This window comes from Metabacillus lacus (genome assembly GCF_009674805.1).
Lineage (GTDB): Bacteria > Bacillota > Bacilli > Bacillales > Bacillaceae > Metabacillus_C > Metabacillus_C lacus.
The window spans coordinates 1-57,671 of record NZ_WKKI01000015.1; the positions used below are offsets into that span (position 1 = coordinate 1).

Consider the following 57,671-nt stretch of genomic DNA (forward strand, 5'->3'; position numbering starts at 1 on the left):
TCCTTTATTAGAAGTCACGGATAACGTGGGTTTAGCTTCTAGTTTAGGAGATTTTTTTGCATTCGTCCATAAAAAATCCCCCTATAATTTCAATTAATAGAGGGTAATTAAATTGATCTTTTGGCCTGTGGATACATATGCAATGATAGTGGAATTTCTCCGTTTATATGCGATGTGTATAGTGGCTTTCACAAGGTGCCTTTCCACCTTTTCAAAACTTAATTATGTATGTCGAATACATGTAACTAAGTTTTTACACAATCTTATGGACTTGACTTTTATTAGTGCTTTTTAAGATGATGATTTTTGCCAAACAATCTGTGATAAAGAGACATTATGATCCAGATAACAGCAGGAAGTGTGACTGCACCAATTATCATAGATACTAAAATAAGAAATGGCTTACTGAAGTCATCAACAAACAACAAAAAGATAGGAACAGCAGCTATGAAAGGAAATATTTTTATCAATGTAGATACATTTTTGTTTCCTTGAGCCTTCCATTTATTGTTGTACACTGTTAGTACGGTCCAGATTGCCGGCACTGCAATGATAGTTAGAATAACAGCAGTTAAAGCCAGCAGGTTGTTTAAAAAGCCTTTACTTATGAATGTTCCAAGCCATACAAGTGCTGTGATAGCAACCAATGAAATTGAGAACACTTTCATTGAACTTCCAAGATCAGCATGCTTTTCAACCACTGTTTCACGATCACTATATATAGGTGCAGTACCTGGCGATGCGCGGAATAAGTGAATATTTCCTTGGGAAGTAACATGATTCCATCCAGAGGAAGAAAGCAAGTCTAAATATTCCTCAGATTCATTTTCCTTTAAAGACCGATAATCAACATTGTAAATGTATTCTGAGTTTACTCCCTTTTCAAGGGTATAGCCCAAAAAAGAAAAGTCACGAACATGCCAGCCTTGTAAAGAAAATTTTCTTAATTTGTCCATATCCTTTTCCTCGGAAAAAGCTAAGCCATTTGACATTACATACTTTGAATTTCTCATTCTTCGGCCTCCTTTAATCCCATTTCTGCTAGATCAATCATTAATTTTCTCAGTATCACATCTGCTTTTAACACCTCTTTTCCTCTCTCAGTCAGCAGATATGTTTTCCGTCTTGGATTACTTCCATCATAAAGATAAATCCACTCTTGTTTTAATAACTTTTTGATAATTGTATACATTGAAGCAGGTCCTATCATTATAACTCCTTTAGTTCTTTCCTCTATTAGGGTCATAATTGCGTAGCCATGTCTTGGTTTTGTTAAAGAAGCCATAATATAAAACGTTGAGTCTGTGAGTTGTTCAGTTGTTTTCAAACCATCACCTTCTGTGTCTTCTTCCATATATCGTTTTATGATATATATCTGGTTTAAATGTATCACTTTATGATATATCTGTCTATAGGTATATCATAAGGTTTAATTTTGATAAGGGTCTTTTCCCATAAATAAAATGTAGATTGGAATTGCTTCTTCTCCTAAAAGAAAACTTAGAGTATGTTTGCAAAAAAAGACCAAATCGCCGGCATAGCAATTTGGTCCCCAATATACATACTGCTTTCATTCAATTTCAACCTTAGAGCCTTACATCTGAAATTCTTTCCTGAATGCTAAGAGCTGACAGCCACCTTTTCTTCCTGGGCAGCTTTCATTCTTTTATCATACATAGCTACAAATCCGATGCTGCTAAACAGCAGGAGTGAGAGAACCAGAAACATCATGGACATACCATAAATGTCCACTAGAATTCCTCCAAGGAGCGGTCCTATCATTCTTCCGCCCGTAGCTGTACTGTTGACAAAACCTTGATAAAATCCCTCTTTCCCCTTCGGCGCGAGGTTGTTGGCAATAGTCGGAACAGCTGGCCATACAAGCATTTCTCCCACAGTCAAAATCACCATGGCAGCCAAAAAGCCTGAAAACTGCTGAGCTGTAGAAGCTACAATAAAAGAGATAATGAAAATCAGGATGCCGAATATCATCTGCTGTTTCAGCGTTTTAACCGCATATTTTACAACTAGAGAAATGAGCGGCTGTGCAAAGACGATTAAAGCACCGTTCACTGCCCAGAGGAGGCTGTAATGGCTGATGGGTATGCCAAGTGCCTTTGTATGGACAGATATGGTTGACTGCCACTGAACATATGCCACCCAGCAGAGAAGGTAACCGGAACAAACGATCATCAGCGCACGAAACTGATATCTTTGCTGCAATGCCCTTGCTCCATTTAATACTGGTGCTGCTGCTGCCCTTAAAGTATCCATTCCTTTAAAACCAAACACAGCCACCAGCAGAAATACGATATATAACACTGCATTCGCAGTAAAAATCAGCTGAAATGAATAAGATGCAATCAGGCCACCAAGTGCAGCCCCTACTGCGACACCTACATTCTGAGCCACATAAATAGAATTAAAAGCACGTCTTCCTCCTTCAGGCCAGACAGATCCCGCCATGGCATACATGGATGGAAACACAATTCCTGAACCAAATCCAACGATGGTCAGAAGCAGGACATACGGACCCCAATCATGAAAGAAAACAAGACCAATCACAGCAAAAAGAGTAATAAAAATTCCAAGCAGGATAGATTTGTACCCGCCTATTTTGTCAAACAGAACACCGCCAAACAGATTTCCCGCTACGCTGGCAGCCGAATTCAGCATAAGCACAGCACCTGCTACGGTTAACGATTTACCCAGATACTCATGGATATATATTGTATTCAGGGGCCAAAGAAACGATGAACCTGTTACATTAATCATCATTCCAATGATCAAAAGCCATAATGCTTTTGGCATTTCCCCGCCTCCCTTACCTCATTCATTTGATTATTATCATTAAATTCTCAGCACACTTTTCTAAATGCCAAGAAAAAGCGGACATTTTCTTCCATTGAGAATTGTATTCCTTTTTATGTTCTTTTTCAAGAGACTTCTGGGACAAGGTACCTGTCCCCTTGTCCCGAAAAAATGGTAGAATGAGGAGACAAACCAAAAGAGGGGGAACCCCGATTGACCAACAGATTGTTTTTTTCAATAGGAATTTTACTATCATTGTTAGGAACAGCAGCTTCGGTTTATTTTATCGCTGTAAACGTACAGGCATCTCAGAATCAGGAGTTATATGGTGTTACAGGCAATGACGCATTATTCATTTTTCTTATGCAGACATCCAGCGGCCTTTTTCCTTACTTCTTCTTAATTTTCACAGGCCTTTTACTCATCGCAGCTTCTTCGCTGTTGAAGGAAATGACGGAGAAAAACAAGCTGACTGCAGAGCTTATCAGCAAGCTTCCTGAAGTTTCCTCCCAAAGTCAGGAAATAACTCAGAATAAGGCTTCTGAGATAGAGGATAAGCAGGATGTCACACCTGAAAAGATCATCTCTCCACCTGTAAAAGTACAAAATGATGAAGAAAGATACTACTGGAAAGGCTGATATCTGGAAGCATCACCCATTGATTTTTTTCTAAAAAACAGGTAATATACTCTTACAAGCTGCGTTGTGCGTTGACTGATAAAGTTTTAACCTTTAAGCTGAAATAGGGAGTTTTATATCGGGCTTTGAATGTCATGCCTCCTTGGCTGAGGACGACATGAACAGTTCTGCAAACACCCACTTTATGGAGTGTGTGGTATTAAAACTCTATTATGTTTACGGCAATTGCGGCCTTTATTACAAACAGCAAGCCTGTTCCTCACAAGGAACAGGCTTTTTTTATTATTCAGGAAATATTTTTGTTTTATTGGATCTGGAGTAGGACATATAGCCTCTTTTGGACTTTCTGTCTGCAATTTCTTCTTCCCTGCTGCCGTTGCAGCGAAGCTTGCTGCTTTTCTGCTTTCTCATGTTAATGTTTGAGAAGGATCATGTCATTTTGCCGATCCTGCAGCTGCAGTCTCATTCTGTACAGCTCTTCCCTTTGCTGCTCATCTGCACTTAATGACAGTTTGTTCAGATCATTTACTGCATTCTCAAGCAGCATCTGTGCTTTTGTATATTCTGTATCATTATAATGCTCCTGCTGTGCCCCATGCTTGTACTGTTCTTCAGCAAATTCCAGGGCGGCAACGCATATTTCAAGATGATTCTCCACAGATTGTCTTGTTGCCAAATCAATCCCTCCCATCATCATGAAGCTTGAGCTTCATAAAGTTAGTTTGTACGGAAGTACGCCAATCATCTAGAGCAAATGGTGGAAAGACGGGCAAATTTTAAAACTGTTTGAAGCATGTACACCCTCATGCTACAATGCAATGATGGTTATTATAACAAAGGAGCTGATTTAAATTGAACCAGCTGAACCCTTTTCCATATGCAAGTGAAGATAAACGATATCATACATGGAATTATCATTTGAGAGATATTTTCGGACACAAGGTTTTTAAAGTAGCCCTTGATGGCGGCTTTGACTGCCCAAACCGGGATGGCACAGCGGCATACGGCGGATGTACCTTTTGCAGCGCGGCCGGGTCAGGTGATTTTGCAGGTGACCGTGCCGTTTCACTGACAGAACAATTTAATGAAGGCAAAACGAAAATGCATACTAAATGGAAAGAAGGCAAATATATCGCCTATTTCCAAGCTTATACCAACACTCATGCACCGGTGGACGTTTTACGCAAAAAATTTGAAGAAGTACGACAGCTTGAAGGAGTTGTAGGAATGTCCATCGCAACCAGGCCCGACTGCCTGCCTGATGATGTAGTTGAATATTTAGCTGAGTTAAATAAAAAAACATACTTATGGGTTGAACTCGGCCTGCAAACCGTTCATGAGCGCACAGCTCTGCTCATTAACAGGGCCCATGACTATTCCGCTTACAAACAGGGAGTTGAGAAGCTGAGGAAGCATGGCATCCGGGTTTGCACACATATTATTAACGGACTTCCTCTCGAAAATAACAGCATGATGATGGAAACTGCCAGAGAAGTCAGCAAGCTGGACGTTCAGGGCATAAAAATCCATCTTCTTCACTTGCTGAAAGGAACTCCCCTGGTGAAACAATATGAAAAGGGCAAGCTCTCATTTCTTACTCAGGAGGAATATGTTCAGCTTGTCTGCGATCAGCTGGAAATTCTTCCTCCTGAAATGATTGTACACCGAATTACCGGTGACGGCCCCATTGATTTAATGATCGGGCCAATGTGGAGTGTGGATAAATGGAGCGTCTTAAATGCAATTGATGACGAACTGAAAAACCGAAACAGCTGGCAGGGCAAACGATACAGCAGAAAGGAGCTAGTCAATGAAGCTTGAGCGAATTCTTTCTTTTTGCCGAAGTCTTTTATCCTCCGCTGTTGAACAGGGCGGCATAGCAGTAGATGCTACAGCTGGAAATGGACACGACACGGCATTTCTTGCGGAATGTGTTGGGGATGGCGGCCATGTATACGGTTTTGATATTCAGGAGGAAGCAATTGCAAACACAGCAGAACGCCTGGAGAAAGCAGGGCTTACAGCACGTACAACCCTCTTTAAAGAAAGCCATGACACTATTTCTCAGCATATCCCGTCTGTTTACCATGGAAAAATATCAGCAGCAGTCTTTAACCTTGGCTACCTGCCCGGTGGAAATAAAGGCATTGTGACCGTCCCTTCTTCCACCATAGCTGCTGTTGAACAGCTCCTAACCCTTCTAAAGCCCCAAGGAATCATTGTGCTTGTGATTTATCACGGCCATCCCCAAGGACAGGAAGAAAAAAATGCAGTCATGCAATTTGCGGAGGGCATTGACCAGAATGACGCACATGTTTTGAAATATCAATATCTAAATCAAAAGAACAATGCTCCTTTTCTGATTGCCATTGAAAAACGATAAATGTCTGAACAGTATTCTAAGATGGCCAGGGCTTTCTCTCCCCGCACACCATGAAATTTCGTTTCCTTTCTGAAAACAGCAAAAAGCTCAAAAATTATTTTGAGCTTTTTTGCGTTTTATGAACCTGTCCGGGAAGACAGTTTTTGAAATGTTCTGTAGGCTTTCCCATTTAAATAAAAGAAGTAAGAAGTTTTTCCGCCGGTTTTAATCAGCTGCTTTGCAAGTTTAGTCAATTCCTTTTGCCCGGACACCTTTTCATCAGACAGATATACTCCAAGCAAGCCTCTGTTGATAAATTTATGAAAATGCTCATGGGGAATTCCTTCAAGGTTTTTATCGGCCTCAGAGATAAAAAATGCCAGCCTGTTCATCAATTCTTCTTCGTTTTGATAATAGGTGCAAAAATTCAAGTCTCCGCCGATTCTGTCTTCTTCCTGGTCAATTAGATAATCCAGCAGAATATGCAGCCCTTGAATATAAGGAAAGTAGCTTGTTTTAATTTGGCGTGCAAGATGGGCATTAAAGCTGTCCTGAAATGCATAGGAAACAAGGCAGAAAATGCCCAGCGTAGATCCGGCGCATGCTGAAAATTCATACCATTCCATACCGGGGAACCGCTTTTTGTGACGCTCAAACCAGTTTTCCAGCCGCGGAATTCTCTCTTCTGCTTTTACATGCTTATGTACTTGAAGATCACAATAATATTCCGCTAATTCAATCAGCTTTTCACTGATCAGCGGATAATGCTCTAATGTGCCCAAAGTTTTTTGACACGTAGAAACCAGTTCATGAAGATATCCTCCATCATCCTGGTCTTTTCGGAATTCATAATAATTCTTCAGGGGCGCTCCATATGTCAGAGCATCAAGCATAGACTGATGAAGCATCCTGAAATCAACCGGATCCAATGAGTGACTGCGGTCGCATAAATTATCAAGATAATCACTGATGGTTTGATATGCTACGATAAATTCAATACATTCCTTTTTTTGCGGACCTGACAGGATTGAAAGAACGCTTCCGCCCTCACAATGAAATGACTTGGATTCTATGCTGGCCAATGCCTGGGCGCGAAGTTCGCTGTTTGGAATTTCTTCTGCTCTCTTCTTCCAATAGGCAAGATATTGTCCGACTATAGGGAAAATATCTCTATAGATTTTTGTCATCAGACCAATCGGGTTCTTTGGTACTGTCATATTTCCCCCTCCTTTTCAGTCAGTTTTCCTTCAGCAAAATGAAGTGCAGCTTTAAAGACCTTGTCCCTTTCAGGTTCACTGAATAATTCATGATACAGGCCATTCCATTCCCTATAGGATTTATCACTGCTGTTCAGTAAATTAAACCAGCCTTTTACTGCCTCTCTATCCACAATTTTATCCTCTCCTGCCTGCATAATCAAAAGAGGAACATCGGGAAGAGCATTTATTTTTTCAAAAGCCAGTGAAACTGCCCCTAAAAGTTCACGATACCATCTCACAGAAACTTTAGTAACGAACAGCGAATCATTTTCATCTTCATCCTGAACTTCTCTGTTTCTGGTTGCCATATCTATAGAAAGCTTAGATTCAAAAAGCATATCAGGCGCAATTTTATTCAGGCCAAGAGACAGAACATTCAGCGCTTTCCCAGGCTTGTACTTTAATCCAAGGCAAGGGGAGGACAAGATGGCGCCTGAGACAGCATGGTGATGTTCCTGTAAACTGCGAATGACAACCAGGCCTCCCATACTGTGTCCGAGTAAAAAAACAGGAAGTCCTGATTTTTCTGCCTCGGCTATCCACAGTCCGGCCTCATTTATATATTCGTCAAAAGAAGAAATATGTCCTCTTCTTCTTGTTGTAAGTCCCTGACCGGGGAGGTCTCCCATTATAACATTGTAGCCGGAGCTTCTCCACATTTCAGCAAGCCACATATAACGGCCGCAGTGTTCTGCGGCTCCATGAATACAAACGATTGTGGCTTTCGCATTGTCAGCCGTTATTCTGCGCATGATATTTCCTCCCTGCGAAATTTTCATATGGTAAAATGAAATAAAATTGGAATCGAAAGGGCGGTTGCTATGATTTATCCGTACAAAGGCGTTACTCCTGAAATAGATGAAAGCGCATATATTGCCGACTACGTCACAATCAGCGGTGATGTCAAAATTGGAAAGGAATCCTCTGTTTGGTTTCAGACGGTGATTAGAGGCGATGTCGCCCCAACAATGATTGGAGACAGAGTAAATATTCAGGATCTCTGCTGTTTGCATCAAAGCCCCGGAAAACCGCTCATTATAGAGGATGGCGTCACAGTTGGACACTCAGTGACCCTTCACAGTGCCATCATCCGGAAAAATGCACTGATTGGCATGAATTCCACCATTCTTGATGGAGCAGAAATAGGCGAGGGAGCTTTTATTGGGGCGGGAAGCCTTGTACCGCCGGGAAAAGTCATTCCGCCGGGTATGATGGCTTTCGGGAGGCCTGCTAAAGTCATCCGGAATGTAAGTGAAGATGATCGGAAGGACATGGACAGAATTCAACGTGAGTATGTAGAAAAAGCCAGGCTGTATAAAGAAACCCCTCCTGTTTCCAGGTAATGTTTTCCTCAGTAAATCAGTAATATGATAGTACCATTAGGGAAGCCGCAGCTTTATATTTTTAATAAACGGCCTGAGGAAAGTATTGCATTTCAGATCCTATTCCTCTCTTGGCTTCCCCATGAATAAACTTTCTTTACATTTTTGCAAATACAAGCTTCTAAATCTTTACAATAGCTTATTATTCTCTAAATATTTACAGATTAAAATAGAATAGAGTAGTGCTGTAAAGGGAGGTTTCGCCATGAAAACAAAACTCATGCTGAATATGTATGACTTTGAATGCAGGCTCTTCAGAAGTGTAAACAGGCACTTTGACCGAAAGTTTCTGAATTTTTACTTCCGTCATATTACTCATGTCGGCGGTGCATCTGCTACAATCCTGTTTTGTCTGCTGCTTATTACTCTTTCCGAAGGCACCCTCAGGCTGACGGGAATCGCTTGTGCTGCTTCCCTCCTGCTGAGTCATCTGCCTGTAGCAGCTGTTAAAAAGCTTTATCCAAGGAAACGGCCGTACTTGGCGCTGCTGGAAACCAGATTTCCAAATAATCCTCTAGAGGATCACTCATTTCCATCCGGACATACAACTGCTATCTTTTCAGTTCTTATACCTGTCATGCTGTTTTCGCCTGTTCTGCTGGGCATCCTTCTCCCTTTGGCCATAAGTGTGGGGATTTCAAGGATATATCTGGGGCTTCATTACCCTTCAGATGTACTTGCGGGCTGCCTGCTGGGAACGTCTGCAGGTTTTGCCGCGTACACAGCTGTCATGTATCTTTTCGAGAACATCTTCATACTTGCATAATTTGCTTCATTAGCGGCAAAAACGTTCAAGGAGGATTATCGATGAAAATAGCTATTTTTACAGACACATTCGCTCCTGATGTTAACGGAGTTGCGAGAACATTAAAAAGGTATACCGATTATCTTGAGGCGCAAAATATCCAGTTCAGGGTCTTTGCACCGGAAAGCACAAAGGAATCCCTTTTTTCCAGCTCCATTCACCGGTTTGCCAGCCTGCCCTTCTTTCTCTATCCTGAATGCAGATTGGCGCTTCCTAACATGGTGCATGTAAAAAGTGAACTTCAAAGATTTCAGCCTGACATTATTCATATTGCCACTCCTTTTAATATTGGGCTATGCGGCCTTCATTATGCTAAAAAACTGGAAATACCTGCAGTAGGCTCCTATCATACTGATTTTGACCAGTATCTTGATTATTACGATTTTCAGTTTTTGTCCAAATTTCTTTGGAAATATATGCACTGGTTTCACAGGCCTTTTCATAAAATTTTTGTTCCTTCAAACGAAACGCTCTCCCAGCTGGAAGCAAAAGGATTTCAAAATCTCCGGCTCTGGAGCAGAGGCGTAGATTCCTCCCTTTTTCACCCGGATTATTCTGCAGAGAAAATTAGAAAGAATTACAATATTGGTGAAAAGTATATTTTGTCGTATGTTGGCCGGCTTGCCCCGGAAAAAGATATCCAAACACTGTCTGCAATTGCCAATGGACTTCCTGAAGAAATGAAGAAAGACATACATTGGATTATTGTAGGAGACGGGCCTTCCAAGCAGGACCTTATCAAAGAGATGCCTGATAACGTAACGTTTGCAGGCTATTTGAGCGGGGAAGAGCTTGCAAATATATATGCCTGCTCAGATTTGTTTGTATTTCCATCTCCAACTGAAACGTTTGGCAATGTTGTGCTTGAAGCCCTCTCATCAGGCACACCGGTAATCGGAGCAAACTCAGGGGGTGTGAAGAACATCATTCAGCAGGGAAAAACAGGCTTGCTATGCGAACCGAAACATACAGAAGAATTTATCTCAGGCATACAATCTCTGCTTCAGGACAAAAACAGGCTGCAGACGATGAGTGCACAGGCGAGGGCTTATGCACAGACCCAGACGTGGGATGCCATTTTTCAAGGTTTGCTGCAGCAATACGAAGAAGTGCTTCAGGAACCTGCTATGCTGAGAAAATACGCATAAAAAAAAGGCTATCCCGCGATAGCCTTTTTTGTGTTTATCTTTATTTTGCTTCCGCTTCTTGTTTAAGAGTTTCAGCTTTATCTGTTCTTTCCCAAGGAAGATCAAGATCCAGACGGCCGAAATGTCCGTACGCAGCTGTTTGTTTATAGATTGGTCTGCGAAGGTTCAGCATCTTGATAATCCCTGCTGGGCGAAGATCAAAGTTGTTGCGGACTACTTCTACAAGTGTTTCTTCTGAAACAGTGCCAGTACCGAAAGTATCCACAGCAATGGAGACAGGCTGTGCTACCCCAATTGCGTAAGCAAGCTGCACTTCACATTTATCAGCAAGGCCTGCTGCTACAATATTTTTAGCAACATAACGTGCTGCATATGCAGCGGAACGGTCTACTTTTGTTGCATCCTTACCAGAGAATGCTCCTCCGCCATGGCGTGCATATCCTCCATAAGTATCAACAATAATCTTGCGTCCTGTTAAACCTGCATCCCCTTGAGGACCTCCGATAACAAAACGGCCGGTAGGATTAATGAAGTATTTAGTTTCTTCGTCAATCAGTTCTTTAGGAACCACAGGATTGATGACATACTCCTTAATATTGCGCTGAATTTGCTCCAGAGTCACTTCAGGGTGATGCTGAGTGGAAATAACAATCGTATCGATTCTAACCGGCTTGTCATTTTCATCATACTCAACAGTAACCTGAGTTTTTCCATCCGGACGAAGGTAAGGAAGAATTTCTTCTTTACGAACTTCAGTTAAACGGCGGGAAAGCTTGTGAGCCAAAGAGATCGGAAGAGGCATCAGCTCTTTTGTTTCATTGTTGGCGTAACCGAACATAAGACCTTGGTCACCAGCTCCGATTGCATCAATTTCTTCATCTGACATTTGCCCTTCTCTCGCTTCAAGAGCCTGATCCACACCCATTGCAATATCAGCAGACTGTTCATCAATGGAAGTCAAGACTGCACATGTTTCGGCATCAAATCCGTATTTGGCACGTGTATAGCCGATTTCCTTAATTGTTTCACGAACAATCTTAGGGATATCAACATAAGTAGATGTAGTAATTTCTCCGGCTACCAATACCAAACCGGTTGTTACTGAAGTTTCGCAAGCGACACGCGCGTTGGCGTCCTTTGCAAGAATTGCATCAAGAATGGAATCTGAAATCTGGTCACAAATTTTATCCGGATGCCCTTCTGTTACAGACTCTGATGTAAATAGGCGACGTTGTTTCGTCATGTTTTGACCTCCTAAAAAGATAATGGACAATACATTACGGTATACCCGCATATGTTGATACGGAACTCATTTCCTTATTCTCAAAGTGGATAACTTGTATCTCTTAGCTAAAATAAAAAATCCTTTCCTGGGAGGAAAGGTTATATTTACTCTCTGCCTTTCACTCTTATCGATCAAGGATCTGTGCCTTGCCTCAGTTTAGCACCTATGCTCAGAAAATTCCGGATCAGCTCTATGTAAGTGAACTGTTTTGATAGGAATAAATATGTACCGTAGCCTTCCTCGCTTGAGCAGGTTGCTGGGTTTCACAGGGTCTGTCCCTCCACCAGCTCAGGATAAGAGTATCCGTTCAAAGAAATATCTTACGGAATAAACCTGCAAATGTCAACAAAAAGCGACAAGCTCAAATGCTAAAAACTGCACTTTATTTATATTACCCTTGTTAATGGAAATAAAACGGTCCGCCTATTTTTTTACAGAGTGACATTTGGTGTTCCAATATGAGTCTTTCTACGTAAAATACATTAAATAGTGTGGATTAATAAATCAAATGTGTTATACTAATTAAGAGCAAACCATGAGTCAGCATTGATGTTTTATGAGTGACGATAAACAAGCAAAGGAAGGATTTTGGGGATGAATTCTGTGGAGATAACGAATGAATTAGCGGCTTTGCTAAAAGGGGAAAATACTTACCATAATTTATCTGTTCCGCAATTAATTGAAAAGGTCCTTCAGCGGAACGAGGGTTCACTGACTTCAACCGGTGCAGTCAGGGCTACAACGGGCACCTATACAGGCCGGTCACCAAGAGATAAATATATTGTAAAAGAAGATTCTGTAGCAGATAAAGTAGATTGGGGAAGCGTCAACCAGAAGATTGCTCCTGATATTTTTGAAAAGCTTTATCAAAAAGTACTCTCTTATCTCTCAGAAAAAGATGAAATATTTGTATTTGACGGGTTTGCCGGAGCTGATGAGAAGTACCGGATCCCTTTAAAAGTTGTAAACGAATTTGCCTGGCACAATTTATTTGCCCATCAGCTTTTCATAAAAGATGAAACTGGCAGCAATGATGATGGAAATCCCTTTTCTATTGTTTCTGCCCCAACCTTTAAAGCCGACCCTGCTGTTGACGGAACAAGGTCGGAAACGTTCATTATGATTTCTTTTGAAAAAAGAATCGTTTTGATTGGCGGAACTGAATATGCAGGTGAAATGAAGAAATCTATTTTTTCTGTCATGAACTACCTGCTTCCTGAAGCCGGCATTCTCCCTATGCATTGTTCTGCGAATGTTGGCGAAGAAGGTGATGTGGCTCTGTTCTTCGGTTTATCGGGAACAGGTAAAACAACATTATCTGCCGACTCTTCCAGAAAGCTGATTGGCGATGATGAACATGGCTGGTCAAGCACAGGCGTCTTTAATATTGAAGGCGGCTGCTATGCAAAATGCATTGGTCTGACAAAAGAAAAAGAGCCGCAGATTTTTGATTCTATTTCTTTTGGAGCTGTTCTTGAAAATGTTGTTATTGATGAAAAAACAAAAATAGCAGATTATGAAAATGCTTTTTACACAGAGAATACCAGAGCTGCCTATTCAATCGATTCCATTGATAATATTGTTGTCCCGAGTATCGCAGGTCATCCATCAACCATGATTTTTCTAACAGCAGATGCTTTTGGCGTTCTCCCTCCCATCAGCAAACTGACAAAAGAACAAGCGATGTATCATTTCCTAAGCGGATATACCAGTAAACTTGCAGGGACAGAGCGTGGAATTACATCACCGGAAACAACCTTCTCCGCATGCTTTGGATCTCCCTTCCTGCCGCTGCCGGCTACAAGATATGCGGAAATGCTTGGGAAAAAAATTGAAGAACATGATGTGCAGGTATTTTTGGTCAATACAGGCTGGACCGGCGGAGCGTACGGAACAGGCAAGAGAATGAAACTGGAATATACAAGAGCAATGGTGCAGGCTGCACTTCACGGAGAGCTTGACGGAGCGGAAACAATAAAAGATCCCCTGTTCGGGCTGAATATTCCCGTGCATGTTCCGGGAGTACCTGATCACGTGCTGCTGCCTGAAAAAACCTGGGAAAATCAGCAGGAATATCAGCAAAAAGCCAGGGAGCTCGCTGCTGAGTTCAAGCAGAATTTCAAAAAATTCAACACAATTGATCCGCAAATTTCAGAACTTGGCGGGCCCGCTCTATAAGTTTTACTTTATGAAGACTGCATGCTTGGCAAAAGCTGCAGTCTTTTTTAAAAGCATTCTGCACGAAAAAAGGATAAGCTCACTCTCTAAACTAAAATACTCCGTCTATTACCAGTTGAGCCAGCTGCTGAATGAATACCTGATTCTCCAGCATGGTCAGTTTGCATGAAATACATATTGTTTTAACGTACAGTCTTTTCACTATGACGAAATTGTGAACTTTACATAATAAGTTCAGCAAAAGCATTTTTAAAAATTTTATTTTAGAAAAGTAAAAAGTGAAACATTTCTCATTTCACTTTCGTTCATTTTGTGATAACTTAATAGCATCACAAAAAAACAAATGTATATCAGGAGAGGACAACATGAAAAAATTTGGGTTATTGCCGAAAATTATTGCTGCAATTATTTTAGGAATTATCGCGGGTAATATTGCTCCAGAGCCAGTCATCAGATTTTTTGCTACCTTTAACGGGCTGTTCGGAGGTTTTATTGGTTTTGCCATTCCATTAATCATTATTGGTTTTATTGCACCTGGAATTAGTCAGATTGGAAAAGGTGCCGGAAAACTGCTTGGATTAACAATACTATTTGCCTATGGCTCTACTGTATTGGCCGGGCTGCTTGCTTATACAGCCGGTTCACAGCTTCTTCCCGGCTTCATTTCCGGGAGCACTCTACAAAATATGGAGAATCCGGAAGAATTTCTGCTGGAAGGTTTTTTCAAAGTAGAAATGGCTCCAGTCATGGGTGTCATGACCGCATTGCTTTTTGCTTTTGTTTTAGGAATTGGAACGGCTGCTGTTAACGCAGCTGCTCTTCAAAGGGTGCTTGAAGATTTTAGGAGTATTATTGAAAAACTGATTACAGTAATCATTATTCCGCTCCTGCCTTTTCATATTTTTGGTATTTTCGCTAACATGACTTTCGGAGGCCAGGTTCAGGATATTCTCTCTATTTTTGCGAGAGTTTTCCTGCTCATTATTCTTTTGCATTTCACCATGCTGCTGATTCAATTTACAGCGAGCGGTCTGCTTACCCGAAGCAATCCTCTTAAGCTGTTTAAGACCATGCTGCCTGCTTACTTTACTGCTCTCGGGACGCAATCTTCTGCAGCAACCATTCCAGTTACACTGCGTCAGGTGAAGACAACATCAGTAAAATCGAAAATAGCTGACTTTTCCGTTCCGCTTCTTGCTACCATTCACCTTTCTGGAAGTACAATTACGATTACCAGTTTGGGAATGGGTGTTATGCTGCTGCACGGTGATATGCCGATACTTTCGAGTATGCTGCCGTTCATATTCATGCTGGGCATCACCATGATTGCTGCTCCAGGTGTGCCAGGGGGAGCTGTTGTTGCTGCGTCAGGGCTGTTTATGTCGATGCTCGGATTCAGCGAGACGATGGTTACTTTAATGATTGCTCTTTATCTTGCACAGGACAGTTTTGGAACAGCTGCGAATGTCACAGGTGACGGCGCACTAACAATGCTATTGAACCGCTTTTCTAAAAATGACCATCATGATTCTGTCAGCAGTTAAAGAAGAGCTGGCAGCTATCTGACAACTGTCTCCAGAGCCATTATCTTAAAGGCTTTAGAGGCAGTTTTTTTCGCCTGTTTTACTTGTTTTAGCAAATAAAAAAGCATCCAAAAGCATAGCTTCTGGACACTTCTGCATCGTCTGCTAATCCTCAACCTTCGCCTTCCCCTTAATTAGTAGAGTTTAAGGCAATCAGCTGATAAGTGATGACTGTATTTTCTGCTTCCATTTCAACCTTTTTGACAGTGGCTTTTCCGCTTGGTTCACCCTCTTTTGTTTTTCTGACTTCCAGCGGAATGTCTATCGGATAAATTCTGTATCCCTTTTTCGTAAGCTGAAACGTGTTTTCAGCAATCCGGATCTCCAGTCCCTTCGTTACAATCATTGTATTAAATTCCAGCGGCATACCCAATATCATCTCTCCTTGTTGTTTTGCATTCATTTTACCATATCACTATACAAATCATCAGTCACACCCGCGTCCGGCTGCTGCTTCATCCAGTGAGTCAGCTTTTTAACTGCTGCGCGGTTTTCGGCAGGCGGAAAATAGTGGGTAAATTGGTTGTAATACAATGTCTCATGTGGCTTGTTCAGATCTTTCAGCCTCTTCTCTAAGCGATAGGCATGCTCTACAGAGACATTCTCATCCAGTTTTCCGTGTATGATGAGCACAGGTGCATGAAGCTGCTCCAGGTGGTACAGCGGAGTTCTCCATTTATACAGCTCCGGAACTTTTATGGGAGAGCCGCCAATCACTCTTTTCATCATTCTTCGAAGATCTTCTCTTTCTACATAAGTGAGCGACATATCAGATACTCCCCCCCATGTGACAACAGAACAAATAGCTTGATCATATATTCCTGTTAACAGTGCCATGACTCCGCCTCTGGAAAAACCAAACACGTGTATGCGGCTGTTATCTACCTTATCATGCTCTTTTAACACTTCCACCGCTGAGATCGCATCCTGCCGGTCTTCTCCTGCAAAGTCCTCATTTCCTTCTCCGCCTTGGTTTCCTCTGTAAAAGGGGGCAAACACCACGAATCCTTCTGAGGCAAACTGCACGATTCTGCCTAATCGCACTTTTCCTACATTTTTAATCCCACCACGTAAATATAAAAACCCTTCATATATTCCTTCTCCTTTTGGCTCAGCCAGCAGCCCCTTCACCTTTAGTCCCCCGGACATATATGTAATTAACCGTACGGTGATGTTCGGACTTGGTGAAGGAAATGTTGTGCTGGCAATGATTGTTTTAGGCTGCATCCTTCATCCTTCTTTCATGAATTACTGGGCGTTCACACAATTTTTAAAAGTATCATATCTTATCTTACATTAACAAAGCATTTTCTAATTACTTACCCATTATGAGGAGGATTATGATGTTAAGAAAATTTTTGATACTTACCCTTGGCTGCATGATGCTGTTTGCGTTCTCAGCCTGTCAGCAAAGTCCGGCAAAGGTAAGGGTTGCCGAAGTAACCAGGTCTATTTTTTATGCACCCCTATATGTTGCCCTATCCAAAGGATTTTTTAAGAATGAGGGCCTGCAGGTAGAAGTGCAAACAACCTGGGGAGGAGATAAAACAATGACCGCTCTTTTGTCAGGCGGCGCTGATGTGGCTTTGGTAGGATCGGAAACGTCCATCTATGTGTATGCTCAGGGTGCAAACGATCCTGTTATCAATTTCGCACAGCTGACCCAGACAGATGGGACCTTCCTGGTTGCGAGAAATCACAGCGGCTCTTTTGATTGGGAAAATCTGAAAGGAAGCACGTTTCTTGGCCAAAGAAAAGGCGGAATGCCGCAAATGGTCGGTGAGTTTGTCTTGAAAAAGCATCAAATTGATCCGGAAACAGATGTGAACCTTATTCAGAACATTGACTTTGCAAACATTGCCAATGCCTTTGCCTCAGGGACAGGTGATTATGTCCAGCTGTTTGAACCTACTGCAAGTATATTTGAAAAAGAAGGAAAAGGACATATCGTGGCTTCTTTTGGCACTGAATCCGGCAAGGTCCCCTACACCACCTTTATGGCAAAGAAAAATTACCTCAGCCAAAATGAAGAAACAGCTCAGAAATTTACAAATGCTATTTATAAAGCACAGCAATGGGTGGAAAAAAGCACGGCGGCAGAAATAGCGAAAGTGATTGAGCCTTATTTTGAAGACACACCGGCTGATGTAATTGAAACGGTTGTAGATCGGTACAAACAGCAGCATTCTTTCGCTTTAAATCCTGTATTGGACGAAGAAGAATGGAACAATCTTCAAGATATTATGTCAGAGGCAGGAGAGCTGCCGCAAGCGGTTGAGTACGGGGATCTGGTAAATACAAAGCTTGCCGAAAAAGCAGCGGCAGAATAGGAGGTCAAAATGGCCTTTTTGGAGTTAGCATCCATTCATCACACATACTTTACTGAAGAAAGTGCCAAGGTTGTTCTTGAGAATATTTCTGCTGATATAGAGGAAGGTGAATTCATATCCTTTATAGGACCCAGCGGCTGCGGCAAAACTACTCTTTTATCCATTATTGCAGGCTTAATTCAACCTACCTGCGGAGAAGCTTCGATTACGGGGCTTCCCCCTCAAAAGCGAAAAAACGCCATTGGCTATATGCTTCAGCAGGATTATTTGTTTCCATGGAAAACCATTGAGGAAAATGTACTGATTGGTTTGAAAATCAATGGTTCCTGCACGCAAGAAGCACGCGAACGCTGTCTGCAGCTTCTTGAAGAAATCGGCCTGAGCGGCGTTGGCAGTCTGTTTCCTCGCCAGCTTTCAGGCGGGATGAGACAAAGAGCTGCTCTTGTCAGAACGCTTTCTACTGATCCTCTCGTACTCTTACTGGATGAACCCTTTTCTGCACTCGATTATCAAACAAAATTAAAACTTGAAGACTTAGTTTGCAAAACTATAAAGGATTTAAGCAAAACAGCCCTGCTGGTTACCCATGATATCGGGGAAGCAATTGCGATGAGCGACAGAATTTTCTTATTCGCTGCCAATCCGGGCAGACTGGCAAAAACCTTTGATATACCGGAAGAACTAAGAATTCTGGAACCATTCGAAGCAAGGCAGCACCCTTTATTTTCTCAGCTTTTCCAGACTATTTGGAAGGAGCTGCAATTACTTGAAGACCAATTCGGAAAATCCAACGAAACTCCTTCATAATCTCTATATCGCTCAGCTGAAAAAAGAAAGAAGAATTGTTTTCTTTTATCAGGCTGTCATATTTTTTCTTTTCTTTTTCGTATGGGAAACAGCAGGAAGACTTCATGTGATTGATCCTTTAATCTTCAGCTATCCTTCAAAGGTCTTTTCTCTGTTTCTCGAAAAAGCTGCCGACGGATCTTTGTTTGCCCATACGGGTGTGACAGTATTTGAAACATTGCTCGGCTTTATCCTGGGCACGCTCCTCGGCACCATCTTAGCAACGCTTCTTTGGTGGTCAGAAAGAATATCAAAGGTCCTTGATCCTTATCTAGTTATTCTGAATGCCATGCCAAAAGTCGCGCTTGGCCCCATCCTGATTGTAGCTCTCGGCCCCGGGTATGTCTCTATTATTGCCATGGGAACGATTATTTCAGTGATTATCACCGCTCTGGTGGTGTATACAGCATTCAAAGAAGTGGATCACAATTATTTAACCGTACTGAAAACTTTTGGCGCCTCAAAAAGACAATGCTTTTCTGAAGCGATCCTTCCGGCATGCTTTCCAAGCATCATTTCAGCACTGAAAGTGAATGTAGGTCTGGCATGGGTCGGTGTCATTGTCGGAGAATTCCTTGTATCCGCTAAAGGATTGGGCTACATGATTATATACGGCTTTCAGGTTTTCAATTTCACGCTGGTGTTCCTGAGTCTGCTTCTCATTGCAGTTTTCGCTACGCTGATGTATCAGATAGTAGAGCTTCTGGAACGAAGGCTGATAAAAGATTCTAAAAGATGATTGTAGCTGTGATATAAGATGGGCGTTAGCAGCTGCCTCGCTTCCCTTCATGAACAAAACTCCGGCTCTATGAGAGGCCGGAGTTTTGTTTTATATATTGATTCAGTACTTTCTCCAATGCTTTTTCCAGCACATCGTCCTTCATAATAAAGCTGTAATCCTTGTGTATACGGATATTCTTGGGAAGTTCCTGCAGAAGAACCGGCCCTTTTGTTTCAAAATATGTTTCCTGAACAGTCAGTGTAGAAACGGTAGCAAAATAAATGTTTTTTATGATTGTTTTTTCTTTGCCGAATACCTTGTACTGCCCAAGATAATCTATCTTCTCTACCGTCCCGCCGGTTTCTTCCTTTACTTCCCGGACAGCTGCTTCTTGCGCATTTTCCTCATTTTCCACCTTGCCTCCGGGAAATTCAAGGCCCCGGTCTTCATGCTCAGTCAGCAGCCATTTGTTACCGTATCTGCAGATCACCCAAACATGCCTGGGATTCTGAGAATATGGGTGGTCTTCAAATGATAGCTGAACTTCATTGTGATAGTAATCTTTAAAGCGATACATTTTCGACATCCTTTTATTTACTGCTTCTTGAAATTAATCTTATCACAATGGGCAGAGAAGATAGAAGGCAGAAGTACTAAGATTTTTCAACATTTTCCTTTAATAAACCAAGAGACCTAATATGGTTTTTTGCTTCCTCGTCTCCTAAATCATATATCATCTGATAAATCAGAAGATTTGTGGAGTCAACTGCATCATTTTGGGGATCGTCATGATACTCGAGGTAAGGTACATGTGCTCGCCAGAATCCCTGCCAGTCAGAGGAATATTCCTGATCAAAATATTCTCTTAGCTTGGTTATTTCTTCATCTGTTGCTATAATTTTAAAATCCCATGGAGATACATTGCTGAATTGAGATATTTCCCTTGATCCTACGGATACATAATACGTATTTTTTTCACTTGCCATTTTTAAGACAGCTCCTTGCCAGTATTAATCATATTCTTTCAAGTTATAAAAGAAATATACCCAAAAAGGATGCCACAGAATCTTTAGGAACATCGAAAGTGGGTATATTATTTGAAAAGGAGTGATGGCGATGAACTTGTTTAATAGGCATGCAGATGAGCTGAAAACGCGTTTCAGAGCAGATGACGAAGATATTGAAGCTGCTGCAATCGGAAAAATTCAGCATCTAAACAAGCAGGAGCTGCTCATGCTTGTTTCTGAGATGGAAGAAACGCATTTAAAGCAAATAGTCAGCAATTACTTTGCTGATAGAATTCAGGAAGAAATTGGATTAGAGGAACTTGGACCTTTTTCCAACTAATGAAAGGAGTCAGACAAAATGAGAGATTTAAGCGGGAAAAATGCATTGGTTACGGGGGCCGGCAGGGGGATTGGACGCGCTACTGCCATTGAGCTTGCAAAAGAAGGCGTGAATATAGGATTGCTTGGCAGAACCTCTGCTAACTTAGAAAAGGTTGCAGAAGAACTGAAGCAATTTAATGTAAAGGTATCCTACGCAGCATCAGATGTAGCTGAGTATGAAAGCGTGCAGACTGCAGTTGAGCAGATCAGTTCAGAGCTTGGATCTATAGATATCCTCGTTAACAATGCAGGAACTGCAAAGTTTGGCGGTTTTATGGATCTGTCCCCTGAAGAGTGGGAACATATTATACAGGTTAATCTGATGGGTACATACTATGTAACCAGGGCTGTTCTTCCCCAGATGATTGAAAGAGGAGAAGGAGGAGACATTATCAATATATCTTCCACAGCCGGGCAAAAAGGAGCGCCAGTCACTAGTGCATACAGCGCTTCAAAATTTGGCGTGATTGGATTAACAGAATCTCTCATGCTTGAAGTAAGAAAGCATAATATCAGAGTGAGCGTACTTACACCAAGCACAGTTGCTACAGACCTGGCAATTGAACAAAATCTTACAAACGGCGATCCTGATAAAGTCATGCAGCCTGAAGATCTGGCAGAATATATGGTAGGTCAATTAAAACTGCATCCAAGAATATTTATCAAGTCAGCAGGCTTGTGGTCCACAAATCCATAAAGAAGTTCCCTGATTGGGGCAAGAAAAGCAGTGCTGAGAAGCGCTGCTTTTCTTGTATATATTGGCTGAATTCTATTCATTCACCGTTCATCTTTTCATCACTTGGATAACGTAATCCCATTTGCTTTCTGGCTTCTTCTATAATCTCGGCAGCTGCCATTGTTGTATGGAAACTGTTGAGATCTGACTGCTGTTTTCCCTGCAGTATGCAGTCTATAAATTCTTTTACCTCGTAGAACATTGGGTGCTTTTCCTGCTTAACTGTCAGATTTTCAACTTCTCCATTCCTATAGTGAATTTCCACTTTTTCCGGAGTATGTATTTTATCAATAAGAAGATTTCCATTCTCTCCTTGTATTTCAGCAGGAAGAGCAGAGTTGGAGATTTTGGAATACATGACTACCGCCTCCATACCTTGATAGCTGAGCAAAATACTTCCTTCTCCGTCTACTCCTGATGATAGAAGATGCCCGGAAGCCTGAATTTTATCAGGTCTGCCAAACAGCGCTACAAGAGGATATATGCAGTAGATACCTATGTCCATTAATGCGCCATTGGAAAATTCCGGCTTAAAAGCATTTAAAATATTTCCTTGTTTGTACGCATCGTATCTAGATGAATACTGGCAATAAGAAGCAAAATATCTTCTGACTGGACCAATTTTTTGAAGGCTGCTTTGAACCGCACCAAAGTTTGGCATACATGTAGATTTCACAGCCTCCATCAGTACAACCCCATTTTCCTTTGCAGCTTTTATCATGTTTGATATTTCATATGTATTGGAAGCGATAGGCTTTTCACACAGCACATGCTTGCCGTTTTTTAGGAAAGTGATAGCTTGTTCCGCATGTAAGGAGTTGGGACTGGCAATATAAACAGCATCAATCTCGCTGCTTGAAGCCATTTCCTCAAGATTTGTGAATATATGGCTGACACCATATTTACCAGCAAACGACTGTGCTTTTTCCTCCGTTCTTGAATAAACAGCGTTCAGCGCAAATTCCTCTGCCTCTCCTGCAGCTTTGAGGAATTCCTCAGTGATCCAATTTGTTCCGACAATTGCAAACCTGACCATTTTCTTCAGCCTCCTTTAATATTCTCCTGTTTACAATATAGAATAGCGGAAGGAAACAAAAAATGAAAGAAAGTCACCCCCTTCCTCTTCTGCAAAACAAAAGGAACAAGCATGTTATACTGTTTTCTATGAATTTCTGTTCTGCACCAGCTTTTGCTTACATTTGATTTTGTAATTAGTTTGATATAAAATTGTGACTGTCCGGTCAATCTATCATGTGCACATTTGACTTTCTGGTCATAATCACACTGGATATTTTACAATTACATCACACTCATAAGATCCGCCGGTCAAGGAGGACATCAATTGAACATTTCAGAAAAAGAGAAAAAAATCATTCAGTCAGCGATGAAGCTGATTTCATCTAAAGGCTTTTCTTCTACCTCTATTCAGGAGATTGCGATTGAAAGCGGAATTTCCAAAGGTGCATTTTATTTACACTTTAAATCTAAAGAAGAGTTGCTAACTGCTATTTTTCATTATAATTTTGATTCTATTATCAATAATGTAAAGTTTTTTGAAGGCACTTCTTTGCCACCAAGAGAAAAGTTCATCAAGCAGCTGACTGCATTTTGCGAAAGTTTTCTCGGTCATAGAGAATTTATGGTCATGCTTGCAAGAGAACAGGCGATCCCGCTCAATACAAATATTAAAGAGATGATTTACACAAAGATTTTTCAAATGTACAGCTTTCTTAAGGATGGGCTACTTGCGATATACGGGCCTGACATAAAGCCCTACTCCTGGGACTTAACCATTATGCTTGAAGGCATGACCAAAGGCTTTATTAAAACAATGCTGTTTGAAGATAAGAATATTGAGGTTAAACAGTTAATAGCTTATATGATGAACAGGCTTGACAGCCTCGTGGCAGGCATGCAGGGAGAACAGCCCTTTATCTCTGAAGAAAAAGCAGCTGACATATTTCATAAAGCAACTGAGTACTTTTCTCAGAATGGGCAGAGCGATAAAACCCTCATTCAACAAATGAAGAGCATGGCAAAAGAGCTTGAGGACAGTGAAGATGTTCTCATCAGCCTGGAAGTGCTTGAAGCGGAAATTCTAAGCGACAAGCCGAGACTGCCGGTGATTCAAGGAATGCTGTATAACATTAAGGAAGTTGATGCGTTAAAAGAGCATAGCAAATTGCTGATCAACATGTATCAACTGAAACTTTAATGCACACCTTTTCGTTAAAATAAAGGTGTGTTTTTTTTGAACATATTTAAATAAGGACAATATTCAAAGAAATTTCGCAGACTAGCAAAATGGCTTTTTTCAAGGAAATATGGGAAGCTGCTCCATGCTGAATAGGCGGAATATCTCCATTTATATATGGATAGTGGCTAAATGTCCTTCATAAGGCGATGAAGGACAAAATTGAGTGGAACAGCAAGTACAAGGCGCCTAATCATGACAACAAAGAAAAAATAAGCGTAAGAATTTCCGCTAAATTCAGAATAGGCCATTTTTGAGAGTGAATAAGGGAATGAATTCCGCTTAAGCTGCTAAAAATACTCCATTTTAAGGTTTTTTAGGTGCATAGACGGAAATCCTCCTTTTATTTAAGTCCATTTTCGTCGTTTTTTCTGAATAGGCGGAGTTCCTCCTTTTATATGGATAATGACTTTCACAAGGCGCCTCCCCATCCTGCCGTCGAGTATATGTAACTAAGCATTTACACAATCTTATAGACTTGAAAAAATTTCAATTTTGTCTTCGGCAATCAAGCGGACATTTTACAGTTATTTATTCAATGAGATGCACAACCAGTTTTTCTGCTCCTGCAGTTCCGGGGTTTTCTGATAGATAAAATTACGGGTCCGCATCCTTTAAGGATTAACAGATGACTTTAGAATTTACTTGTTTGGAACAATGCTTACTTTGATTGACTGACTGGTCAATTAAACCATATCAAAAAAGTGCTACCCAGGGAGGGCAGCACTTTCATATTATTTGCCAAGATATGCTTTCAGCATCCAGTTATGCTTTTCAAGGCTTTGATGAATGGCCAGCAGCATATCACCGGTTGTTTCATCTCCAACTTCAGCAGCCAGGTCCATTCCTTCTTTCAGCTCTTCAGCTACTTGAGTGAAGTCGCTGCAAACCTGCTCTACCATCTGCTCAGCAGTTTCCTGCCCGTTAGCTTCATCAATGGAAGAAAGTTCAAGTATTTCTCTCATTGTAGCAACCGGCTTTCCTTCCAGTGCCAAAAGGCGCTCTGCCAGTTCATCTATGTGAACTGCCGCTTCCGTGTATAATTCTTCAAACTTTTCATGAAGCGTAAAGAAATCCTTACCTGTTACAAACCAATGGTAATTATGTAATTTAACATATAACACAGTCCAGTTTGCAACTTGCTTATTTACAGTGTTCAAGAGTTGTGGTGTAGACATCTTACATTCCTCCTTTAATTAAATATTACCCTCTTTAGTTTGCACGAAAACTTACATAACTTTCATGAATTTTTCTTATTACTTCCCACATTTGTTAAAATAGATTGTGGACAGTTATCTTAAAAAGAAGCTGCCGGTGCTTACTGCAAACGAAAGTATTTCTACACTTGATCTCGTAAAGGAGTGCTAGCTATGTATATAGTTATGGCCATTTGCATGGTGATTGTTTTGATTGTCCTGTTTTTGAGTGTTATCACCACTTCTAAAGCATATCAGTATAAGCACACGATTGATCCTGCAGGGAAAGATGAAAAATCATCAGCAGGAGAAGACAATAGAGAGGAAAAATGAGTCTTCTTCATGTATTAAAGGGGAAGTGTCACCTCCTTTTTTAGACTTCTCTTGTGTGTATGGTAACAGAGCGCAATCTCTATTGTCTGCAGATACAAACAGGATTCATTTGTTTCACTAAAAAGAGCATCCCGAAATGCCGGGATGCTCAGAAGCAGCTCTAGTAATTCTCGTATACATAGGGTTCGCTGGGCTGCTCTATCTTTTCTATGCTGTTAATTTGAAGGTATGGCAGGTTCCAGTCATTATATGTGGTTTGCTCAAGAACGCCGCTGACCCTTACCCACTGATCTTCCTCTAAAGCTTCCCCATCCGGCATCGCGGCAAGCGTACCGTAGACTGATGCATCTGCCACACAGCAGGAGAGTCCAAATCTCGCTACAACAAACTGATTACTTTCAAAATCAGGCTCTCTGTATACGAAACCGATCAGTTCCATTTCCTTGCCGGCAAATTTCTCGGGAAATTTATCAATAATATTTGTCATTTGAATGTATTGTTCTTCTGTCAGAGTAATTTTATCGGACTGAAGCATCTCTGCTTCCAGTTTCTCATAATATCCTTCCGGCGGTGCCTCAATTTCAAAACCTTCAGGATGTTCAAGAGGCACGTCAGATTGGGGCTGATCTGAGTCAGTATTTCCTGATGCATTTCCCTCTACTCTTTCTTCCAGCTGTTTCATATACTCTTCAGGGTCACTCAGGTACAAATCAGCCAAATCCTGGTCAGTCAGCCTGTCTGACTCTTCTGCAGGTTCCTGCTGCTGCTGGACCAGACCGCTTTTAAAACCCCTTTTTGAGGCTATAGAGCTGTCGAGAACCACTTCCGGAAACATAAAGCCTGTGATAATAGGAAAAACAAAAAAAGAGTAAATCACAAGAGATTGAAGCGGCGAGTTTTTCTCACTGTGCTCAAAACCACAATTACAAACAACTTCTTCATCGTTTTTTGATCCGCTTCTCCAGATTTGAACTACTCCAAGTATCAAAAACGTCACAACTGCAAAATAGATGAACGGCATCATCCTGGGAGCAATAAAATTGGTGATGTTTCCAGTCGTAATCAGCTTAAACATCAGCATAGTAAAACCAATCAGGATGATTCCTCTTATAAATACATGAAATCTGTAATCAGGACGATTGTTCATTATTGAAGGTCACTCCTTTTACTTCAGTTACCATAAACCTTTGATTCTACCAGATACCAAGGAAAAACTGCTGATAGATCAATATTGCAGCATATACTGAAATTGTCACAACTCCTATAAATACTAGCACAAATCTTGCTTTAAAAAACGCAAAAAGCATAATTGTATTCTTCAGATCAACCATGGGACCATAAACCAGGAAGGCAAGGAGAGAACCAGCAGAAAACGTTCCGCCAAATGACGCTGCAACGAACGCATCCGCTTCGGAACAGAGTGAAAGGATATAAGCAAAAGCCATCATAATGGCAGGAGATATCCATTCATTCGTACCCATAGCCGTTATAACGCTTCGGTCGAGGAACGTCTGAAACAAGCTGGCGATGAAAGCTCCAAAAATTAAGTACTTGCCCATTTCAAAAAATTCATCTATAGCATGATAAAGGGTGCTCTTCACCCTGTTTCCCTTGACCTTAGCTTCCTCGCCAATAGATCCTGCTCTTCCAACCAGTTCGGCTCTTGTCCACTTTAACTGATCAGATTTCTTAAAAACGAGATACAAAATCAGACCGATCATGATAGAAAGCACAAAAGCAAGACCCATCCTTGCATATACAATTTCTTTTGTTGATTGAAAAGCAAAAAAAGTAGATGCAAACACTACAGGGTTTAATATTGGAGCACCTACAAGGAAAACCACGCCTACGTGGAGCGGCATTCCCTTTTTAATCAGCCTTCTCACAATTGGAACAATTGCACACTCACAAATGGGAAAAATTGCTCCCAGCAGTGCTGCCGGAAATAAAGCCATAATAGCATTTTTTGGAAGGAAACGCTGAATGGCTTCCTCTGAGACAAAGGTCTGGATAAGTGCTGAAACAAATACTCCCAGCAGTATAAATGGAATAGCTTCCAGTACAATACTTAGAAAGATTGTATTCACATTCAGAAAACTTCTTGGTATCTCCACAGGAAGTTCCTGAAAATCCACAAACAAAAACAGGTATAGAAACAAGCCCATTAAGGCAAGGGCAATTCCTTCCTTTACATATGATCCTGACGATTTTCTCATCTGGCAAACTCCTATTCTAAACAAAAATCTGTCTCTCATTATATCATACGAATTTCCTCTCTCAATTATGCAATATCATACGAATTCCCTCTCTCATTTATGCAAAAAAATAGAGTCGGAGTCTCTCATCCTTCCGCGTCTGATAGAAGCTGAAGCTATCGGGACTTTTCGTAAAAAACCACAAAAAAAAACGGAAGGCATATTGCCTCCCGCCGGTTTTCAGCTTTTATCCAGATGAAACAGGATAACCTGCGCCGACTGTCGCTGCAGGTGTTCTCTCTTCATTGATTGTCACTTTATATTCTCTCATTTTTGTTAAATTCCGGTCTCTTGCAAATGATAAAAAGGCTTGTTTAGAATCTGTCAGCTGCCTCTCAATTTTTGAATTGACCCATTTAGCCAAAAACTTATTCAGCTCTTTAAGCCAGACTGCTTTTTCCTGAATGGGCATTTCCGAACCTGCGAACAAAATGCTTCTGCCCGTAATTAATTCTTTATTTAAATATTTTGCAATTAACAGATTTTTCTTCTCCTCATCTTTCACATAATGCCTGATGATTCGAAGAGATGCTTCAAGAGTCTTATAGTACTCTTCCGGATTTACAGGTATCATAGAAGCATGTTCTTTGTTTGTATGATTGACAACATAATAGCAAGGATAATCTCCAACAATTGAAATGCCGGAAGCCAGTATATATGCCTTCACCATGAAAGGCTGATCCTCGGCAGTGCAGACACCTACAGGAAAGTAAATATTGTTCTTCAGCAGAAAGCTTCTCCGGAACATTTTTGTAGGACCGATTGCGTTTAAAACGCTGGATTCAAATACGGTTGTTTTCGGCTGAGTTTTTTTAAACTTAGCTACTCCCCGCCCGTTTACACCCGTAAATTTTCCAATGATAATGTCGGTATCATTTTCTTTGCCCATTTCATACATCCTGTCCACAGCTTCTGGTCCAAGATAATCATCTACATCCACAAAGAATATGAACTCTCCCGCAGCATGTTGGATCATATAGTTCCGCGGTGAACCAGGGCCTCCCGTGTTTTCCTGATGGTGTACTGTGATATTATGATATTTGGCTGCGTACTCCTCAAGCACATCGCCGCTTGAGTCTGTAGAACCATCATTAACCGCTATTACTTCTATCTCATGCTGAGGCATTGTCTGATTGATAATGGAATCCAGACAGGTGCTGATATGAGCTTCTGAATTGTAAACAGGAATTCCAATCGTTACTTTAATATTACTCATGTTACCACCTCAACAATCTTTAATCTCAAATCTCCCTCCTATTCCATACCTCTAACAGACATAATCAAAACTTCTATTTTTAGTTTTTTATGATAATTTTTTCCTATTAAAAAGCTCGCCGTGGTTATTATGGCCTTATCTTCAACCATCCCCAGACTTTCTCCAACATAGGACGGGGGATGGATGCATTCACCAGTCCCTCCCCTCTCTCAATAAAACCTAAAAAAGATTCAGGCATCCTGAATCTTTTTTAGGTAATGATGAACTTTCTGTGCAATTCGGTGACAACGCAATAAAGGAAAGCCACAATCCATGATTTCCAATTCAGCTGTTCAGCTGCTGATCATTATGCTTCAAAGACATGAATCAGTTCCTTTGTATATGCATGTCTATCCTCTGAAAACATGTCTTCACTATTAAAAGAATCTATAATTCTCCCTTTATTCATTACAACGATGCTGTCGCTCATAAATCGGACAGCAGCCAAATCATGAGAAATAAACAAATATGACAGCTGAAATGTTTCCTGCAAGTCTTTGAGAAGGTTCAATACATTTCCTTGAATAGATACATCCAGGCTGGCTGTCGGTTCGTCAAGAATAATGAGAGAAGGCTTAGTGCTGATGCTTCTGGCAATTGCCGCTCTTTGCTTTTGGCCTCCGCTCAATTCATGCGGATAACAGTCAAGATACCTTGCAGGAAGCCCTGTCAAATCAAATAAATAAGAAGCATAATCTCTTCTGGACAGAGGCTTTTTTTGCGAAGTATCAAGCGGCCAAACTTCATTTTTCTGATTGTCCAGGGGCTCCATCACTGAGGTTAGCATTTTTAATTTAGGATTAAAGGAAGCAGCCGGGTTCTGAAAAACAACCTGAATCTTTTTTCTTGCTTGGGCAATGCTGGCTTTCTTCCGTGGATTTATGAGCTGGCCATCCACTATAATACTGCCTTTATCTGCTTTTTCAATAAAGGTAAGGCATTTAGCAAGCGTGCTTTTTCCGCTCCCGCTTTCTCCCACAACACCTTTGCATTCTCCTTTTAGTATTGAAAGAGAAACGTCGCTTAGTGCCGTGCTGCCTCCGGGAAATGTTTTAAATAGATGTTCAGCCTTCATCATATATTCATTGTTTTTCATTTTCATCACCAGTTATCTTTGTATTGTCATCAGCCTTTTAGGAGGCTTTCTTAAAGAGGGAATAGAAGAAAAGAGCTTTTGGGTATAGGGATGACAGGGGTTTTCAAAAATAGCTTTTGTTTCACCGCTCTCTGCCAGCTCCCCATTCAGCATAACTGCCAGACTGTCTGCATATTTTTTCACATGCCTAAGATCATGCGTAATAAAAAGCACTGCACAATGCGTTTCACTTTTTAAATCTGCAATTAATCGTAATATGCTCGCTGCTGTAATACTGTCCAGTGCTGTAGTAGGTTCATCTGCGATAAGCAGTTTTGGCTTTAAAATCATTGCCGCACAAATAGCAGCCCGCTGCAGCTGCCCTCCGCTCAGCTGTGAGGGATAGCTGCCGTAAACTCTTTCTCCTGGCAGACCCGAGCGTTCAAGCATGTTTACAATGTTTTGCTTTCTTTGAGGTTTTGACAGACTGGTATGAACCTTTAGCATTTCGTCAATCTGCCTGCCGACTTTTAAAAAAGGAGTAAATGCACCTTGATAATCTTGAAACACATAGGAAATACCTTTACCTCTGAATGCTCTAAGTTTTTTTTCTGTCAGTCTCGTCATGTTGTTTCCATCAAAAACGATGGATCCTCCGCTTATGTTCAGCTCATTTGGAAGCAGTCCTCCGATCGCTGCAGCTGTTACACTTTTGCCGCTCCCGCTTTCACCTGCTAAAGCCAGCCATTCACCTTTGCTAACAGAAAGGGAAAGGGATTGAACGATTTTCGTTTCTGCATGAGTAATAGTCAGATTTTCTATTTCAAGTATGTTCAAGAGAAACCTCCCTTTTGTTTTTTTACACCAAAATGCTCACGTAAAGAATCCCCAAGCAGGTTGGTCAATAAAACGATGATGGCAATCGCCAGGCCGGGAACCAGCATTAAGTGGGAAGCGTGATAGAAGAATGCCCTTCCTTCATTCAGCATGGAACCCCATTCAGGTACTGGTGGCTGTGCACCCAGCCCGATATAAGAAAGAGACGCAATCATGAGAATCACTTTTCCCATATCAAGGGTGCTTAGTACCAGAACATTGCCTGTCACATGAGGAAGCATGTGTTTCATCATAATCTTAAATGGACTAAGACCGCTGATTTTTGCCATAGTTACATAATCTTTACTTTTTTCGGTAAGCACAGTGCTTCGTACAAGCCTTGCATACGATACCCATTTAACCGTTATGATTGCAATCATTAAATTGAGCATTCCTGGGCCGAGCAGACCGCTCAACACAATTGCAACAATATAGTCAGGGAATGCCAGGAAAGCATCAACAAGTCTCATAAAAAGCCTGTCAAGCCATCCTCCAACATACCCTGATAACAGTCCCATTGGAACACCGATACAAACAGAGACAGCCAGCACCGCAGCGCTGACTCCAACAGTTAATTTTGCGCCGGCGAGCGTTCTTGCCAGTAAATCACGACCCATATGATCCGTACCAAGCCAATGCTGCCAGCTTGAAGTTTGGAGCCTGTTGTCCATCTGGACTTTCAAAGGATCATGGGGAACAATGTAAGGTCCTGCTATAAAAATAAACGCGAGTAAGATGACAAGAGTGAAACTTAACATAAGGGGATGAATTTTGTTCATCTATTATTCATCTCCTTTATAGCAATGTCGGGATTTAAAAATCGGTAGGAAATATCAACTAAAATATTAATGAGCGCTACAAAAATTCCCATAAAAAGAATATAGCCCTGAATAACTGGATAGTCTCTCCGAACAATGGAGTCAATAATCAGCTGCCCTACTCCAGGATAGGCAAACAGTACCTCGATGATCACAGTTCCGCCCAGAAGACTGCCCAGGCTGACTCCAAAAATAGTTACTACCGGAGCTAACGCATGTCTGAAAGCATGCAGCCAAAAAATCCTCGCTGAACTCAGTCCTCTGGCTCTGGCAGATGTAATAAAATCCTGACCGAAACTCTCCAGCAAGCTTGATCTAAGAAGCCGTACATATACTGCTGCCATCGCCAATCCCAGTGTTAGAGAGGGCAAAACAAGATGAAAAAGGCTTCCCTTGCCCATGGAAGGGAAAAGCCCATATTTTACAGAAAACAATTGTATAAAAATGAGACCAAGCCAAAAGCTTGGGATTGATGCTCCAGCTATGGCGAAAAGTCTGCTGATATGGTCAATCCATCTATTCTTGTAAAGAGCGGATAATGTTCCAAGCGGAACAGCAATGAGCATCATCACCACTAAAGAAGAAAACGTTAAGGCCAAAGTAGAAGGAATTCTTGCTGCAAGTTCCTCAATTACAGGCTGCTTGGTAATATAGGAATTTCCAAAATCCAGTTGAAAAAATCGGGACAGCCAGTTTGCATACTGTACATATACCGGCTGATCCAGACCAAGCTCCGTTTGTAAACTTTCCATTTCCTCTTGTGTAACAGCTAAATCATCCACCTGCAGCATAAGCTTTACTGGATCTCCTGGAGCAAGCTTCATAAATACAAAGCTGATAAAAGAGAGTGCAATAAGAAATATAAACAATTCGCTGAGCCTGCGTCCAACCAGCTTCAATTTAATTCACATCCAAGTCCTTTGTAATCATATAATACTCACTCTTACTCGTTTGCCAGTTCTCTACTCCCTTTTTAAAGGAAACATAATTGTTAGGATGCACGATGAATGAATGAAGTACTTCTTCCTGGATGATTTCACCTGCACTTTTTGCTATTTCATTTCTCTCCTCAACCTCAACAGTTGAATTCAGCTGTTGAATTATTGTTTTCAGCTCATCCTGTTCCATGCTGTTATAATAAAAGGCTCCTCCATCCATATAAGCTGAATTCAAGAAATAGCTTGCATCTCCTCTTGGTGCAGTGACAAGACTGTATGTCGCCAAGTTCCAATCATTATTTTCCGCAAGAAATTCATCAATATTTTCTACAACTTTAATGTTAATTCCTATGCCCAGCTCTTTTGCTTCCGATTGTAATAACTGCGCAATCACTGGTAGCTCCGGGCGGAATGAGGTGGTTGCAACCTGAAACGAAAGTGGACTACCATTTAGATAAGCCTGTCCATCCTTTACTTCCACACCTGCTTCTTCAAGATAGCCAGCTGCAATTTCTGTTCCATGTTCATGCTTAGCAGGATCAATAGAAAAAGGGAAATCTCTTAAAAATGGCCCATTTGCTTCAATTGCCTGTCCCGTCATGACGCTTTTAGCGATTTCAGATTTATCAATTAATGCGTCAATTGCTTTACGAATGTGAACATTTTTCAAAGCTTCATCCTCGGTGTTATACATGAGAAGATGAGTACGCGGGCTTGGTACCACATCAGTGATAATATCTTCATCTTTCTTTAATGTCTCCAGGCTTTCAATAGAAGGCCTGTAAACGATGTCCGCATCTCCTGATTGAAGAGCCAGTGTTCTTACATTTGCGTCATCGTTAAATGTCATTGTGACAGTATCAAGGTTTACTTCTCCATCCCAGTATTCATCAGATTTCTTCAATACCAGACTGCTTCCAGCCTGAAAAGACTCTGCCTTGAAAGGACCTGTGCCTACTGGACTTTTGGCTATATCTCCTTCATCTGCAAGGATGACAGCTGTGTTAGGATGAATAAGCTCTGAAGGAAAATGAGGTATAGATTCAGTCAGCGAGATGACAAGCTCTTGACCCTCTGCTTTCAGGCTTTCTATCTTTAATGCATTGTTGATCGCTTCACTGACCTCAATGTTTCTTTCGAATGAAGCCTTTACTGCTTCAGCGTCTACTTTTTCTCCATTTTGAAACTTGGCATTTTCATTTATCATAAACACCCATGTTTTACCATGATCAGCAGTACTCCATTCCGTCGCAAGCCACGGCTCCAGTTCCAAATCCTCATTAATTTTAACCAGTGTCTCTACCATCCCTGCCCTCAATGGCGTCCAATTTAGATGAGGATCAAGTGTATCGCTCGGAAAATTAGATAAAAACGTTATTGCTTTTTCCTCTTCACCGTTTCCTGTTTCCTGACTGTTCGTACATGCTGCTGACACAGCTAGAAAACTAATGCTAAATAAAACAACTAGTAACTTTTTCATATTGTTCTTCTCCTTAAAATGTAATGTTTACGATTTAGATTGTATTTTTTCATAAAGTTCAGGAGCTGATGGCTGTCTCAACTAGTAATGATTTCGATTCACAATAATTAATAATAGTGGTTGTTTTAGTATTTGTAAATAACTAATTTCATTTTATTGTTTTGCACTTGAAGAATAACTGCCTAAGCGGGCAGGAGCGGGCATAAAAAAAAGACACCGAATAGTTCGGTGCCTTTTTCTTCTTATTCAAAAACTTTTGCTAAGTTCTCTTTTTCCTGCTTTAACCAAAAGTTCATCATTCGCTTAGCTCCATCAAGATCGTGGAGTTTCGCCTGTCCGCATTGTTCTTCATTTGCAGCCGGAATTTCTGTAATTTCTACAGCTTCCTTAAAGGTATCTTCAAGCAAATCAATGATTTCCTGCACTTCCGGTGTTCCGCTCACAACTAGGTAGTAGCCTGTTTGGCATCCCATTGGAGAAATATCAATAATATCAAAATGATCGTATTTCTCAGCATATTTACGGATATTAAAAGCAAGCAGATGCTCCAAAGTATGGATTGTGTCCGGCTTCATCGCTTGTTTGTTTGGCTGACAGAAACGAATATCAAATTTATTAACAACACCGTCAGTTCCAACTTTATGGACACCGCAATGTCTTACATATGGAGCTCTCACAGCATTATGATCTAATTCAAAACTTTCAACTGAAGGCATGAAATACTCACTCCTTTTTTTAATCTATTACCTATTATACACCTAATTCCGATAAATTTCATCCATTTTGTCTGAGTTCTGTTTAGAAGAGACTGCTGGATTTTTTCGGCTGATTGAGTATACTGATACTAACGGAAGGTGAGACAAATGAAAATCATTTTTATAAGCATCATTAAACTGTATCAAAAAGTCATTTCGCCGCTAAAGCCGCCAACGTGCAGATTTTATCCTACCTGTTCACATTACGGGCTGGAAGCTATCCGAGTGCATGGAGCTTTAAAAGGCGGACTGCTGACTGTGATCCGCATCTTGAAGTGTCACCCATTCCACCCCGGCGGCTTTGATCCTGTACCTCAGAAAAAAGAGGATTAATCCTGATGATATCCATTTATGACTTCTTCCAGCTCTCCTGTTTCAGGATTGATCACTAAACCGTGTACCGGAATATTACTGGCAAGAAGTGGATGGTTTTTAATAACTCCTACACTGTGCTTTACACTTTCCTCAACACGGTCAAACCCTTTAAGCCAATCATCCATACTGATGCCTGAATACTCCAGAAGATCAATCCTCTCCTGAGGAATTCCCCTGTTTCTTGCCTTTTCAAGGAAAGATTCTGCATTTAATTTACTCATGCCGCAATCATGATGGCCAATGACACAGATTTCGTCAGCATTTAATTCATATACAGCGACCAGCAGACTTCTCATAATACTGCCAAAAGGATGGGCTACGATTGCACCCGCACTCTTTACTATTTTAACGTCGCCATTTCCTATTTTCATAGCCTGGGGAAGCAGTTCTACCAGCCTGGTGTCCATACAGGTCAGGATCGCAAGCTTTTTGTCAGGAAATTTTGTAGTTTGATACTTTTCATATTCTTTGTTTTTCACAAACTCACGATTATGCTCAAGAATGTTACTCAGTAATGTCATTGGTCCGCTCCTCCATAATTTAGTCAAGTTAACTATAGCATACCCCTTGTCAATACGTCTTACTTAGGATACTATTGACGTGACAAAACGTAACGATTACTATTTGTAATATTTGGGAGGACTGTGTCATCGTGAAAAAAATACCGGTTACTGTATTGAGCGGTTATCTCGGATCAGGAAAAACAACCTTGCTCCGCCGCATATTGACAGAGGAAACAGAGATAAAAACAGCAGTTATAGTAAATGATATGAGTGAAATTAATATTGACGGATACATATTAAAAGGAGATGCATTCAGCCGGACAGATGAAAAGCTCGTTGAAATGCAAAACGGGTGCATTTGCTGTACATTAAGAGAAGATCTATTAATTGAAGTAAGTAAGCTTGCTGCACTAAAAGAGATTGACCATATTGTCATTGAATCCTCCGGCATCAGTGAACCTGTCCCTGTTGCCCAAACACTTTGCTTTGCGGATGAAGAGCTTAATATTGATTTAACACAACTATGCTATATCAACTCCATGGTCACAGTTGTTGATGCCAATAGATTTTGGCATGATTACTACTCGGGAGAAAGTCTGTTAGACCGTAAAGAAGCAGCAGATGAAAATGACACCCGTGATATAGCAGATCTTTTAATAGAACAAATAGAATTTGCAAATACTATTATTCTTAACAAAGTGGACTTAGTGGATGATTCTGAAGTGAAAAAACTTCATGCAGCTGTTTCTGCACTAAATCCAGAGGCAGACATATTGCAATCCTCTTTCTCTTCGGTGGATACGAAAGAATTGCTTCATCGAAATCACTTTGATTTAGAAAAGGCGAGCGGGAGTGCCGGCTGGATAAAAGAGCTTAACGAAGAACATACTCCGGAAACTGAAGAATATGGCATCCGCTCATTTGTGTACAGAAGAAAAAGACCCTTTCACCCAAAGCGGCTGCTCAACTGGCTTGAAAACTGGCCTGACACTGTTATAAGAGCAAAGGGTTTTTTCTGGCTTGCAACACGAAACGATACTGCAGGGCTTCTTTCACAAGCGGGAACGTCCATCATCCTTCAAGGTGCGGGAAACTGGATTGCCTCTATGAGCGAAGAAGAAAAGGAAGAAGCGTTTGCAGAAGACCCCGTCTTAACAGAACGCTGGGACAGCGTCTTTGGAGACAGAATAACAGAACTGGTTTTTATAGGAACTTTTCTTGTCAATACAAACATTGAAGCTTCTCTTGATGACTGCCTTCTCACTGAAGAAGAAATGTCAGCAGACTGGACTTTATTTCAAGATGATCTGCCCCCATTTCAATAATTCTGAAAGATTTTAGTTACTAATATCATTGCATAATTGTTTTCAAATCGTACTGGTTACGATATAATAGCTAAGGATTATCAACCTGCTTACTACTATAAATTGACTAAAGGAGAAGAATATCATTGAAAAAACTAAATATTTTCCTTCTTGCGGCCTTCATGCTTGTACTTGGAACTGCTCTTTCCGGCTGTGCCGGGGGACAAAACAGCGATACGCCTGAAAATACCGAGCCAGCTGAAACAGCTCAAGAAAAATTGAAGATTTATACAACTATATACCCTTTAGAGGACTTTACAACGAAAATTGGCGGAGAGTTTGTAGAAGTTGAAAGTATCTACCCACCAAATTCAGATGCACACACGTATGAACCAACATCGAAAACAATGGTCAGCATTGCTGATTCTGATGCATTTATTTATTCTGGCGTAGGTCTTGAAGGATTTGCAGAAAAAGCAAAAGACACACTAAAGGGAGAAAATGTTAAGATCATTGCAGCAGGTGAGGGAATTGAGCTACTCTCAACTGAAGATGCTGCACATGATCATGAAGGAGAACACTCTCATGCAGATGATCATGCGCATGAAGACGAACATTCTCATGAAGATGAGCACTCTCATGAAGACGAGCACTCTCATGAAGATGAGCACTCTCATGAAGATGAGCACTCTCATGAAGATGAGCACTCTCATGATGGACATGCACATGATCATGGTGACGAAGATCCCCACATTTGGATAGATCCAATTCTTTCAATCCAAATAGCAGAAAATATTAAAAATGCATTAACCGAGCTTCAACCTCAAGGAGAAGAAATCTTCAACCAAAATTTTGAGGAACTAAAAAACAATCTTGAAAAGCTTGATTCAGAATTTTCACAGGTTATTGGAGAGTCCGAGAAAAAAGAGATTCTTGTTTCACATGCAGCTTATGGGTATTGGGAAAACCGATATGGATTACAACAAATCAGTGTACTTGGACTTTCGCCTACTCAGGAACCTTCCCAAAGACAGCTCCAAAATATCATTGAAACTGCTAAAGAGCACAATCTTCAGTATGTAATATTTGAGGGAAATGTGAGCAGTAAAATTACTGAAATTGTTAAAAATGAAATTAATGCTGAAGCACTTACTCTCTACAATCTCGAATCTATGTCTGAGGAAGATCTTCAAAACGGTGAAGATTATTTCAGCATCATGGAGAGAAATCTGGAGACGTTAAGAAAAGCATTGAATTAATATGAAGAGCAGTGCCAGTGCACTGCTCTTTTTTTTATGCACTTACAATTCCGGTCTACTGCTAAAGGAGCTTCAGCTGTAAAAACAGCATGCTCCCCGCTTCCAAACAAGACCTTTAACGAAAAAAAGGAAACAAGCATCACTTGTCTCCTCAGGGGTAATTTTATTCATCGGTGCTTTTCAGATTATATTTCTTGTTAAATCTGTCAGCACGTCCTCCGCGATCTGTAAACTTTTGCCTTCCAGTGTAGAAAGGATGTGTATCTGACGTTACCTCAACTTTAAGCAGAGGATAAGTATTTCCATCTTCCCACTCTATGGTTTCGTTAGATGTTTTTGTTGAACCAGATAGAAACTTAAAACCGCTGTTCATATCCATATAAACAACTTTATGATATTGGGGATGAATTCCAGGTTTCATATATAACCACTCCTTATGCTCTATTAATCGTAATCGTTACGTTTTAAATTATAACCCTTTGTTATTCTTTTGTCAAAGAACATGCACTCCTTTTTCTTCCGCATAAAAAATTACAAAATGTGGACAATAAGGGAAGATTGTTAAATTGCAGGAAAAGAAAGGCGGATCATTGTGGACCATCTAATACTGGCAAGAAGCCTGTTTGGCACAACAATGGGTTTTCATATTATCTTTGCAACGCTTGGAGTCGGACTGCCGCTCATGATCCTCTGCGCGGAGCTCTTGTTTCAAAAAACAAAGGACAGAGACTATGCCATTATGGCTAAGAGATGGACGAAAGGCCAGGCTGTCCTGCTGGGTGTAGCGATACCTACAGGCACAATTGCCGGAGTGCAGCTTGCATTGCTGTGGCCTGGTTTTATGGAAGTGATAGGAAAGGTCATGGCACTTCCGTTTCAGATAGAAATTTACGCCTTCTTTATTGAAGCGCTGTTTATGTCCATCTATGTGTATGCGTATGACAGGCTTACTCCCCGTATGCGTATTTTCAGTGTCACGCTTGTTATGCTGGGTGCTGCTGCTTCTGCCATTCTTATTACGAATGTTCATGCCTTCGAAGGGACGCCTGCGGGTTTCCGAATTCTCAATGGAGAAATTACGGATGTTGATCCCTGGGCTGCTTTTTTTAATCCCAGCTTCTTTGTTACTGCCGCCCATGTTGCAGTGTCGGCATTTATGACTGGGGCATTTATCATTGCTTCCATCGCAGCTTATAAAATGCTCAGAAACAAAAATAATGAAAGATTGTATCAATTTCATCGCAAAGCATTGATGATGGGTCTTGTCATCGGGGGTATCTTCTCTCTGCTGACAGCTTTCAACGGCCATGAATCAGCTCAAATGCTTCATGAGTATCAGCCTGAAAAGCTTGCTGCCGCCGAAGGCCTTTTTGAAACACAAAGCCATGCACCATTTACGCTTGGAGGCTTTACCGACAGAGAAACACAAACTGTAAAAGGGGGCATTGAAATTCCCTGGCTGCTCAGCTTTTTGTCGGGAGACAGCTTTGACACAGTCGTAATCGGCTTAAACGATTTTCCTGAAGAATACTGGCCTCCATTGTTTGTTCATACACTGTTCAACGTCATGATTATCATTGGAACGTTTCTGATTATGCTCTCTGTGGCTGGTTTTGTATGGCGTAAATTTCTTAAAAAAGACCGTTTTCCAAAGGTGTTTATGTGGGCTTTCGTCCTAAGCGGTCCCCTGTCGCTCATTGCAGTGGAATTTGGCTGGATATTTGCGTGTACCGGAAGACAGCCCTGGGTCATTTACCGAATTCAAAAAACAGCTGATGTTGTGACAAGCTCAGAACAAATAGGAGTGCTGTTCATTCTTTTTTCACTCGTATACGCCATATTGGGCATAGCGGTTGTACTTGTGCTGCTGTACTACTTTAAGAAAAATCCAGTTGAAAAAGATATAGCCAAAGCAGCAAACAAAGATATTAATGTCTAGACAAGAGGTGATTGATCAATGGAAATGACCACAGACGCACTGATTGCAATCACGGTATTATGGGGATTCGTGTTCATATATGCTGTTATGGCCACGATGGATTTCGGGGCAGGTTTTTGGTCAATGTTTTATATTAACAAAGAAAAAACAAATGCAACCAATATTGCAAACCGTTATTTGTCGCCTACGTGGGAAGTGACGAATGTATTTATCGTAGCGATCGTCGTGGCTTTGGTAAGTTTTTTTCCGGGAGCTACCTTTATTCTCGGAACAGTTTTGCTGATACCGGGAAGTTTAATTCTCCTTCTTCTCGCAATACGAAGCGGTTTTCTGGTTTTTTCACACATTGCTAAAAGCTACGAAAAAGCTTTAACCTATGTTTCGGGCATCACCGGGTTTTTGATTCCAGGGCTGCTGATACTTGTCCTGCCGCTGACACATGGTGGATACATAACGGTAGAAGACGGCCTGCACAGGCTTCAGCTCCTTTCTCTGTTAACCAGCCCTAATGCCCTTTCATTTGTGGCATTCGCCATCAGCAGCACGCTGTTTCTTTCTTCTCTTCTGCTTGCTGATTACTCAAATGTTTCCGATGAACCTGAAGCCTACTATATTTACAGGCGTGATGCTTTGATTATGGGGCCAATTTCACTGCTGATGGCATTCTGCATCATGCTGACCATGAGAACAGAAGCAGCGTGGCTGTATACCCGTATGATGGACTATTTACCTTGGCTGATTGGTTCTGTGGCCACTTTTCTTGTTGCCGGAATTGCCATGTACCTGCCATCGAGGAAAAGCGGCCGAACGGGACGGCCCCGTATTGCAGTGATTGCCATCGTCGTTCAATACCTGCTGGCCAGTTATGCATATGGCCGAGCGCACCTGCCTTATATGATTTATCCTGATGTCACGATACAATCAGGCTTTACCCACCCCAACACCTTTAGGGCATTGTTTATCACTTACATTATAGGGTTCGCCATATTGTTTCCAGGATTTATTTTTTTCTGGAAAATGTTTATGGGCGATAAAGAGTACCTGAGGCAGAAAAATTCGTAACAATAGATGACAGTATGATTGTGCTCATCCTGCACAAACTATAGCTGTACCTAGTCAAGGGAGGTTACAGCATGCATGAAGTGAAGGTTTTGTGCGAAGTGAATAACTGTCACTACTGGGGAAAAGGAAATAAATGTACTGCTGACAGCATCTATGTCGTCAGCCATCATGGAGAACAAGCATCAAATAGCAGAGAAACAGACTGCAAAACATTCAAACCGCATGATCTATCGTGAAATAACTAACGGGGCTGTAAGCCCCTGCTTACATAAGACAAGGAGGCAGCCGTATGAATGAAGAAAGCTTGTTACACTCTTTCCGGGAAGAAATGCAAACAGCCAGCAGCTCATCCTTTCCAACCTTTGTTGATTCCTTTGCCAACCTATGGGATTACGAATTCGGATCACTCGAAGGCCTGCCCTCAGACATCAATGAAATAGTCGGCCACAGGGCGGTTGAATATGATTTGTATGAATAAAGAAAAGCGGAAGGCGCCGCTCAGCGGCGACAAGCATAAGATGGCTTGGACGTAAGGTCGCTCTTTGACCTTATGGCCAAGACAGCTTATGACCTCGAGCCGCTGGCGCCTGGAGCTGGACAATGTAGAAAAGCGGAAGGCGCCGCTCAGCGGCGACAAGCATAAGATGGCTTGGACGGAAGGTCGCTCTTTGACCTTTTGGCCAAGACAGCTTATGACCTCGAGCCGCTGGCGCCTGGAGCTGGACAATGTAGAAAAGCGGAAGGCGCCGCTCAGCCCTGACAAGCATAAGACGAGCCGGAATGAAGGTCGTTCTTTAACCTTCAGGCCGGATTGGCTTATGACCTCGAAGGGCTGGCGCCTGGAGCTGGACAATCAAGAAAAGCGGAAGGCGCCGCTCAGCGGCGACAAGCATAAGATGGCTTGGACGTAAGGTCGCTCTTTGACCTTATGGCCAAGACAGCTTATGACCTCGAGCCGCTGGCGCCTGGAGCTGGACAACATGAAAAGCGGAGCCGGCTTGCTCAGGCCTGACAAGCATAAGACGAGCATCTCTAAAAGGCGCTCTTTGCCTTTTTGAGATGATTGGCTTATGACCTCGAGGGCCTAGCCGGCGGAGCTGGACAAACCGAAAAGCGGAAGGCGCCGCTCAGCCCTGACAAGCATAAGACGAGCCGGAATGAAGGTTGTTCTTTAACCTTCAGACCGGATTGGCTTATGACCTCGAAGGGCGGGCGCCTGGAGCTGGACAACACGAAAAGCGGAAGGCGCCGCTCAGCGGCGACAAGCATAAGGCAGCTTGGGCAGGAGGTCGCTTTTTGACCTCTTGACCAAGCTGACTTATGACCTCGAGCCGCTGGCGCCTGGAGCTGGACAATGTAAAAAGCGCAAACCAAGGAAGTCATGCTAAGAGCGCCACGTCCTGTGGCAGCATGACTGTCCGACGACCTGTCGGGCTCTGACAAGCATAAGACGAGCCGGTATAATTAACCTTCAGTCCGATTGGCTTATGACCTCGAGCAGCTCTGATGCAGCAAGCACACTCTCGTTTCCATAATTTGCTTTTATCCCCAAATGAGCTCTAATATTTTAGGTGCTTTTCCACCTCAATATGTCGCATTAACTATATAAGCTCTCCTCACCTATGTCACAAATTTAACCTCTACCATAACCTGAATCAGACCATAATCCCTTATGCAATAAGGGATTTTCTCTTTGGAAGAAAGCAGGATCAGTGCATCATATTGGCCATTATGCTGCTAGTATAGATATTTACAGAAAGTTCCATGAATGTTAACAATAAGAGCTGTGGGAGTACCTTTTAGGACTAGACTAGTTGGCACAACTATGTCTAAAATAGTTAGGTAAATGAGTTAGATAAAAGTCGCCAAGCACTAGACATAGTATGATAAAAGAAAAGCGCTACATGGCTATAGGCTCATGTTATGTCTTCCATAATTCGGTAATATTTTCCCTGAAAAACGGAGGGATATTAAAGAATGGAAAAAAGACCACAACCAATAGAAGCAGCTTTTTTGTTTACACAAAAACATTTTCCACATTGTCAGGGAGCTATATTAGCTGGAAGTGTTGTTCGTGGACAAGCAACTAAAACATCTGATTTAGATATAGTGATCTTTGATGAAAATATATCTTCTTCTTATCGGGTATCACTTATTGAATTTGGATGGAATATTGAGCTGTTTGCACATAACTTATCATCTTATCGTTTCTTTTTTGAAAGTGATTGTGAAGAAGCAAGACCCTGTATGCCAAGAATGGTTAGCGAAGGGAAGATTTTAAAAGATACAGGCGTATTGTCAGAAATAAGAAAAGAAGCTAAAGAATTATTAGAACAAGGACCAAAAGAGTGGTCAAAAGAAACAATTGATCTGAAGCGATATTTTATCACTGATGCGTTAGATGATTTAATCGGCTGCCAAAATAGAGGCGAAGGAATTTTCATTGCAAATAAACTCGGTGAATTAGTAAGTGAGTTTATTCTTCGCAGTAATCGTAAATGGACCGGCTCTTCAAAATGGATTGTTCGTTCATTAGCTCATTACGACGAGGAACTTGCAAACGAATTCGTTGAAGCATTTGATGCATACTATAAAACAAATGATATTGCTAAAATAGTAAGACTGACTGATAAAGTTCTTAAACCCTTTGATGGAAGATATTTTGAAGGCTTCTCGTTAGGAAAAAAATAAACCAATGTTAAAAACGCTCAGAATATATTTAAAGGGTTCTGTTTTCGAGTAAAAACATCATTCGCACAAAAAATTGCAGTTCAATTCGCATCTGAATTGGACTGCAATTTTTTTCATTATTCGAGGTTTATCTTCTTTAAAGGTGTTTATTCAGCTATCTAAATTGATATGTTCAAAATGGTAAACAGGTATTTGGATATTTATGTTAAAATCACAGCAGGCTTACTCAACATAAGATGAAGGTCAGTGGAATAAGGTGTATGATTCTCTTTGCCAATTTGAAACATATGCAAAGTAAGGTCCGTCTAATAATTTCAGGGGGGCAAATCATATGAAGACATTTCATTTTTGCAGTTTAATCGTCGTCTTATTATTGTCATTATTAGGGTGTCAGCAAAATTCCGTATTATCAAATGACCTTCATTTTAAAAATGATATAGAAGGTTTTGTTGAACCTGAATCATCAGATTGGGTGAAATATACTAAGCCTGTAAGAGAGTATATGTATCATAGAACTCAAGCAGTAATAAATAATGATATAAACATTCTTTGGGTAAGGTACCCAGAATTAAAAGAGAATATCGATCCTGTTAAAGGAGTTAATGTAGAAAAAAATGAGGTTGAATCCTTGAATCAAGGTTTTGACTTGTTGGATGCCAATTACAATATTGAAAGTTATGAACGAATTAAAGTAAACGCAATAAATGATAATGAAGTGACAGTCCTGGTTCACGGAAGCATTGTTTATTTGAGAGATGACTTCGACGAATCTGGCGGAGAATATTTAATAAAGGTCTTCTTAAAACAGAATGATAGTCAATGGAACGTGGTAAAAACTGATGAATACACACTACCTGAATACAAAAAATGGTTACAAGAAAAAAATCAATAACCCCTATTAAACTTACGGATGCTAATCTTCGAAAAAGTGCTACTATAAAATAGGCTCGGAGCTTAATTGCTCCGAGTTTTTTGTGTGCTATTTTACTGCTACCTGTCAGAATGTCTCTGTGCCTTTTAACTTGTTTAAATTTCTTGGTAAATTTCTTTCTGTGAGGGGTTTTTGCATTTCCTCTCCCAAGATGGTATCCGTTACTGTTACAGACGTTTTTATCTTGGCCTTCAGCTTCTTTTTTCCTGCAGCTGCTGCGAGCTTTTTCTGCGCACCAGCAGTTTTATGACATATCCCTGAGAAGGAGAAAAAAGGAAGACCAAGCTGAAGATAACTCCAGCCGCTGATGCCATTGCACCCGCTATTGAAATATTCATCAACACTGCTGCATAGTAGCCTGATACAGCGGACAAAACACCGATCAACCCGCTGATGACGAGCATATGGCTAAGCTTTTCTGTCAGCAAGTAAGCTGCTGCTGGAGGCACAATGAGCATTGCCACAACCAGAATAGCTCCCACACTGTCAAATGAAGCCACCGTAGTCATTGAAAGCATCCCCATCTGCAGGTAGTGAATTAGCAGGACGGGAATGCCCAGCGACATGGCCATTTGCGGATCAAAGGATGTAATCTTAAATTCCTTATAAAACAAACCAATCAAAAGCAGGTTTACGACAAGGGCAAATCCAAGCATCCAGACTGCTTTTGGGCCAAGGGTTACCCCCCCTATTTGCACAATATCCAGCGGAACAAATGTGATTTCTCCCATCAGTGCATGATTCACATCAAGATGAACATTTCCTCCATAAAGGGTGAGAAGAATTACACCAACAGCAAATAAAAAGGTGAAAACTACGCCAATCGCAGCATCTGACTGCACGCCTTTTGCGCTTAAGAGCTGAACAAAAAAAGCGGTAAGCAATCCTGCGCATAAAGCTCCTATAAACATTGCTGCTCCATCCAGGCTTTGGCTGATCAAAAATGCAGCTACAATCCCAAGGAGAACAGTGTGGCTGATTGCGTCTGCCAGCATCGCCATTTTTCTTAAAATCAGAAAGCATCCGATTATTGAACAGCTGATGCCGACCAGAGATCCTGTCAATAAGATCCAACCTTCATAGCTCAACACGTTTCCCCCTTTTTAACTGGCTTTCTGAAGCATACAGCGGCAGCGGCAGCCTATTGTGCAGCTTAAGCAAATTCAAAAGCCTTTTCCTCATTGTAGCTGAATTCATCATCTCTTCTATGTTTGTGGTTTCATTTTGATAGGAGGAAGCAAGCTCATGTTCATGCATTAAATACACTTCGTACATTCTTCTCTTTAACACTGCTTCATGCAGGATATGTGCTCCTCTATCGCTAAGAAGCATTATGCTGCTCCTTTCAGCAGAAATAAGGACTTTTTCCTTTTGGAATTGCTTCAGAATACTGCTGTACTGACGGGGTGAGACAGAACGGTTCTTCATGACAGCCTCCATCTGGTGATCCAGCAGCGGGCCTTCATGTTTCTCATAATATTCATACAGTGACAACATCACCATTTCGCGGGCAGTTTCCCTGCGGACTCTATATTGTTTCAGTAATTTGGAGAGCAGCCCTTTTTCGGGAGCAGCAACCAGTGAAATTAAAAACAGCATAGTCGCGGTAACAATAATCAGCGGCCCGGTAGGCATTCCGTTGACTGCTGTACTCAGCAAGGTGCCCGCAGCACCTGACAGTCCACCAAGAATTCCTGATAAAAAGATCATCACGCCAAGACGATCCGTCCAGTACCTTGCAGTAATAGACGGTGTTATCAGCATGGCGGCCATCAGAATAACACCTACCGCCTGCAGGCCAATGACAACAGCAGTTACAATCAGTCCCATCAGCAATGCATTCAAAAAGCCGGTGGGAAGGCCGATGCCTTTTGCAAACTGAGGATCAAAAATCATCAGCTTGAATTCCTTAAAAAACAGCGCGGTTATGAAAAGCAAAATGCCTGAAGCAACCGCTATAACTCTAACATCCGCAGGCACCATCGATGCTGCCTGGCCGAAGATAAAATGGTTCAAACCACTGTGGTTTCCGCTGCCATGATTCTGCAAATAGGTCAGAAGAACAATTCCAAAACCAAAGAATACTGAGAGGACTAGACCTAAGGAAGTATCTTGTTTGATTTTAGTATGTTTTGTAATGAACCCGATCAGAAAGGCTGCAATCAAACCCGTGAGAGCCGCACCTGCAAGCAAAATCGGAAGCGACATCCTCCCGCTTGCCATAAAAGCCAAGCAAACGCCGGGCAGAGCCGCGTGGGCAACTGCATCTCCAACAAGACTTTGCTTTCTCAAAAGAGCAAAGCTGCCTAGAACTCCGCTGCTCACACCAAGAAGAAGGGTTCCGAATAACACCCATTGAGTGTTGGGATTTCCCAATTGATACAGCAGCTGCTCAATCATTACTCTCACCAGTAACTTTTTCTCCGTTTGGATACGTGTGACTTATAATAGACAACCTGCCCCCGTATGCTTTTTGAAGGTTATCGTGTGTAAAGGTCTCTTTAGTCGGACCAAATGCAACTCTTCTCATGTTCAAGAGCAGTACATAATCAAAATATTCTTCAACAGTCTGTAAATCATGATGAACAACCAAGACAGTTTTTCCATTGCTCTTCAATTCATTTAACAGGAGAATGATCGCTTTTTCAGTAGCAGCGTCTACACCAGCAAAAGGTTCATCCATAAAATACACTTCTGCTTCCTGGGCAAGAGCCCTGGCAAGAAACACTCTCTGCTGCTGTCCACCAGACAGCTGGCTAATCTGCCTGTCTGCAAAAGGCAGCATCCCAACTTTATCAAGACATTCTCGAGCAGCACTCACATCTTCCTTTTTGGGGCGCCTGATCCATCCAGTATGACCATACCTTCCCATAAGGACAACGTCGAGAGCATTTGTTGGAAAATCCCAATCGACTTCTCCCCGCTGAGGAACATAGCCTACTTTTTTCCGCTGCTTTTTATAGGAATCCCCGAATATTTCAACAGAACCGGCAGCAGGTGCAACCAGATTGAGAATGCTTTTAATAAGCGTGGATTTTCCAGCACCGTTTGGCCCTATTAAGCCAACAAGTTTTCCAGAAGGAACAGTAAAGGATATCTCCTGAAGTACAGGCTTTTTGTTGTAGGCAACTGTCAAATTTTCAACATTCACCGGGTTCATTGTTTTCTCCTCCTACTTTAGTGAAGCTGTAATACGATCAACATTATGTTTAAACATGCCGAGATACGTACCTGCTTCAGTACCTTCTTCACCCATTGCATCCGAATAGAGTTCACCGCCGATTGTCACTGTATGTCCCTTCTGTTTTGCACCTTCTATCACCGCAGTAATAGATTTATCCGAAATGCTGGTTTCAATAAATACAGATTTAATATTTCTTTCAGCAAGCAAATCCACAAGGCTTTGAACATCTCTTAGCCCATATTCCGATTCGGTGCTTAATCCTTGAAGCCCCATAACCTCTATACCATATTGATGTCCAAAGTACTGAAACGCATCATGTGCGGTAACCAACACCCTTCCAGATTCCGGTATTTGTTCTATCTGCTCCTTTGCATAAGCATCCATTTCCTGCAGCTTTCTTTTATAGTCTTCAAGATTTGCTTGAAATGTTTCAGATTGTTCAGGACGAAGATCAGAAAGTTCTTTTTCTACTGCTTCAGCAGCTTCCATCCACAGTGGAATACTAAACCAAATGTGAGGATCATGAATGCTTGGATTTTCCTCATCTGCAAGCAGATCATCCTCTGAGATTTCCTTAGAAACAGCATGAACAGGTTTTTCACTGGAAAGCTTCTCCAGAAGATTTCCCATTTTCCCTTCAAGATGCAGGCCATTATAGAAAATGATGTCAGCCTCATTCAGCTTTTTCATATCTCCCTGTGAAGCTTGATACAAATGGGGATCAATTCCCGGCCCCATCAGCGCCTCTACCTCTACTTCACTGCCTCCAATGTTTTTTGCAAGATCTGCAATCTGCCCAGTTGTGGCTGTGACCTTCAGCCTGCCGTCACTTTCATTGGAAGAAACGTTGTTACAAGCACTCATCAAGCCGAGACATGACAGCATGACAGCTGCAATCGTTTTTTTAATATGAAACATATTCATTTCTCCTTTCTTTCCTCTAGTAATTATTTTTTCCCTAGTACAACTTTTTAACTAAAAAAATATTAACCTTTCTAACTGCTATAATATTTCTTCAGTACATATAATATTACCAAACCTAAAAATGTTTCCTTAGTACAAAAATTAAAGCAAAATTGGCTAATTGTCAAATAAGAAAAGTGAAATCATCTTTCAGCATAGTTTGCTGGCCTTGGTTCCATTGTGTTAGATAAGTTTAACCATTTCCCAAAAAGAATTGAACAAAACCTTTCACAGAATGAAATACCAGCCAACAATCTAAAAAAATACTGCATATAAAAAAAGCCAGTTATCGATAACTGACTAAAAAGCAGAAAGGGTGAAATTATGGTGTTTCACACCCACCTAGATGGTATACCAGCTAGGTGGGAAAGTAAATTCTCAGTAAATAAAATATGGCTGTAAAAATTATTGAAATTTCCTGTCAGGATAGAAATTTTCATAAGCTATTTGAAACTTTTCAAGAGCTGTATTGTTAATTTCAAATCCAATTCCCGGGGTTTCAGGTACCTTCAGCCTGCCATTTTCCACTTTTATCTCCGGCAAAATAATATCCTCCTCCCAATAGCGGGATGAAGATGATAAATCACCCGGTATTGTAAAGCCTTGAAGTGAAGCAACCGCAATGTTGTGCGCACGTGAGATGCCAGTCTCAAGCATGCCCCCGCACCAGACCGGCACATCTCTCTTCACACAAAAGTCATGTATCTCTCTGCTTGTCTGAAGTCCCCCTACCCTTCCAGGTTTAATACTGATGATTCCGCAGCTGCCAAGCTCAACAGCCTGGCGGGCATCATGGTATGAAGTGATGCTTTCATCAAGGCAGATAGGTGTTACCATAGATTTTTGCAAGGAAGCATGATCTATTATGTCATCAGCTGCAAGGGGCTGCTCTATAAGCAAAAGCTGATATTCATCCAAGGCCTGCAGTCTTTGAATATCATTCAGCGTATAAGAAGAATTAGCGTCAGCCATCAGAAGAATATCAGGAAAGTGTTCGCGAATTTCCTTGACCACTTCAAGATCCTGGTGAGGCTTAATTTTTATTTTTATCCGCCGGTAGCCTTCATGTGTATATGCTTCTATCTGGCTGAGCATCTCCTTTACGCGGCCCATGCCAATCACGACACCCGCCTCAACCTCTGTTCTGGTTCCGCCCAAAAGCTTTGACAGAGACATTTCATTCAGTTTTGCATACAAGTCCCAATAGGCACTTTCAATGGCAGCTTTCGCCATTGGGTTTCTACGGTAAACCGAGAGTGCTTTCCCAACTTCAGATGGAGAAACAAATTGATGATTCAGGAGCATTGGAATAAAAAAATCCTTCAGCATATGTCTGCAGGTCCCGACTGTTTCTTCTGTATACCAGGGTGAAGAAAACGCGACAGCTTCTCCCCAGCCTGTACAGCCCTGATGATCCCGCACTTCAACAAGCAGGCTCTCCCTTTCTTTCACAGTGCCAAGACTGCTGACAAAAGGGGTTTTCAGTGTCATTTTAATGTGATGAAGGTGAATGCTTCTGATATTATACATTGCCTGACTCCCCTTGAAGAATATCCTTCAATTTTCTTCTAAGCAGTTTTCTTGCAGCGTTTCTGGGCAGCTTCTCCAGAAAACGGACTGAATGAGGAACTTTGTATTTAGCCAGCTTTTCCTGACAGTATTTCATCACATCCTGCTCCCCTAGGTGTTTCCTGGATGTGATAAAAGCGCACGGTACTTCTCCCCACTTGGCGTGCGGCATACCGACGACCCCTGCATCAAAGATATCCGGATGTGAAAGAAGGACACCTTCAATTTCAGCAGGATAGACATTTTCTCCGCCTGAAATAATTAAGTCTGATCTTCTGTCGAGCAGGAACAGATATCCTTCCTCGTCCTGATAGCCAATGTCGCCTGTTCTGAACCAGCCCCCGCTGTCAGTAAGCTCAGCTTCTTCATATAAATATGCTTTCGCAACATTTGCTCCCTTTACAAGAATTTCACCTGCTTCGTTGGGCTGGCAGTTTTGTTTGTCATTTTGGATGCTGATTGAGCAGGGAAAAAGAGGTTTTCCTGCTGAACCCAGTTTTGTAAAACAGTCTTCCGGCGGGAGTGTAGCAATTTGAGAAGAAGTTTCTGTCATTCCATAAGTTTGATAAATAGGAATGCCCCTTTCTGCACATTTTTGCAGCAGGGACAAGGGAGCCGGCCCGCCGCCAAGCAGCATGCACCTGAAAAAGTCAGGATATTTCCCGTCCATTGACTGAACCATCTCCGTTAGAAGCGTGCTGACCGCTGACATGATCGTAATTTTTTGCTGATGTATGAGTGAGTTCAATAAACGTGCGTCTGCAGAAGGAGCAATCACAGCACAAATTCCGTAAATGACACTTCGAAGCAGGATTGACAGGCCGCTAATGTGGAACATGGGCAGGGCCAGGAGCCAGCGGTCTTGATGATGAAGACCAAGATTTAAAGCAGATGCTGCAGCGCTCCAATAATGATTTCCGAATGATTGAATCACACCTTTTGGATGTCCCGTAGTTCCTGAAGTATACATCACGGTTGCTGGCTTTTCTAAAGGAAATTCAGCCAAAAAGCTCTTTAATCCACTCTCTGCTTTCGGCAGGTCTGCGATGCTGACAGTCTCGCAGATGTTGACTGGAGCTTTGCTTTTACATTGCTCGTCCGTAATGATGATAACAGTCTGACTATGATTCGACTGCCATGCTATTTCTTCACTAGTCAGCCTGTTATTAAGAAGAACTGCCGTTGAACCTATATAAAAGAGAGCATGGATGGTAACCGCCATGTCCAGGCTATTGCTCATCAGCACACCTGTTTTATCTGATTCTTTTACACCCGCCTTTGACAATTGTGCCGCCCTTTTCAGAACTAGTGAGTGCATCTCCTTAAAGGTCAGGCTGGTTCCTTCACTGACCAGGGCCTGCCGCTCCGGTGTCAAAAATGCTCTTTGTGCTAAAAAATTTGGTACTGTATATCCATCCATAGTGACATTCCTTCCCTTTCAGTCTGGTCTGACAGCTTATACCAGCGGACCTGTTTCCACAGCTTTATAACTCACCTGCTCTTGTCCATAAAGAAAACAGCCTGATGAGATCATCAAGCTGCAATGTAAGTATATTAAGGAAATCTTGGGAATTGCTTGAAGTCAGGATCGCGCTTTTCCTTAAAAGCATCACGGCCTTCTTTAGCTTCATCAGTTGTATAATAGAGAAGCGTCGCATCCCCTGCAAATTGCTGAATACCGGCAAGTCCATCCGTATCAGCATTAAAGGCAGCTTTCAGGAAGCGAAGCGCTGTAGGACTCTTCTCAAGCATTTCTTCACACCACTGAACGGTTTCCTGCTCCAGCTGTTCCAATGGAACCACTGTATTGACCAGTCCCATATCAAGAGCTTCCTGGGCATTATACTGTCTGCACAGGAACCAGATTTCACGCGCTTTTTTATGTCCGACGATTCTGGCAAGATAGCCCGAGCCATAGCCTGCATCAAAGCTTCCCACTTTCGGACCGGTTTGTCCGAACACTGCATTGTCAGCTGCAATGGTCAGGTCGCACACCACATGCAGAACATGCCCGCCGCCGATCGCATATCCGGAAACCATTGCTACTACCGGTTTAGGAATGACGCGAATCAGTCTTTGCAAATCAAGAACGTTCAGGCGTGGAATTTCATCTTCACCAACATAGCCTCCATGACCTCTGACTTTTTGGTCTCCGCCGGAACAAAACGCTTTGTCCCCGGCACCCGCAAGAACAATTACCCCTATGTTGGAATCATCACGAGCATAAGCAAATGCATTAATTAATTCCATGACCGTTTTAGGACGAAATGCATTATGTACCTCTGGCCTGTTTATTGTAATTTTTGCAATGCCATTATATGTTTCATATAGTACGTCTTCGTATTGTCGTTCTGACACCCATTCAATTGCCATATGTAGCTTCCTCCTTCTTGTCGTTACTCACTAAGAACTTCTCTACTATTTTACCAAAAATCTGCGGTTTCTCCACATGAATTGCGTGTCCCGCTTCTTTTATTTTCAGCAAAGCACCTTGTGGAAGAAGTTTTTGCATGCCGACTGCAATGTCGCAGAATTTCTGATCATATTCTCCGCACAGCAGCAGCACCGGAAAATTCAGCTTCTCCAGCACTTCCCAGTACGGCTTCTGAACACCGGTGCCCATGCCGAGAAGGCTGTTTGCCAGGCCGATAGGTGAATTGTTTCTTCTTTGCTTCCTCATCCTGCTTTTGATTTCTTCTGAAAGTGCCTCCTGTGAAGAAAAAAGCGGGATGTTTTCCCATCTCTCCACAAACTTAGAAACTCCCTCTTGCCGTATCAAACGGGCAAGGCTGCTGTCACTCTTTTTTCGTTCTTCACGATCCCTTGAATCCTTAAGCCCTGGAGAACTGCTTTCCAAGATCAGTTTTTCGACCATTTCCGGGAAAGCCGCTGCAAAGGCCAGGGCAAGCCTGCCGCCCATTGAATACCCCAGGATGGAGATTCTCTCAATATTTAATTTCAGCAGCAGCTCCCTGAGATCATTGACTGCTTCTTCCATGGTATAGCGGCGGCTGTCCTCAGGTGCATCCGTTCTGCCATGGCCGATTAAATCTATTGTAATCACTCTGCTGAAACGCGCCCAATCATCAATAAAAGGCCGCCAGTTTTCACCTGCTCCGGTAAAACCGTGTAAACAAAGAAGCGGAGGACCTTGTCCATATATGTCAATATGGCAGTTCAAGCTTCGGAGGTTAATGAACATTATTTCAGCTTCTCCTTTATTTCCTGGGAAACAGATTTCAACAGATTGCGATGCATTTCTACCCTGGTATGACGGTTCGTACGGACCTCCAGGATCTTTAATCCACTGACACTGCTCAACTCCTCAAATGCACTGTAAAACTGTTTCCAAGATTGAGCAAGCTGATATTGTGCGCCATACAGTTGTGCTGCCTTCGAAAAATCGAGGTTAGTCGGCGTTCCAAACAGTGCTTCGAAATGCTTTTCCTCCTGAGATTGCGGTAGGAACGAAAATATCCCGCCTCCATTATTGTTAATAACGATCACCGTTAGGGACAGCTTTTGAAGATTGGCGGCAAGCAGGCCATTCAAATCATGATAAAATGATAGATCGCCAAGTAGGAGAAAAACAGGGTCTTTTATAGCTGCACTCATCCCCAATGCTGTAGAAACAACCCCGTCAATTCCATTTGCTCCGCGATTCGCATAAATTTTTATCTCTTTATCTGTTTTTGAAAAAAAGGTATCTATATCTCTGATTGGCATGCTGTTTCCAACAAACAGAGTGCATGTTTGCGGCAGCATTGACTGCAGTTCCATATACAGCTTTCCTTCAAACAATTCACCGTCAAAATCTTCAATCTTGTTAAGCAGTACAGCATAATGACGATTAATATTCAGCCACTTCTCTGCCCAGCACACATTCTCTTTTCTTCTGGCATGCAGCATGATGGACTGACAAAATTCTGCTTCGTTGCAATGAATCATCTCTGCACTGTGCAAGGTCGGATCTCTCCAGCCTCCACTGCTGTCTACTACGATTTGATAGATAGATGGGTCGTTTTTCAGCAATAGAAACAATGGCTTTGAAACCGGCATAGAGCCAAACCTAATTACAATCTCAGGTTTGATAAGTTCTGCAATTTCCTCATCCTTCAAAAAAGAATCATAATGCTCCACTACTAAATCTTTGCGATGAGAGCCCGCCCGCAGCTGAGAAAGCGGATCTGCAAGGATCGGAAAACCCAGCTGCTCTGATAGCTCTATCAATCCCTGTACAGCTTTCGTATCATTTAGCTCACCGCAGACAATAATCCCTTTTTGGTATGTATTCAGTGTATGTGCAAGCTCCTTGTACTGCTGTTCTGACAGCACTGCCCTTGATGAGGGTACAGATACTTTTGGGCGGGTCCTCTCCTTCTTAGCCCAGAGCAACGGGTGATTCAAATCCGGCATAAGTGGCTCACGGAATGGAAAGTTAAGATGTACCGGCCCCATAGGCATGCTCAAAGCATGTCCAGCTGCCCTTCCGGCAAGTGTCCTCACATAGTGGAGCATCCCAGGATCTGCTTCGGGCAGGGCCGCATCAGTAAACCACTTCACGTACTCTCCGTACATGTTATTTTGGTTAATAGCCTGAGGGGCCCCTACATCCCTTAACTCATGGGGTCTGTCGGCAGTCAGAATGATAAGCGGTATACGGGACAGGAAAGCCTCCACTACAGCCGGGTAATAATTAGCAGCCGCTGTACCAGATGTACAAACAAGAACTACGGGCTTTTGTTTGGCTTTCGCAATCCCCAAAGCAAAAAAGCCTGCTGATCGTTCATCAATTTGAATATATGTTTTCATGTCAGCATGATCCTGCAGCAATACTGCAAGGGGGGTAGACCTTGACCCTGGGCTGATGACTGCATCATGTACTCCGCTCAAAACAAGCTCTTCTACAAACTGAGACACAAACAGAGTCAATGGTTCATTGCTGTTCATGGTAATTTCCTCCTAAGGCAGACAGCATCGGTTTCAGTTTTATTTGGGTTTCCTGATACTCCGCTGCAGGATCAGACTCTTCAACGATGCCGCACCCTGCAAAAAGATGAGCTTCTTTCCCATCAACAAGGCCGGAGCGGATAGCAACAGCAAATTCACCGTTATCATGAGAATCAATCCAGCCGATCGGCCCTGCATACCATCCTCTGTTCATTGGTTCTATGTCCCTGATCATTTCTACAGCTGCTTGCTGCGGGGAGCCTCCCAATGCAGGAGTAGGATGAAATTTTTCTATTAAATGCAGCAGGGAGGATTCTTTTTTCATATAGCCTCTGACAGGTGTATATAAATGCTGAATATTTTTCGTCTTAAAAATAACAGGTTTCTCGGGTGAATAAACCCTTTCACAAAGATCCTTCAGGGAATTTCTGATCATCCTCACAACAATCTCGTGCTCAATGAGATTTTTTTCATCATTCAACAGCTCATTCTGTAAATCAAGATCTTCTGAAGGAGTCAGCCCTCTCCGTATGGATCCTGCAAGACAGGTAGATAAAACCGTTCCGCCTTCTTTCTTGACAAGCCTTTCCGGTGTTGCTCCTATAAAGCATTTTGAGCCGTTTTCAAAAGCAAAGATGTAACAGGAATCCTGCTCCTTTTGCAGAGAGTCCAGTGTGCTGTAAAGATCTATTTCTTCCTTGAAAGACAACTGTACCTCTCTTGCAAGGACCACTTTATCAATTTCCTTGTTCTTAATTGAAACTGTAGCTGCTTTTACAGCATCCAGCCACTCTGCTGAAGCTACTTCAAGCAAGAAGCATTCTGACTGCTTCTGCCCTTTTCCGGCTCCATGCTGTCCATCTCTATGAACAGATCTCTCCATTTTATGAAAGTGGACGGCGCACTGCCTTGGACTTTCATGAGGATAAACGACTTTATTAATGGTCAGTGAATATTCATATTTATTTTTCGTCAGCATCATGGACGGCATGAAAAAGCTTCCAGATGAAAATGAACTCCACGTTTCGCTTTGTCCTTTTTCAGGGTCAAATGAGAACCCGCCAAACAAAAGCGGACCAGTCCCGTTACTCCCCTGATGATTTCCATAAACATACTTTTTGAAGCGCTTCCATCCATTTTCAATGTGACGAAACCTTTCTTTGGAAGGATAATCCGTCTGAAGAACCAGTTCGTTTCCCAGGCCCGCCAAGGTAGTAAGCCCGTCAGGAGAAGACCAGTAGAACCGCTCTCCTGCATAATTTTTCTCGCCCATAGCGAAAAAACTGAGGGGGTCATATGGCGCTATCTTTTTAATGAGGCTGACGATGACTGGACGTTTCAGCCTGTTTGCCTCCGCCAAAGCGGCTTCAATATTGCTAGAAAGTGTATGCTGTCTGGTTGTAATCAAATTGAACCCCCTCCAATTCCGTAAAAATGGCTTATACTAAGATACACCTCTAATGAGTGTGTGTCAATAGGATGAGAACAACCTCAGAGCACCTTTGCCCCCTTATAAAAATACCACTATTATCATTATTATATGTCTCCATCGCTTTCAGTTAAAACAAAAAGCCTTTTGAAACTGTTTGCCGGCAGGAAAAGTCAAGTAAAGTTCCTGTAAAAGCATTGACATAGATTTGTTATTTACCTAAACTTAGCTTTGGAGTATTATATTTATTTAGCGTTATTAAAAGGAGAGGAACAAACATGATACCTCCACATACTCATGCAGAACATGCTTCTTCCTTAAAACCAGATAAAAGCTGGCGCATTTGGTGGATGCTGCTCAGGCCCCACACTTTAACAGCTGCATTTATTCCTGTAACGATTGGAACTGTACTTGCATTGCAGGAAGGATCTATAAATTATGGACTGTTTATAGCGATGCTGATTGCATCGATTCTTATACAGGCTGCTACAAACATGTTTAATGAATACTTTGACTATAAACGCGGACTTGATAATGAACATTCAGTCGGGATTGGCGGAGCTATAGTCAGAAACGGCGTTCAGCCTTCAACGGTTTTAAATTTGGCTTTCACCTTTTTCGGAATCTCCATTCTGCTTGGCATATACATTTGTATCTCTTCCAGCTGGTGGATTGCTGTTGTCGGTCTTGTATGCATGGCAGCAGGCTACTTTTACACAGGCGGGCCTGTTCCAATTGCCTACACTCCGCTTGGAGAGCTTGTTGCAGGCTTTTTTATGGGTGTTGTCATTATTTTAATTTCGT

60 protein-coding genes, 1 other RNA gene and 1 riboswitch (1 of these 62 running past the window's edge) are annotated in these 57,671 nt (G+C 41.8%); of the genes, 27 read left to right on the forward strand and 34 right to left on the reverse strand.

Features of this window, described 5'->3' with window-relative positions:
• Positions 1-281 precede the first annotated feature (281 nt).
• From GJU40_RS09550 to GJU40_RS09560, 3 genes are all read right to left on the reverse strand, one after another.
• Positions 282-1,013 (reverse strand): DUF2812 domain-containing protein, encoded by a 732-nt coding sequence (locus tag GJU40_RS09550; RefSeq protein WP_154307538.1) that lies wholly within the window; start codon positions 1,011-1,013, stop codon positions 282-284.
• A complete protein-coding gene (locus GJU40_RS09555) occupies positions 1,010-1,327 on the reverse strand; it encodes a PadR family transcriptional regulator (protein WP_154307598.1) in 318 nt (105 codons plus the stop codon). The genes GJU40_RS09550 and GJU40_RS09555 overlap by 4 nt, the downstream gene beginning before the upstream one ends.
• Before the next feature lie 293 nt (positions 1,328-1,620).
• On the reverse strand, positions 1,621-2,811 hold the full coding sequence (locus GJU40_RS09560) for an MDR family MFS transporter (RefSeq protein WP_154307539.1): 1,191 nt from the start codon (positions 2,809-2,811) through the stop codon (positions 1,621-1,623).
• A gap of 213 nt (positions 2,812-3,024) precedes the next feature.
• Between GJU40_RS09560 and GJU40_RS09565 the strand changes: the two genes are divergently transcribed.
• Positions 3,025-3,450 (forward strand): hypothetical protein, encoded by a 426-nt coding sequence (locus GJU40_RS09565; RefSeq protein WP_154307540.1) that lies wholly within the window; start codon positions 3,025-3,027, stop codon positions 3,448-3,450.
• A 53-nt stretch (positions 3,451-3,503) separates the two neighbouring features.
• Positions 3,504-3,688: non-coding RNA, 6S RNA (gene ssrS / locus GJU40_RS09570), on the forward strand.
• Between the two features lie 174 nt (positions 3,689-3,862).
• On the opposite strand, the gene GJU40_RS09575 is transcribed toward ssrS, so the two are convergent.
• A complete protein-coding gene (locus GJU40_RS09575) occupies positions 3,863-4,126 on the reverse strand; it encodes a YtzC family protein (RefSeq protein ID WP_154307541.1) in 264 nt (87 codons plus the stop codon).
• A 176-nt stretch (positions 4,127-4,302) separates the two neighbouring features.
• On the opposite strand from GJU40_RS09575, the gene mnmL reads away from it, so the two are divergent.
• A complete protein-coding gene (gene mnmL / locus GJU40_RS09580) occupies positions 4,303-5,271 on the forward strand; it encodes a tRNA modification radical SAM protein MnmL/YtqA (protein ID WP_154307542.1) in 969 nt (322 codons plus the stop codon).
• Positions 5,261-5,833: a tRNA 5-(aminomethyl)-2-thiouridylate-methyltransferase MnmM gene (gene mnmM / locus GJU40_RS09585; protein WP_154307543.1), complete on the forward strand. Its 573-nt coding sequence runs from the start codon at positions 5,261-5,263 to the stop codon at positions 5,831-5,833. Before mnmL ends, mnmM begins: the two co-directional genes overlap by 11 nt.
• A gap of 116 nt (positions 5,834-5,949) precedes the next feature.
• Here the strand turns inward: mnmM and GJU40_RS09590 are convergent, their stop codons facing one another.
• Both GJU40_RS09590 and GJU40_RS09595 read right to left on the reverse strand, forming a co-directional pair.
• A complete protein-coding gene (locus tag GJU40_RS09590) occupies positions 5,950-7,029 on the reverse strand; it encodes a tetraprenyl-beta-curcumene synthase family protein (protein WP_154307544.1) in 1,080 nt (359 codons plus the stop codon).
• Entirely contained in the window at positions 7,026-7,823 is a 798-nt protein-coding gene (locus GJU40_RS09595; RefSeq protein WP_154307545.1) for an alpha/beta hydrolase, read from the reverse strand. The genes GJU40_RS09590 and GJU40_RS09595 overlap by 4 nt, the downstream gene beginning before the upstream one ends.
• Positions 7,824-7,892: 69 nt before the next feature.
• Between GJU40_RS09595 and GJU40_RS09600 the strand changes: the two genes are divergently transcribed.
• From GJU40_RS09600 to GJU40_RS09610, 3 genes are all read left to right on the forward strand, one after another.
• Entirely contained in the window at positions 7,893-8,414 is a 522-nt protein-coding gene (locus tag GJU40_RS09600; protein WP_154307546.1) for a gamma carbonic anhydrase, read from the forward strand.
• A gap of 244 nt (positions 8,415-8,658) precedes the next feature.
• Positions 8,659-9,219 carry a phosphatase PAP2 family protein gene (locus GJU40_RS09605; protein WP_154307547.1) on the forward strand — a complete coding sequence of 187 codons (561 nt, stop codon included), beginning with the start codon at positions 8,659-8,661 and terminating at the stop codon, positions 9,217-9,219.
• Between the two features lie 41 nt (positions 9,220-9,260).
• Positions 9,261-10,406: a glycosyltransferase family 4 protein gene (locus GJU40_RS09610; RefSeq protein ID WP_154307548.1), complete on the forward strand. Its 1,146-nt coding sequence runs from the start codon at positions 9,261-9,263 to the stop codon at positions 10,404-10,406.
• Between the two features lie 40 nt (positions 10,407-10,446).
• On the opposite strand, the gene metK is transcribed toward GJU40_RS09610, so the two are convergent.
• Entirely contained in the window at positions 10,447-11,649 is a 1,203-nt protein-coding gene (metK, locus tag GJU40_RS09615; RefSeq protein WP_154307549.1) for a methionine adenosyltransferase, read from the reverse strand.
• 163 nt (positions 11,650-11,812) lie between these two features.
• A riboswitch (SAM riboswitch) is annotated at positions 11,813-11,991 on the reverse strand.
• 294 nt (positions 11,992-12,285) lie between these two features.
• On the opposite strand from metK, the gene pckA reads away from it, so the two are divergent.
• Together pckA and GJU40_RS09625 are read left to right on the forward strand one after the other, a co-directional pair.
• On the forward strand, positions 12,286-13,869 hold the full coding sequence (gene pckA / locus GJU40_RS09620) for a phosphoenolpyruvate carboxykinase (ATP) (RefSeq protein ID WP_154307550.1): 1,584 nt from the start codon (positions 12,286-12,288) through the stop codon (positions 13,867-13,869).
• 365 nt (positions 13,870-14,234) lie between these two features.
• On the forward strand, positions 14,235-15,413 hold the full coding sequence (locus GJU40_RS09625) for a dicarboxylate/amino acid:cation symporter (RefSeq protein WP_154307551.1): 1,179 nt from the start codon (positions 14,235-14,237) through the stop codon (positions 15,411-15,413).
• A gap of 169 nt (positions 15,414-15,582) precedes the next feature.
• On the opposite strand, the gene GJU40_RS09630 is transcribed toward GJU40_RS09625, so the two are convergent.
• Both GJU40_RS09630 and GJU40_RS09635 read right to left on the reverse strand, forming a co-directional pair.
• Entirely contained in the window at positions 15,583-15,825 is a 243-nt protein-coding gene (locus tag GJU40_RS09630; RefSeq protein WP_154307599.1) for a DUF2584 domain-containing protein, read from the reverse strand.
• A gap of 26 nt (positions 15,826-15,851) precedes the next feature.
• Positions 15,852-16,679, reverse strand: a complete 828-nt coding sequence (locus GJU40_RS09635; RefSeq protein WP_154307552.1) for an alpha/beta hydrolase family protein — start codon at positions 16,677-16,679, stop codon at positions 15,852-15,854.
• Between the two features lie 152 nt (positions 16,680-16,831).
• Here GJU40_RS09635 and GJU40_RS09640 point away from each other — a divergent pair, with 152 nt between their 5' ends.
• Genes GJU40_RS09640 through GJU40_RS09650 form a run of 3 tightly spaced genes read left to right on the forward strand, consistent with a single transcriptional unit; the run spans position 16,832 to position 19,367 of the window.
• The gene (locus GJU40_RS09640; protein ID WP_246188333.1) at positions 16,832-17,782 is read left to right on the forward strand and encodes an ABC transporter substrate-binding protein; all 951 of its coding nucleotides are present in this window, start codon (positions 16,832-16,834) and stop codon (positions 17,780-17,782) included.
• 9 nt (positions 17,783-17,791) lie between these two features.
• Entirely contained in the window at positions 17,792-18,589 is a 798-nt protein-coding gene (locus GJU40_RS09645; protein ID WP_154307554.1) for an ABC transporter ATP-binding protein, read from the forward strand.
• A complete protein-coding gene (locus tag GJU40_RS09650; protein ID WP_154307555.1) occupies positions 18,549-19,367 on the forward strand; it encodes an ABC transporter permease in 819 nt (272 codons plus the stop codon). Before GJU40_RS09645 ends, GJU40_RS09650 begins: the two co-directional genes overlap by 41 nt.
• A gap of 67 nt (positions 19,368-19,434) precedes the next feature.
• On the opposite strand, the gene ytkD is transcribed toward GJU40_RS09650, so the two are convergent.
• Positions 19,435-19,926, reverse strand: coding sequence for an RNA deprotection pyrophosphohydrolase (gene ytkD, locus GJU40_RS09655; RefSeq protein WP_154307556.1), 492 nt, complete (start codon positions 19,924-19,926; stop codon positions 19,435-19,437).
• Positions 19,927-20,002: 76 nt separating this feature from the next.
• On the reverse strand, positions 20,003-20,335 hold the full coding sequence (locus GJU40_RS09660) for a hydrolase (protein WP_154307557.1): 333 nt from the start codon (positions 20,333-20,335) through the stop codon (positions 20,003-20,005).
• Between the two features lie 130 nt (positions 20,336-20,465).
• Here GJU40_RS09660 and GJU40_RS09665 point away from each other — a divergent pair, with 130 nt between their 5' ends.
• Both GJU40_RS09665 and GJU40_RS09670 read left to right on the forward strand, forming a co-directional pair.
• Positions 20,466-20,696, forward strand: coding sequence for a DUF6154 family protein (locus tag GJU40_RS09665; protein WP_154307558.1), 231 nt, complete (start codon positions 20,466-20,468; stop codon positions 20,694-20,696).
• Positions 20,697-20,714: 18 nt separating this feature from the next.
• Positions 20,715-21,434, forward strand: a complete 720-nt coding sequence (locus GJU40_RS09670) for a 3-ketoacyl-ACP reductase (RefSeq protein ID WP_154307559.1) — start codon at positions 20,715-20,717, stop codon at positions 21,432-21,434.
• A 76-nt stretch (positions 21,435-21,510) separates the two neighbouring features.
• On the opposite strand, the gene GJU40_RS09675 is transcribed toward GJU40_RS09670, so the two are convergent.
• Positions 21,511-22,509: a Gfo/Idh/MocA family protein gene (locus GJU40_RS09675; protein ID WP_154307560.1), complete on the reverse strand. Its 999-nt coding sequence runs from the start codon at positions 22,507-22,509 to the stop codon at positions 21,511-21,513.
• A 306-nt stretch (positions 22,510-22,815) separates the two neighbouring features.
• On the opposite strand from GJU40_RS09675, the gene GJU40_RS09680 reads away from it, so the two are divergent.
• Positions 22,816-23,688: a TetR/AcrR family transcriptional regulator gene (locus tag GJU40_RS09680; protein ID WP_154307561.1), complete on the forward strand. Its 873-nt coding sequence runs from the start codon at positions 22,816-22,818 to the stop codon at positions 23,686-23,688.
• A gap of 773 nt (positions 23,689-24,461) precedes the next feature.
• Here the strand turns inward: GJU40_RS09680 and GJU40_RS09685 are convergent.
• A complete protein-coding gene (locus GJU40_RS09685; RefSeq protein WP_154307562.1) occupies positions 24,462-24,905 on the reverse strand; it encodes a Dps family protein in 444 nt (147 codons plus the stop codon).
• A gap of 192 nt (positions 24,906-25,097) precedes the next feature.
• On the opposite strand from GJU40_RS09685, the gene ytzI reads away from it, so the two are divergent.
• Positions 25,098-25,256, forward strand: coding sequence for a YtzI protein (gene ytzI / locus GJU40_RS09690; RefSeq protein WP_154307563.1), 159 nt, complete (start codon positions 25,098-25,100; stop codon positions 25,254-25,256).
• Between the two features lie 160 nt (positions 25,257-25,416).
• On the opposite strand, the gene GJU40_RS09695 is transcribed toward ytzI, so the two are convergent.
• The 9 genes from GJU40_RS09695 to GJU40_RS09735 form a co-directional block, all read right to left on the reverse strand.
• The gene (locus tag GJU40_RS09695; RefSeq protein WP_154307564.1) at positions 25,417-26,403 is read right to left on the reverse strand and encodes a TIGR03943 family putative permease subunit; all 987 of its coding nucleotides are present in this window, start codon (positions 26,401-26,403) and stop codon (positions 25,417-25,419) included.
• Positions 26,404-26,449: 46 nt separating this feature from the next.
• Positions 26,450-27,472 (reverse strand): permease, encoded by a 1,023-nt coding sequence (locus GJU40_RS09700; protein ID WP_154307565.1) that lies wholly within the window; start codon positions 27,470-27,472, stop codon positions 26,450-26,452.
• 226 nt (positions 27,473-27,698) lie between these two features.
• Positions 27,699-28,727 (reverse strand): glycosyltransferase family 2 protein, encoded by a 1,029-nt coding sequence (locus GJU40_RS09705; RefSeq protein ID WP_154307566.1) that lies wholly within the window; start codon positions 28,725-28,727, stop codon positions 27,699-27,701.
• A gap of 346 nt (positions 28,728-29,073) precedes the next feature.
• On the reverse strand, positions 29,074-29,862 hold the full coding sequence (locus GJU40_RS09710) for an ABC transporter ATP-binding protein (RefSeq protein WP_154307600.1): 789 nt from the start codon (positions 29,860-29,862) through the stop codon (positions 29,074-29,076).
• Positions 29,863-29,874: 12 nt separating this feature from the next.
• A complete protein-coding gene (locus GJU40_RS09715; protein WP_154307567.1) occupies positions 29,875-30,678 on the reverse strand; it encodes an ABC transporter ATP-binding protein in 804 nt (267 codons plus the stop codon).
• The gene (nikC, locus tag GJU40_RS09720) at positions 30,675-31,475 is read right to left on the reverse strand and encodes a nickel transporter permease (RefSeq protein ID WP_246188334.1); all 801 of its coding nucleotides are present in this window, start codon (positions 31,473-31,475) and stop codon (positions 30,675-30,677) included. The genes GJU40_RS09715 and nikC overlap by 4 nt, the downstream gene beginning before the upstream one ends.
• Positions 31,476-31,492: 17 nt before the next feature.
• On the reverse strand, positions 31,493-32,434 hold the full coding sequence (gene nikB / locus GJU40_RS09725) for a nickel ABC transporter permease (protein WP_154307569.1): 942 nt from the start codon (positions 32,432-32,434) through the stop codon (positions 31,493-31,495).
• Between the two features lies 1 nt (position 32,435).
• Entirely contained in the window at positions 32,436-33,953 is a 1,518-nt protein-coding gene (gene nikA / locus GJU40_RS09730; RefSeq protein ID WP_154307570.1) for a nickel ABC transporter substrate-binding protein, read from the reverse strand.
• Positions 33,954-34,195: 242 nt separating this feature from the next.
• A complete protein-coding gene (locus tag GJU40_RS09735) occupies positions 34,196-34,669 on the reverse strand; it encodes an S-ribosylhomocysteine lyase (RefSeq protein ID WP_154307571.1) in 474 nt (157 codons plus the stop codon).
• 147 nt (positions 34,670-34,816) lie between these two features.
• Between GJU40_RS09735 and yidD the strand changes: the two genes are divergently transcribed.
• Positions 34,817-35,041: a membrane protein insertion efficiency factor YidD gene (yidD, locus tag GJU40_RS09740; protein ID WP_154307572.1), complete on the forward strand. Its 225-nt coding sequence runs from the start codon at positions 34,817-34,819 to the stop codon at positions 35,039-35,041.
• Here the strand turns inward: yidD and GJU40_RS09745 are convergent.
• A complete protein-coding gene (locus tag GJU40_RS09745; protein WP_154307573.1) occupies positions 35,038-35,604 on the reverse strand; it encodes a beta-class carbonic anhydrase in 567 nt (188 codons plus the stop codon). The two genes, yidD and GJU40_RS09745, sit on opposite strands and share 4 nt — an antisense overlap.
• 131 nt (positions 35,605-35,735) lie before the next feature.
• Here GJU40_RS09745 and GJU40_RS09750 point away from each other — a divergent pair, with 131 nt between their 5' ends.
• Both GJU40_RS09750 and GJU40_RS09755 read left to right on the forward strand, forming a co-directional pair.
• Positions 35,736-36,911, forward strand: coding sequence for a GTP-binding protein (locus tag GJU40_RS09750; protein ID WP_343031495.1), 1,176 nt, complete (start codon positions 35,736-35,738; stop codon positions 36,909-36,911).
• 161 nt (positions 36,912-37,072) lie between these two features.
• Complete coding sequence (locus GJU40_RS09755; RefSeq protein ID WP_154307602.1) at positions 37,073-38,149, forward strand: metal ABC transporter solute-binding protein, Zn/Mn family; 1,077 nt, start codon at positions 37,073-37,075, stop codon at positions 38,147-38,149.
• Between the two features lie 163 nt (positions 38,150-38,312).
• Here GJU40_RS09755 and GJU40_RS09760 read toward each other — a convergent pair whose 3' ends face one another.
• Complete coding sequence (locus GJU40_RS09760) at positions 38,313-38,570, reverse strand: type B 50S ribosomal protein L31 (protein WP_154307574.1); 258 nt, start codon at positions 38,568-38,570, stop codon at positions 38,313-38,315.
• A 171-nt stretch (positions 38,571-38,741) separates the two neighbouring features.
• On the opposite strand from GJU40_RS09760, the gene GJU40_RS09765 reads away from it, so the two are divergent.
• The 7 genes from GJU40_RS09765 (at position 38,742) to GJU40_RS09795 (ending at position 44,733) form a co-directional block, all read left to right on the forward strand.
• On the forward strand, positions 38,742-40,088 hold the full coding sequence (locus tag GJU40_RS09765; RefSeq protein WP_343031496.1) for a cytochrome ubiquinol oxidase subunit I: 1,347 nt from the start codon (positions 38,742-38,744) through the stop codon (positions 40,086-40,088).
• A gap of 18 nt (positions 40,089-40,106) precedes the next feature.
• Positions 40,107-41,150, forward strand: coding sequence for a cytochrome d ubiquinol oxidase subunit II (locus GJU40_RS09770; RefSeq protein WP_154307575.1), 1,044 nt, complete (start codon positions 40,107-40,109; stop codon positions 41,148-41,150).
• 71 nt (positions 41,151-41,221) lie between these two features.
• Complete coding sequence (locus GJU40_RS09775; protein ID WP_154307576.1) at positions 41,222-41,386, forward strand: DUF1540 domain-containing protein; 165 nt, start codon at positions 41,222-41,224, stop codon at positions 41,384-41,386.
• 53 nt (positions 41,387-41,439) lie between these two features.
• Positions 41,440-41,628 (forward strand): hypothetical protein, encoded by a 189-nt coding sequence (locus tag GJU40_RS09780; protein ID WP_154307577.1) that lies wholly within the window; start codon positions 41,440-41,442, stop codon positions 41,626-41,628.
• Positions 41,629-41,692: 64 nt separating this feature from the next.
• The gene (locus GJU40_RS09785; protein ID WP_170289371.1) at positions 41,693-42,061 is read left to right on the forward strand and encodes a hypothetical protein; all 369 of its coding nucleotides are present in this window, start codon (positions 41,693-41,695) and stop codon (positions 42,059-42,061) included.
• Positions 42,062-43,127: 1,066 nt separating this feature from the next.
• On the forward strand, positions 43,128-43,841 hold the full coding sequence (locus GJU40_RS09790; protein WP_154307579.1) for a nucleotidyltransferase domain-containing protein: 714 nt from the start codon (positions 43,128-43,130) through the stop codon (positions 43,839-43,841).
• 331 nt (positions 43,842-44,172) lie between these two features.
• Positions 44,173-44,733: a hypothetical protein gene (locus tag GJU40_RS09795; protein ID WP_154307580.1), complete on the forward strand. Its 561-nt coding sequence runs from the start codon at positions 44,173-44,175 to the stop codon at positions 44,731-44,733.
• 230 nt (positions 44,734-44,963) lie between these two features.
• On the opposite strand, the gene GJU40_RS09800 is transcribed toward GJU40_RS09795, so the two are convergent.
• The 10 genes from GJU40_RS09800 to GJU40_RS09845 form a co-directional block, all read right to left on the reverse strand.
• Positions 44,964-45,860 carry a metal ABC transporter permease gene (locus GJU40_RS09800; protein WP_154307581.1) on the reverse strand — a complete coding sequence of 299 codons (897 nt, stop codon included), beginning with the start codon at positions 45,858-45,860 and terminating at the stop codon, positions 44,964-44,966.
• Positions 45,850-47,172 carry a metal ABC transporter permease gene (locus GJU40_RS09805; RefSeq protein WP_154307604.1) on the reverse strand — a complete coding sequence of 441 codons (1,323 nt, stop codon included), beginning with the start codon at positions 47,170-47,172 and terminating at the stop codon, positions 45,850-45,852. The genes GJU40_RS09800 and GJU40_RS09805 overlap by 11 nt, the downstream gene beginning before the upstream one ends.
• A complete protein-coding gene (locus GJU40_RS09810) occupies positions 47,165-47,932 on the reverse strand; it encodes a metal ABC transporter ATP-binding protein (RefSeq protein ID WP_154307582.1) in 768 nt (255 codons plus the stop codon). Before GJU40_RS09810 ends, GJU40_RS09805 begins: the two co-directional genes overlap by 8 nt.
• A gap of 12 nt (positions 47,933-47,944) precedes the next feature.
• On the reverse strand, positions 47,945-48,865 hold the full coding sequence (locus GJU40_RS09815; protein WP_343031499.1) for a metal ABC transporter solute-binding protein, Zn/Mn family: 921 nt from the start codon (positions 48,863-48,865) through the stop codon (positions 47,945-47,947).
• A 459-nt stretch (positions 48,866-49,324) separates the two neighbouring features.
• A complete protein-coding gene (menC, locus tag GJU40_RS09820; RefSeq protein ID WP_154307584.1) occupies positions 49,325-50,449 on the reverse strand; it encodes an o-succinylbenzoate synthase in 1,125 nt (374 codons plus the stop codon).
• The gene (locus GJU40_RS09825; protein WP_154307585.1) at positions 50,442-51,908 is read right to left on the reverse strand and encodes an o-succinylbenzoate--CoA ligase; all 1,467 of its coding nucleotides are present in this window, start codon (positions 51,906-51,908) and stop codon (positions 50,442-50,444) included. Before GJU40_RS09825 ends, menC begins: the two co-directional genes overlap by 8 nt.
• Positions 51,909-52,042: 134 nt before the next feature.
• Positions 52,043-52,861 (reverse strand): 1,4-dihydroxy-2-naphthoyl-CoA synthase, encoded by an 819-nt coding sequence (gene menB / locus GJU40_RS09830; protein ID WP_154307586.1) that lies wholly within the window; start codon positions 52,859-52,861, stop codon positions 52,043-52,045.
• The gene (gene menH, locus GJU40_RS09835; RefSeq protein ID WP_154307587.1) at positions 52,851-53,690 is read right to left on the reverse strand and encodes a 2-succinyl-6-hydroxy-2,4-cyclohexadiene-1-carboxylate synthase; all 840 of its coding nucleotides are present in this window, start codon (positions 53,688-53,690) and stop codon (positions 52,851-52,853) included. Before menH ends, menB begins: the two co-directional genes overlap by 11 nt.
• A complete protein-coding gene (gene menD, locus GJU40_RS09840; RefSeq protein WP_343031500.1) occupies positions 53,690-55,444 on the reverse strand; it encodes a 2-succinyl-5-enolpyruvyl-6-hydroxy-3-cyclohexene-1-carboxylic-acid synthase in 1,755 nt (584 codons plus the stop codon). The genes menH and menD overlap by 1 nt, the downstream gene beginning before the upstream one ends.
• Positions 55,425-56,846 carry an isochorismate synthase gene (locus GJU40_RS09845; RefSeq protein ID WP_246188332.1) on the reverse strand — a complete coding sequence of 474 codons (1,422 nt, stop codon included), beginning with the start codon at positions 56,844-56,846 and terminating at the stop codon, positions 55,425-55,427. The genes menD and GJU40_RS09845 overlap by 20 nt, the downstream gene beginning before the upstream one ends.
• A 299-nt stretch (positions 56,847-57,145) precedes the next feature.
• Here GJU40_RS09845 and GJU40_RS09850 point away from each other — a divergent pair, with 299 nt between their 5' ends.
• Positions 57,146-57,671, forward strand: the 5' portion of a protein-coding gene (locus GJU40_RS09850) for a 1,4-dihydroxy-2-naphthoate polyprenyltransferase (RefSeq protein WP_154307589.1). Its footprint extends 413 nt past the window's final position; the window shows 526 of its 939 coding nt (coding positions 1-526); it begins with the start codon at positions 57,146-57,148; its stop codon lies beyond the right edge, outside the window.

Coding starts and splice junctions, on each gene's coding strand:
- GJU40_RS09550 (WP_154307538.1), bottom strand. CDS start 1,013: ATGAGAAATTCAAAGTATGTAATGTCAAATGGCTTAGCTTTTTCCGAG.
- GJU40_RS09560 (WP_154307539.1), bottom strand. CDS start 2,811: ATGCCAAAAGCATTATGGCTTTTGATCATTGGAATGATGATTAATGTA.
- mnmM (WP_154307543.1), top strand. CDS start 5,261: ATGAAGCTTGAGCGAATTCTTTCTTTTTGCCGAAGTCTTTTATCCTCC.
- GJU40_RS09590 (WP_154307544.1), bottom strand. CDS start 7,029: ATGACAGTACCAAAGAACCCGATTGGTCTGATGACAAAAATCTATAGA.
- GJU40_RS09595 (WP_154307545.1), bottom strand. CDS start 7,823: ATGCGCAGAATAACGGCTGACAATGCGAAAGCCACAATCGTTTGTATT.
- GJU40_RS09600 (WP_154307546.1), top strand. CDS start 7,893: ATGATTTATCCGTACAAAGGCGTTACTCCTGAAATAGATGAAAGCGCA.
- GJU40_RS09605 (WP_154307547.1), top strand. CDS start 8,659: ATGAAAACAAAACTCATGCTGAATATGTATGACTTTGAATGCAGGCTC.
- GJU40_RS09610 (WP_154307548.1), top strand. CDS start 9,261: ATGAAAATAGCTATTTTTACAGACACATTCGCTCCTGATGTTAACGGA.
- metK (WP_154307549.1), bottom strand. CDS start 11,649: ATGACGAAACAACGTCGCCTATTTACATCAGAGTCTGTAACAGAAGGG.
- pckA (WP_154307550.1), top strand. CDS start 12,286: ATGAATTCTGTGGAGATAACGAATGAATTAGCGGCTTTGCTAAAAGGG.
- GJU40_RS09625 (WP_154307551.1), top strand. CDS start 14,235: ATGAAAAAATTTGGGTTATTGCCGAAAATTATTGCTGCAATTATTTTA.
- GJU40_RS09635 (WP_154307552.1), bottom strand. CDS start 16,679: ATGCAGCCTAAAACAATCATTGCCAGCACAACATTTCCTTCACCAAGT.
- GJU40_RS09640 (WP_246188333.1), top strand. CDS start 16,832: ATGATGCTGTTTGCGTTCTCAGCCTGTCAGCAAAGTCCGGCAAAGGTA.
- GJU40_RS09645 (WP_154307554.1), top strand. CDS start 17,792: ATGGCCTTTTTGGAGTTAGCATCCATTCATCACACATACTTTACTGAA.
- ytkD (WP_154307556.1), bottom strand. CDS start 19,926: ATGTATCGCTTTAAAGATTACTATCACAATGAAGTTCAGCTATCATTT.
- GJU40_RS09660 (WP_154307557.1), bottom strand. CDS start 20,335: ATGGCAAGTGAAAAAAATACGTATTATGTATCCGTAGGATCAAGGGAA.
- GJU40_RS09665 (WP_154307558.1), top strand. CDS start 20,466: ATGAACTTGTTTAATAGGCATGCAGATGAGCTGAAAACGCGTTTCAGA.
- GJU40_RS09670 (WP_154307559.1), top strand. CDS start 20,715: ATGAGAGATTTAAGCGGGAAAAATGCATTGGTTACGGGGGCCGGCAGG.
- GJU40_RS09675 (WP_154307560.1), bottom strand. CDS start 22,509: ATGGTCAGGTTTGCAATTGTCGGAACAAATTGGATCACTGAGGAATTC.
- GJU40_RS09685 (WP_154307562.1), bottom strand. CDS start 24,905: ATGTCTACACCACAACTCTTGAACACTGTAAATAAGCAAGTTGCAAAC.
- ytzI (WP_154307563.1), top strand. CDS start 25,098: ATGTATATAGTTATGGCCATTTGCATGGTGATTGTTTTGATTGTCCTG.
- GJU40_RS09695 (WP_154307564.1), bottom strand. CDS start 26,403: ATGAACAATCGTCCTGATTACAGATTTCATGTATTTATAAGAGGAATC.
- GJU40_RS09700 (WP_154307565.1), bottom strand. CDS start 27,472: ATGAGAAAATCGTCAGGATCATATGTAAAGGAAGGAATTGCCCTTGCC.
- GJU40_RS09705 (WP_154307566.1), bottom strand. CDS start 28,727: ATGAGTAATATTAAAGTAACGATTGGAATTCCTGTTTACAATTCAGAA.
- GJU40_RS09710 (WP_154307600.1), bottom strand. CDS start 29,862: ATGAAAAACAATGAATATATGATGAAGGCTGAACATCTATTTAAAACA.
- nikC (WP_246188334.1), bottom strand. CDS start 31,475: ATGTTAAGTTTCACTCTTGTCATCTTACTCGCGTTTATTTTTATAGCA.
- nikA (WP_154307570.1), bottom strand. CDS start 33,953: ATGAAAAAGTTACTAGTTGTTTTATTTAGCATTAGTTTTCTAGCTGTG.
- GJU40_RS09735 (WP_154307571.1), bottom strand. CDS start 34,669: ATGCCTTCAGTTGAAAGTTTTGAATTAGATCATAATGCTGTGAGAGCT.
- yidD (WP_154307572.1), top strand. CDS start 34,817: ATGAAAATCATTTTTATAAGCATCATTAAACTGTATCAAAAAGTCATT.
- GJU40_RS09745 (WP_154307573.1), bottom strand. CDS start 35,604: ATGACATTACTGAGTAACATTCTTGAGCATAATCGTGAGTTTGTGAAA.
- GJU40_RS09755 (WP_154307602.1), top strand. CDS start 37,073: ATGCTTGTACTTGGAACTGCTCTTTCCGGCTGTGCCGGGGGACAAAAC.
- GJU40_RS09760 (WP_154307574.1), bottom strand. CDS start 38,570: ATGAAACCTGGAATTCATCCCCAATATCATAAAGTTGTTTATATGGAT.
- GJU40_RS09770 (WP_154307575.1), top strand. CDS start 40,107: ATGGAAATGACCACAGACGCACTGATTGCAATCACGGTATTATGGGGA.
- GJU40_RS09775 (WP_154307576.1), top strand. CDS start 41,222: ATGCATGAAGTGAAGGTTTTGTGCGAAGTGAATAACTGTCACTACTGG.
- GJU40_RS09780 (WP_154307577.1), top strand. CDS start 41,440: ATGAATGAAGAAAGCTTGTTACACTCTTTCCGGGAAGAAATGCAAACA.
- GJU40_RS09790 (WP_154307579.1), top strand. CDS start 43,128: ATGGAAAAAAGACCACAACCAATAGAAGCAGCTTTTTTGTTTACACAA.
- GJU40_RS09795 (WP_154307580.1), top strand. CDS start 44,173: ATGAAGACATTTCATTTTTGCAGTTTAATCGTCGTCTTATTATTGTCA.
- GJU40_RS09805 (WP_154307604.1), bottom strand. CDS start 47,172: ATGATTGAGCAGCTGCTGTATCAATTGGGAAATCCCAACACTCAATGG.
- GJU40_RS09810 (WP_154307582.1), bottom strand. CDS start 47,932: ATGAACCCGGTGAATGTTGAAAATTTGACAGTTGCCTACAACAAAAAG.
- menC (WP_154307584.1), bottom strand. CDS start 50,449: ATGTATAATATCAGAAGCATTCACCTTCATCACATTAAAATGACACTG.
- GJU40_RS09825 (WP_154307585.1), bottom strand. CDS start 51,908: ATGGATGGATATACAGTACCAAATTTTTTAGCACAAAGAGCATTTTTG.
- menB (WP_154307586.1), bottom strand. CDS start 52,861: ATGGCAATTGAATGGGTGTCAGAACGACAATACGAAGACGTACTATAT.
- menH (WP_154307587.1), bottom strand. CDS start 53,690: ATGTTCATTAACCTCCGAAGCTTGAACTGCCATATTGACATATATGGA.